Raw genomic sequence first — 53,039 nt, forward strand, 5'->3', positions numbered from 1 at the left:
GTGAGATTTATGTATCCGGGAAGTGTACAGGCCTTGAATGAGGAAAATTACAAAGCTGCAGTAGCCCGACAGGGTGCTGATGCTATTACTACCAAAGTGTGGTGGGATGTGAAGTAATTTGCTGTAATTTATGATGATCAAAACCCGCTGTTTGGGCACAACCGGACAGCGGTTTTCTTTAACCCCCAACAGAATTTAAAAATGAAAAAGCTCAGGTTCCTTTTCGTGGCAATGTTTGTGGTTTTTGCCCAAAATGCCTTTTCCCAAAACTCAGCCTACAAAACCGAAAATATCATCCTGATTACCTTTGACGGATTGAGATGGCAGGAACTTTTCAAAGGAGCAGATTCCCTGATGATCGATGATACTGGATTGATCGATACACCGGGTTCGCTCCTAGAGGATTTCTGGCATGAGGACCCAAGCGTTCGAAGGCAAATGCTTTTCCCGTTCTTTTGGGGTACGATAGCCAAGCAGGGCCAACTTTACGGCAACCGGGCCTATGGCAATCTGGTCAACAACAGCAACAACATGTGGTTTTCCTATCCCGGTTACAACGAAATCCTGAGCGGATTCGCTGATGACGAACGGATCAACAGCAACTCCAAAATCAATAATCCCAATGTGACCTTGCTGGAATACCTGAACCAAAAGCCTGAATTCAAAGGAAAGGTGATGGCTTTTGGCAGCTGGGATGTGTTTCCTTACATCGTCAATGAGGAGCGAAGCGGAATTCCTGTCAATGCTGGTTTTGACAAAGCGGAGGGCGATGACCTGACGGATGTGGAAAAGACAATCAACCGTCTTCAATCCGAAATCAGAGGTCCTTGGGGAGGGGTTCGATTGGATCCGTTCACGCAGCATTACACACTGGAAGCCATCAAAAAGCATAAGCCAAAAGTACTCTACATCGCTTATGGAGAGACAGACGACTGGGCTCATGGAGGCAAGTACGATCAGTACATTTGGTCGGCCAAGCAGACGGATGCTTTCATCCGGGAAATCTGGGAAACAGTCCAAGCCGATCCGCAGTACAAGGACAAAACAACCATGATCATTACCGTGGACCATGGTCGCGGTACCAGCAAAACCAGCTGGAAGAGTCATGGGACTTCAGTGCCGGAAGCAGATCAGATTTGGATGATGGCCATCGGGCCGGATACGCCTGCAAGCGGTGAGATGAAAACTCAGGGGCAGTGGCATTCCGCGATGGTAGCCCGTACCATTTTCCAATTGCTGGGTATGGAATATCCGGACTCCAAAGCGGCACCTGCTGTGAAGGAAATGATCAAATAGACTGATAGTACCTTCCTTATTTGAAAGAAAGAAAAGTGGTAAGTGATAAGGAATAAACATCTTCCCTATCACTTACCACTTTTCCATTTAGAGGATAATTGGAATCTCAATCCTCTTTCTCCTTTTTGCCCATCAGGAGAAAGTCATTGACCACGATCTCGGTGATGTACTTTTTCTCCCCGTTTTTGTCGGTGTAGGATCGGTTGGTGAGCTTGCCCTCAATTCCGATCTCGGAGCCTTTGTCGGTGTACTTGGACAGGACTTCCGCCTGCTTGCCCCAGATGACCAGGTTGTGCCAGGTGGTTTCGGTGATCTTTTCACCTTTTTGATTTTTGTAGGTCTCGTTGGTGGCGAGTGTGGCGTGTCCCACGGCTTTGCCGGACTCGAGGGTTTTGACTTCGATTTTGGCGCCGAGGCGGCCGATGAGTTGAACTTTGTTTCTTAGCGCATTCATGATGTTAAAAGTTTGATTGTGAAAGATTTGATTAATGTTTTCGCCAGAGGCTTGTTGATGAACCAAAGTTGGGAGGTGGGGCAAAAAGAAGTCGGTTGCTAAGCGCTTGTATTCGATTGTAGTCGTTTGCTGTCGGATAATCGGTGAAACCGAGCCGGAATGGGCTTTTTTATGCAAGAGGGAATTAGTAGGTTGGGGTGAAGTAATTAAAAAACACCAACATCTAGTTCACAAGGCCTTCCAAGTCAAGATTTCTGACAAAAGAGTTTCGCAAACACAGATGTTACCTGCAAGCGTAGAACGACACAACATCGAGACAATGACCAAGAACTTAATCATCGGAATAAATATTTTAGCACTAACAATAACAGCATTTTCAATGGGACTTTTTGACAAATTATTCGGCAAGACAAATCCTTCTCAACCGACATCAACTTCTCAACCCAAAGTTGGACATCAAGAAGAATGGGAGTTTTATTTCAGTAACGTAAACGACAAGTTAGGTTCTCTGTTTGTTGACCTTGGACTTCGAAAAGTTGCACCAATGACAGATAAGCCAAATGTTGTTTGGGTTTCTATTAAAATGAATAATCCAAGAGAAGACGGACTTTCATCTCAAGAAGAAAGCGGAACACTTGGCGACATTGAAGACGCTTTGGTAGACAAGATTACTTCTAAACACAACTCAATTTATGTAGGACGACTTACATCAGCCGGTGACAGAGATTTGTATTTTTATTTTGGCGACACTACACTTTACGACAAGACAATTTCAGAAGTTATGGTTGCTTATCCAAAATATCAATTTGACTTTGGCTCAAAGGAAGACAAAGAATGGGGTGGCTATTTTGACTTTTTATATCCACTACCGCAACAATTTCAGAGTATTCAAAACCGACGAGTAATTGAACAATTAGAAAAAGGCGGTGACAACCTGACAAAAGAAAGAGAAGTATTTCATTGGATTTACTTCAAATCGGAAAGCGACAGAGAAAATTTTTTAGAGAAAATTAAAAATGACAATTTCTCAATCGTAAGCAAAGACAGCGACAAATCTTGGGGAGAATTTGCTTACCGACTTCAAATAAAACGAATTGATAAGGTTGACCAAAACAGTGTTGACGAATACGTTATTTATTTATGGAAACTCGCTAATGATATTGGCGGTGATTATGACGGTTGGGAAACATCAATTGAAATGGACTAACTATGACGACAGACAGAACGCCAGCAGGTAACAGCACCTACCCAAAAGGCGGGGTTGCGTGTTTCAAAGACAGTTTAGTGGTTAATCAAACATTAGTTTTTCAAATCAAGTTTTGTGGTAAAAGTCCCGCCCTTCGGGTAGCTGCAAAACGTTACCAGCAATTTTAAAAATGAAAGCACTTCCTATTCCATCAGACTTTAGAAAGATTTACAAGCATTGGCAGACGCTACAGACAGTTGAGAATCAATATAGCTTGAAAGATTGGATAGGCTGTATAAGTAATTGCAATGTCCTTATTGAATCTATGGAAAATGATTTTTTTGGATATTATTATCGCGGACTTTGTAATATTAAACTTAGGTTTTTTGAGGAAGCATTATCCGACCTAGAAAAATCTAAAATTAACCTTATGAAAAATAAGTTTCCGAAACTTATGAAGGAATACAATCAAGATGTTGAGCTTCGAATTGCAAATTTATTTCGAAAAGAAAGGAAATATAATTTAGCATTGAAGCGAATAGATTTATTGTTAAAAGAATATCCTGATTATTTAAATGGATATAAAGAAAAAGCGGGCATCCAAACTGATATGGACAATTTACAATCAGCTCTTGACTCAGTAAACCAAGGACTTCTAAACTCCCCAAAAGACCAGGAACTTTTGAAATTTAGAAAAACATTGATTTATAGTTTGACAACCAAACAATAAACAAGAATATAATAAGCATGAAAAGATAAATACTTAAAATAAAAAAAGCTGGTAGCATCACCTAAGAGCAAGCGGGCGGGAAATGCCAAATTAAAAGTGATTACCTATAATAAACCTTGGTCGTGGCGGACAGGGGGTCGGGGTTTAAAGCCCGCCTGCTCTTAGCCTTGACCGTTACTTCTCAGATCAAAGCATAAACAACTGATTTTTTCAATTGATTGATTTTCAAAACCTCGAACTCGTAAAATATACCGATCGGCATCGGGCCCAGTTGCTCGACGTATGGGAGAAATCGGTTCTTGCTACACACGACTTTTTATCGCCGGAAGATTTTCAATCGATCAAAGCATTTGTCCAAACGATCGATTTCAATGCGTTGGATGTTTACTGCCTGTTACAAAGTGAGGAGGTAATAGGCTTTTTGGGGGTAGCTGAACACAAAGTGGAAATGCTTTTTCTTTCTCCGGATCATATCGGAAAAGGATTTGGAAGAAAAATGATGGACTTTGCCGTTAATGAGTTGAAGGCCGATCTAGTGGATGTAAATGAGCATAACTCTCAAGCGGTTGATTTTTACAAAAAATATGGGTTTGAGACCTATGAACGCACAGACCAAGACGATCAAGGGAAAGATTATCCCCTGCTAAGGATGAAACTTGCTAATAAATGAGGATCAATAGCCTCCTTGGCTAAAAAAAATAAGCCTGAACACCCTGCCGCCGTTTCCCGTATTTCACGGGAAAAGCCTTTTTTTGAATCAGTTTTTTAGCCTGACGAAGGAAAATTAACCTAAGCAATATTTTATCGGGAAGGCTTAAACCGAAGACCAAAACGCCATGACAGAACTCATCGATCTCAGTCAGGAGATCTACGCAGGAATGCCGGTTTACCACGGGCTGCCCGAAGTCCGAATCAGCACCCACGCTACCCACGAACAATGGGACAACATCCCCAATCCGGAAACCGAGACTCCAAGCGTTCTCAAACTGGAATTGGGCGAACATACGGGCACCCATGTCGATGCACTCAACCACATGGGAAGGCAGTTTGTCGGACAATCCATCGAAACCATGCCCCTTTCAATGTTTTATACCGAGGGGATTTGCCTGGACTTTTCGCACAAGGGTTTGCTGGAACTGATCGAACCAAATGAGCTGGACGAAGCCTGTCGAAAAGCGGACCTGGAGATCAGAAAAGGGGATACCGTGCTGCTTTGCACAGACCATTACCGGAAACACTTCGGAACGGATAATTGGATCCATGGTCCTGGGATTTCTGCTGCTGCAGCACGCTGGTTGGGTGAAAAGGGGATTTCCGCTTTTGGGGTGGAAACTCTTGCTCCAGGAGTCCCGAAAGTCTCGAACAAGGAAGTTCACCGGATATGCGGAGAACTGGGCTTTACCCATTATGAAAATATGGTCAATCTTCACCGCCTGATCGGTAGAGGTCGGTTTCGCTTTATTGCTTTTCCGCTTAAAATCCGGGGAGGAACTGGTTCTCCTGTCAGGGCAGTGGCAGTTTTTGAGTAATGGAAATTAATGGGGATTTCTCCTGAGAATCCTTCGGATTGGATTAAAGTAGTACAGCTGGTAGGTGAGGATAAATCCAGTGGGAAATAATGGACACCAATACGAGAAGCGACTTGACCTGCTTGTTATTTGAAAAGAAAAATATCAAAAATTGTACGATTCATTCTTTCTGAAAAAAAGAAGCAACAGCCCGAAACCAAGCTTTTTTAATTTTGTTGAACTTAGGAACTTGGGTTAGTTTATGAATAAAGGATAGAATGCTGGCAATCAGATTTTAGTTTAAATGGATTTCAACCTCGACTGGCTTCTTTCTACCGACTACGCGCAGCCCAAAAACTTTGTGGTGATCTTGACCATTCTATTGGCTGGGATTTTTTTGAGGTACCTTGCCCTGGCCTGGATTTACCATGAGTTGGTCTATAAAAAATTAGGAGAGGCAATGCCTTATCGAAGGCTGCATGAGCAGATTCGGCTGCCTCAGGTGAGAACGGAAATCTGGTATTCCTTCCTCGGGGCCATCATTTTTGCTTTTGCCGGAAGCTTGATTTTGATCTTTTGGCAAAGGGGTATTTCCCAACTTTATACCCAGCTCACTTGGTGGGATCTGTTGTGGATTCCAGCCAGTTATTTCCTGTCACTGTTTATCCATGAGACCTATTACTATTGGCTTCACCGCTGGATGCACCAGCCGAAGGTGATCCGGCATTTTCACCACATTCATCACAACAGTCTTTATACGAGTTCCTTCACCTCGTTTTCATTCCACCCGATTGAGGGGGGCCTTCAGGCGATCTTTTTGCCGGTGCTGATTTTGGTCCTTCCCATGCATTTTTTGGTGATGATTGCGTTGCTGATTACCATGTCGGTGACGGCGGTGATCAACCATGCCGGAGTGGAAGTTTATCCTAGCGATGCCTTGCGTTCGCCGTTTTTCCGCTGGATGGTGGGCGCCACCCATCATGACCAGCATCATCTGAAATACCGCTGCAATTATGGCCTCTATTTTACCTTTTGGGATGTGTGGATGAAAACCGAGGATGCCGGATTTGAGAAGCGATTTGAAGCGCATACGGTTTCTCAACCAAAAAAGGGTGAGTTGGCCTGAATCAACCTTCAGTTTTTTATCCGAGTTGGTTCGTTTCGCAATACATTGTCTTCCCCATTCAGGCTTTCCCGATTTTTTCGGAATCAGCTCCTCCTCGTTTGGACTGCCCAATAATTCCAAAAAGAAATTTAGCCAGGGCATAGGGGTACAAGGTCCTTGAGTTGTCCTGTTTAAAAAGAAACCAAAACCGTATCTTGCACCGAATGCATTTTTGATCTCCATGCAGGTTCCGGAAAACGAGGTTTTTTTAGAGATAAAATCAGGACAAGTCCCTGCCTTTGAGATGCTGTTCAAAACTTACTACCAGTCCTTGTGCCGCTATGCCACGACTTATCTGAAAGACCCGGATGAAGCAGAGGAGATCGTGCAGGCAGCTTTTATTGGGATTTGGGAGAAAAGAGCCAGCATCTCCATCGAGACTTCCATCAAATCCTACCTCTATCGGACCGTCAGGAATTCCTGCCTGAATGAGCTCAAACACGAGCAAGTCAAGCAAAAGTACTTGTCTTCGAAGCTTACGGAGGAGGAGAAAACTACCTTCCCTGCAGATCAGGAAGCCATTCACGTAGAACTGGAGGAAAAAATCCGTCAGGCAATCGGACGCTTACCGGAGCAATGCCGTCTGATTTTCACGATGAGCAGGTTTGAGGAATTGAAATATCAGGAAATCGCGGATCAGTTGAATCTCTCTGTCAAAACGGTCGAAAATCAAATGGGCAAAGCGCTGAAGCTCATGCGAATTCACCTGAAAGAGTATTTGCCCTTGATTGCAGTATTAATGAACCGACTATTGGAATTAGGATGATTCAGGACGAGGAATATCGGGAAGAGCTGATCATGAAGTTCATCGTCGGCGAAGCTACCGGGGAAGAAATCCGGGAGTTGAAGGAATGGTGTGCCCTTTCGCCTGAAAATCAGAAATACCTGGATGATGCCAAGCTGATTTTTGAAAAAGCTCAGCTGCCTGATGAAGCTGAATTTGATACAGACAAAGCCTGGAAAAAAGTAAAAGACCAAATCTCAGGAAATGACCAAAAGACTCGCTTTTTGATCCCTTTCTGGGGAATTGCCGCAGGCTTGATCCTGGTATTTGCCCTGTCATTCCTTTTCTATGAGAATTTTTTCAAGCCGGAGGAATTCCAGTTCGTGAGCGAAAACCAAGTAGTGACTCAAACACTGCCGGACCAAACCGAAATCTCCCTGAACCAGAATTCCCAAGTGGAAGTGGAATATAACGAGCGCAAAAAGACCGGGACGATTCTCCTTTCCGGGGAAGCGGTGGTGAGCATTCCTGAATCCAAAAAAGTTGACTGGATGGTTGAGACGGGCAATCTGCTCATTGAGGATATCGGGACTGTATTCCATGTCAAAGCGTATCCTGACAGTGAGATCGTGGAGGTCTCGGTGCAGGAGGGTATAGTCAGGTTTTACACTAAAGCCCAACCCGGAATCACGCTTCAGGCAGGAGAGAAAGGGACCTATCACAAAGGCAGAGATGAGTTTTTCAAGGAGGTGGCCGATCCCAATGTCACGGCTTTCAAGACACGCAACTTTTCCTTTTTCGAGGAAGAACTGCAGCAGGTAGTCGCAGACTTGGAAGCGGTTTATGGACAGGAAATAATCTTGGACGTGAATGTCTTGACCTGCAAACTGACGGTCACGTTTGAAAATGAGGACTTGGACACGATTCTGGGAGTAATTGCTGAAACGCTCTCACTTCAAATCAGTCAGGAAGGCGATAAAATCAGAATCAGTGGGGATGGGTGTTTTTGACATTTTTTGGTCAACAGACCACGGTCCACGGTCGACAGCGGGTTTAAAAAGACAATCAATCCAGTTGAATTTTCTGGCGCAATCCGGCAATTGCAAGGGCAGAAAGCTTGTGCTGTTTTTTTTGTTGATGGGGTTTATATCCACCTTTTCCTCAGTGGCACAGGAGATCCCGGTTTTGGAGAAGAAAATTACCCTTTCGGCACAAAACGAGCGGATTGATAGTTTCTTGAAGCGCCTCTCTCAGGAAGCTGGCTGCGTGTTTTCTTACAGTTCTTCTGTATTGGATGTGAGTAAAACCTTCTCGGGTAGATTTTCCAACCAACCGCTAAGAGAAGTCCTGGAAGTGATTTTTGAAGGAAAAGTCCAAATCAAGCAAAAGGGAGTGTATGTGATATTGACTCCCAAACCCGAAACAAAGGAAGTCGTCATCAGCGGGTATGTGGTGGATGAATCGGGTCAGGGAATCCGTGATGCGACGATTTACGATCCGATCACGCTTCAGTCCTCGACCACGGATGAGTATGGCTATTTCCAGTTTGAGGTGAAAAACCCCGCTTCAGAAAACTTTGAGCTGATCGTCAACAAGAAAGACTACTCGGACACCTTACTGCTGGAGGAGAAGTCTTCTTTTCAAAAGATCCTACTGAAAGCCGAGGAGGTCAAACTTGATGAAGTGGGAAAAAGTCTTGCCTCTTCGGCAAAGGAATTTTGGTCCTGGACCAAAAACTCAGTCGGATACCGAAACTCCGAAAACGTAAAGGATACCTTAAACCGGGATTTTCAGCTTTCCTTAATCCCCTTCGTCGGCACCAACCGAAAGATCTCCGGGAGTGTGATCAACGATTATTCGGTCAACATACTGGGAGGTTTTTCGGGAGGAACGACCAAGGCAGAACTGGGAGGTCTGTTTAACATCGACCGGGGAGATGTACAGTCCGTGCAAATCGCCGGCCTCTTCAATCAGGTTGGAGGGAAGGTCAGCGGTTTTCAGATGGCAGGTCTGGCCAATGCAACGCTGGATGCCGTGGATGCCGCTCAGATCGCTGGCTTGGTGAATTTTACTACCGGGGAAGTTAACGGAGTACAATTGGCAGGGGTGCTGAATATGACTACCTCCGGATTAAGCGGAACTCAGGTGGCAGGTGTCTCCAACGTTGCGCTGAAAGATGTCGAGGGCGCTCAGGTCAGCGCCATTCTAAATGTGGGAAGAAAGGTTAACGGTTCCCAAGTCGGCCTGTTCAACTATGCAGACAGCATCTCCGGTGCGCCGGTAGGCTTGATCAGCTTTGTTCGGAAGGGCTACAACAACATTGAAATTGGAACCAACGAGGTGATGCCGGTTACCTTGGCTCTCCGAACCGGTACCCGAAGTTTTTACAACATCCTGTTTGCCGGAATGCGACTCAACCCTTCAGATTCCACCACATGGTCATTTGGCTACGGGCTTGGAACTTCACCAAAACTGGGGAAGAAGACTTTTCTAAATCTGGAGCTGAGTTCGGAGCAGATGAACAAAGGCAATGTGGCAGCATTGAACCTGATTACCAAAGCCTATGTGGGTTTTGATTTCCAGTTGGCCAAAGGATTCGGACTTTATGCTGGCCCTACTGTTAACTATCGGGTTTATGACTCTGCCTATTCTGGTCACCCGGATTTATTTTCCCATGTGAGTCCCAAGATTCAATCTGAAAAGTTATATGCTACCAACGATATCGGAACCCAGCTTTGGTGGGGATTCCGGGCGGGTTTCCGGTTTTTTTAACGGTAATTGAAAATTGAAAAATAGAGGTCCGATAATCTGATTTTTCGAATCTCTTAAATCTTCATTACCCTGAATCAGAAAATAATCTGATTTTTTTTTAAAACACATAGGGGTAAGAAATCCCTCGCTTGTCCTAATCATGAAACTAAACCAAGGACATGCACACATTCAACAAAATTCTCATTGCCGTTGGTCTCTTTGCCACCCAATCCGTAGCCGCTGAAAATCTTAATTCCATGGCCCAAAATTCTCCTCAGGGAATTTCCGCCCCGGACAGTTTGGGAAATACAGATAAAACAGGACTCCGAATTTCCTTCAACGGAAGGGAATCGGTTTTAAAATTTGATCCTTTCGGAAAGGATTTGACCGACACCACTTCCATGGGCTTCCAGTTTTCCTTTGTTCCTTTTGTCGGGACTAACGGCACCTATTCCGGCACAGCGGTAAATGACTATTCGTTTAACCTGCTGGGAGGATATTCGGCAGGCACCAATCGTCTGGAACTAGCCGGCCTGTTCAATATCAACCGCGGTAATATGCTGGGAGTACAGCTGGCCGGATTGTTTAATCAAGTGGGAGGAAAAGTGGACGGTGTCCAACTGGCAGGCCTGTTCAATTCCAATTTGGACTCTGTCAAAGCGGTCCAACTTGCAGGCTTGATGAACTTCACCACCGGGCCGGTCGATGGAGTACAGATTGCCGGACTTACCAACTTTTCCCCCAAACCCGTGGAAGGGGTCCAAGTGGCGGGGATAATGAATTTTACCGCTTCAGAACTGGAGGGTACACAGGTTGCAGGCGTTCTGAATTTTGCAGCCAAAAATGTCAAAGGGTCACAAGTCGGCTTGTTGAATTTTGCCAATAAAGTGGACGGATTTCAGCTGGGATTGATCAATTATGCAGACAGCATGAGTGGAGTGCCGGTTGGCCTCATCAGCTGGGTCCGCACAGGCTACCAAGCAGTGGAAATCGGTGCCAATGAAATCCTTCCCCTGAATCTGGCTCTGCGGACGGGTAAGCGTGAGTTTTACACGATGCCATTTATCGGAATCCGGCCCGAAATCGATGATCAGCTTACCTGGTCTTTTGGCTACGGAGTCGGTACTTCGCCCAGATTGGGCAAGAAAACCTTTCTTAACATCGAGGTGAGTTCGGAGCAGTTGAGCAAAGGGGAGGTGGAAGCACTCAACCTGGTGAATCGATTTTATCTGGGTGGGGAATTTCAGATATCTCCGAAATTGGCGATTTATGGAGGACCCACGTTTAACTTCCGGGTTTATGACACCTCTTTCACCGATCACCCGGAGTTGTTTGCCTACTCCAGCCCCAAAGTCCACAATGAAAAGTATTATCCTGAAGATTTGGGAAGTCAGCTGTGGTGGGGATTTAAGGCTGGGTTCCGATTTTTTTAATCTGCTCTAAAAATTTCCAAAAAAACCAACATCCGCATAGGGGTCATGTGCCCCAGTATTGTCTTACCCATGAAAACTAAACCGATGAAAGATTGGCCTTTCCCAAGTTTGAAACTCAGACTTGGGGGCCATCTGCCTCAAAAAAACAAAACCATGAAAAAACTACTCGTAATTCTGTTCCTTTTCCAATTCATTAGCACTGCATATGCACAGCGTGCCGATTCATTCCGATTTCAAATGGACTTGGGTGCCGCAGCGCCCAAAGACGGAGGCATAGGCGCCTTGGTCAATCTCGAACCTCAAATTCTGGTTATGGATAATCTGGCTTTTGGATTAAGACTGGGAGCCACCGGAATGGCAAAAGACGTGGTCTACTATGAAATTCCGGATGATTACATCGGTGAACTGGCCGGAAATGCATCTGTCCTGGGTACAGCCAACTACTATTTCAACTATGGCAAGGGTAGGGTGGCTCCTTACATCGGGGCTGGATTTGGATACTATGCTTTGAGCAACATTGACATCGATGATACTGATATCGATGAAGACGAAATAGGAGACCTAAAGGCAAATTTTGCCTGGGCACCCATGGTTCGGGCAGGAGTTGAACTGGGGAAATTTCGAATCGGTGCCGAGTATAACTTTGTTCCCAGCAGCGATCTGCAAAGTGTAAACGGCGAAGTAGTCGGCAAAGCCATCAATGAATACTTTGGCTTCACGCTGGGTTATTTTGTCGGAGGAGGCAGGTGGGGCAGTCAACCAATGAAGCAGTAAGTAAAGCTTGAGGATAGAGAACTCCCCCTCATTCCTGACTGAAAATTTGAGGAGCTTTGCCCTAAATAGGGAATGGATTTAAAGAAGAAAAAATTGGAGTAAGAGACGTTTATAAAAAAATCAGCCAAAAAAAGTCAGTCAGTCTTCCAGAAGGGGCTGGCTTTTTTTATTTCATTTTTTTTGAGTAAATAAATTGATAATCAAGTAATAAGGAAATGGAAGGAGGGTGGATTAGACCTCCATTCGCTCAAGGACACCTCCAAACACCCCAACCGCTTGACCAGAAAACCCTTTTGGCTACACTTTACTAATGGTAATTTAGTTTGATAGTGCCCTTAAACGGGCTGATTAAAGAGTAAAGGGTTTGAATTAATTTAAAAACTAAGAAATGAAGATTACCAAACTGTTTAAGGAGTTTTTTGAAAGTGAGAAGTCCGGTGGACTAACCTTAATGGGCTGCACAGTGGTTTCTTTGATTTTTGCAAATTCAGCTTTTGGAGATGAGTACCATCATTTTTTCCAGCTTCAGTTTGCGGATCACAGCATTGAGCATTGGATCAACGACGGGTTGATGACCATTTTCTTTTTGCTGATCGGCTTGGAGTTGGAACGGGAAATATACCAGGGAGAACTTTCGAATATCAAGGATGCGCTTTTGCCGATCTTTGCTGCCATCGGTGGCATGCTGGTACCGGCCTCTATTTTTATGTTTTTAAATTATGGTACTCCTACCCAATCGGGATTTGGAATTCCCATGGCCACGGATATCGCATTTGCCTTGGGGATTTTGTCCCTTTTGGGAAACAGAGTCCCGACTTCCTTAAAGATCTTTTTGACTGCGTTGGCGGTAATAGACGATTTGGGAGCCATCATTATCATTGCAATTTTCTATACCAAGACCCTGTTTTGGTCCAACCTGTTCATTGCAATGGGAATATTTGCTTTCCTTCTTGTCCTCAACCGATTGAAGGTTCGAAATCTGATTCCTTACCTGATTGGAGGCGTGGCGATGTGGTATTTCATGCTAAATTCCGGAGTGCATGCCACTATCACAGGGGTCTTGTTGGCCTTTGCAATTCCTTTTGGAAACGGGGATGAAAAATCCACCTCCTACATTTTGCAGCATTTCCTTCACAAACCTGTTGCGTTTCTGATTTTACCGATTTTTGCATTGGCCAATACGGCCATCATGTTCAGCGGGGAACTGGGTCAACTACTGACCGAAAATTATAGCCTTGGAATCGTGCTGGGATTGGTGGTAGGTAAGCCGGTGGGCATTTTTCTGATCACCTTCCTGGCAGTTACCATAGGCCTCTGCAAGCTTCCCGATGATCTCAACTGGAAATCAATTGCCGGTGTGGGACTTCTAGGAGGGATTGGGTTTACCATGTCCATTTTCATTACCCTGCTGGCTTTTGAAGACAGTCAAATCATCAACAATGCGAAGTTGATCATCTTGTTTTCTTCCCTGTTGGCGGGTGTTTTTGGTTTCTTAGCCCTAAAATCCACCTTGAATCGGGAAGTGTTGGAAGAAAGTTGATGACGGGAATTCAATGAAAATCAATGGGTGGCAGAGGCAATTTTAGGAATTAGGGAAGAGGGATATTTTAGTATTCCCCTAATTTTGGTTGCTCTCTCCCTTTTTTAGAAAGCTGAATCGAGTTGTAAATCCAAGGGTAAAAAAGAAATTCTGTTGGTTGGAAGGGTTTAAATGCTTGCCTATTGCCGCATCCACGATGAAGCGGTTTTTGAAAGAATACATTCCGCCAAAATCAACGATGGGATTTAAAAAGGATTGTTCACTGGTGAAATTGAAGAGCTCAGTATAAACAGTCAGTTGCCTGGAGAGGTTGAAATTGGAGGTTACCGATAGGATATAACTTGGCTTTTCAAACTCATTCCATTGCATACCGAAATTATACCCGAGGACGACCAGGTCCGAGAGGGTATTTTGAAAGGCTACCCTAAACATGGTGAGCGTCTTGTTGATTTTATATTCCTGCCCTCCGAGATTTTTGACCTGGGCTCTGCCGATCAATGCAATTTCCGGACGTATTCCTTTTTCTTTGACGAAATTGGCCTTGAATCCTAAGGCAACCGGGGCTACCCCATATTTTCCCTGGATATTAATGACATCGATTATGGATTGGAGTTCCAGGTTTTTGGTGATGCCATATTTCAATAAGGTAGTGGGGATAATGTAGTTGTAAGTTTGATCGCGGTTTTTTCCAACAAAAAAACCCGTTTCGATTTGTAAAGTCTTTTTGTCCACCACAAAAACCCCTTCTGTTTGGTCTGGACGGTCTGTCTGAATCAATTCCTGAGAAAACAATTTTTCAGAAAAGAGGATCAAAAGGGTCAATAAGAACGCCTTTTTGATTATTGGATATGTTCCACTTTTGAAAAACCAAGAAAGAATCCTGAAGGAATGCGTTGTCACTGGTTTGATGGGGAAGTTGAGTGAGGACTTTTGGACCGGGTTGAATTGATGAGTATATCTTCCATCGATATGCCCCCAGCATGAAGCTTTTAAAGTGAGAATCTGGGACAAGGTTTAGTTCCAAAATGGAAAAGCAAAAGAGGCTAGTAATCCACCTCTTTTGCATAATCCACTTTTTGCTGTACCTGAATTTGGCTCTGTTGCCTTTCCAGGTTTTTTCTACTTCTCTACCATTCCAATTTGATACAGCCCGAGGTGTGTATCTGGAGCTGATTTCTGCTTAAGTAAGAAAACATGCAATGTTCCTGCTGTTGAAAGGAATCACATGAAGAACTCTGGCCTATGCACATTTGGATATGGTGCTTCAGGTTTTGGATGTCAGAAGGTACATCCAATGGAAAATCCCAGATACCTGTTTTTTCCTGAATACCCATTGGGGTTGTTTGCTGAAGAATACACTTCAGCAGTGCCAAACGACCCAATCAACTGAACTTGAAAATATCCAGCTGAAGTGTCGATTTCAGGTCCAATGGATATAAAAATCGGCATATCTGATTGATTGAATGAACTGGTCACATCTTTAACAATATGAAAACCGTCCTCTACACTTAAGTAGACATCATTGGCCTCAAACATATAAAGTGGCGAAACACCCACTGATGCCATCATCCAGGTGGAGCCACCTGCAATGGGTTTGGGTGTCTTCAGAATCAAACCGATAGGGAATTCCACACTGTTCATCCGGATCCTATTTCGATAGGTATTTATGGAGGGAGCTACAAAACCGGTGTCCGGTAATGTCAACCCATATCCTCTTTGTTGGTATCCGACACCTGCGGTAAATCCAAGGAAATCCAAAGGATAGTATTCTGCTTTCACATTTCCTCCCAAAGAAGGCTTGGTGAATGTATCAGGGGTAGTACCCTTTACATCCGACCAAACGTTAAGGAAGGTAAAGCCCCATCTGAATTTATCTTCTTTGGGTGCAGACTTTTCAATGGTTTGATTTTGGCCATAAGCCAGGTTAACCCCAAACAAAAAGGCTATAACGATGAGTATTTTTTTCATGAGAGTTTCATTAATGAGTTGATCTTCCTTTAGCGGCCTTCTTTTCGGATTTTCTCACGAAAATCAAATAGATCACCGGCAAAATCAGAAGAGTAAGAACAGTTGCTGTAACCAAACCACCGATCACGACCACTGCGAGTGGACGCTGGGTTTCCGAACCAATACCGGAGGACAAAGCTGCTGGAAGCAGACCTAAGCCTGCCATCAGCGCAGTCATTACTACAGGTCTGACTCGGGTCATCGCTCCCTCTATCACGGCTTCGTAGATAGGCATTCCCATTTCCGAATTTTTATTGAAGACAGACACCAGAATGACCCCATTTTGAATACAAACTCCAAAGAGGGCAATGAATCCTACCCCGGCAGAAATACTGAAGTTTATATTGGTAAGGTACAGGGCCAAAATGCCTCCAATCAATGCAAAAGGCACATTCAGCAGTACAATACTGGCATCCTTCGTCGAACCAAACATGATGTACAAAAGGATGAAGATCAGGAATACGGAAACCGGTACGACGTAGGACAAGGTCTTGGTAGCTCTTACCTGGTTTTCAAATTCCCCGTTCCAGCTCAGTGAGTAACCCTTTTCTTCAGGAATGGCTGCGGCTACTTTTTCCTGAGCCTCTGCGATGGTACTTCCCAAATCCCGCTCTCTGACAGAAAACTTGACAGGGACAAATCGCTGATTGTTTTCTCTATAAACGAATGCTGTACCGGTGACCAGTTTGATATCCGCTATTTCTTTCAAAGGAATTTTCACTCCACTTGCACTTGGTACCAGCAGTTTTCCGACATCATCCGGACTGTTACGATATTCCTGCGAATACCTGACTCTGATGTCGAATTTTCGTTCTCCTTCATAGAACGTGGAGGCAGCTTTACCGCCGATGGCCATTTCAATGATGTCTTGAGCCTCCCTCATGTTCACCCCATATCGGGACATTTTGGCGTGATCCAAGTTGATACTCAGTTCAGGCTGACCAAGGCTTTTGAATACACCAAGATCCCTTACCCCTTCAATCTTACTCATGATGGCCTTGATGCTGTCAGCCTTGGCTTCGATTTTGGTGAAATCATCACCAAATACCTTGATCGCCATTTCCCCCTTCACCCCTGATACTGCTTCCTGCACGTTGTCGGAGATAGGTTGGGAAAAGCCGAAAACCACTCCAGGGAAGGCGTTTTCAAGTTCGCCTTGCATATTGGTAATCAGCTCTTCTTTGGTCAGCCCGCTTTCCCATTCATCTTTAGGATACAGGTCCACAAAGAGTTCCAGATTGAAGAATCCCGTAGGGTCTGTTCCGTCGTTTGGTCGGCCATTCTGGGAGATGACTCCCCGTACTTCAGGATACTTCCTTACGATCTGTCTCATTTTTTCCGACTGCAGGTTTGCATTGGTAAAGGAGATACTTTGAGGCATGGAGGCTCTCACGTAGATGGACCCTTCGTTGAGTTGAGGCAAGAATTCAGTTCCCAGGTTGGTTCCAATGATCAAGCTTCCGAGAAGCATTCCCCCCGAAATAAGGAGTGCTGTTTTCTTCTTTCTCAAGCACCACTCCAAGCCGGGTTTATAGATTCGCTCAAGGAACTTAACCAGTGGATTTTCTTTTTCCCGGACGTTTTTGTTCAGGAGGAGATGTCCCAAAACAGGCACTAGGGTCAGGGTAAATATCAGGGCACCAAGCAAGGCAAATCCAATGGTGTAGGCAAGAGGGGAAAACATCTTGCCTTCAACCTTTTGAAAGGCGAAAATGGGGAGCAATGCCGTGATGATGATGAGTTTGGAGAAGAAAATCGGCTTACCCATTTCAACGGATATCTTCTTGATCATACTCATTTTGGAAATCACATTGAAACGGTTGACTCCTAGTTTACTCTGTTGGTGGGCGAGATATACAAACATTCCCTCAACCATGACCACTGAGCCGTCTACAATAATTCCAAAATCAATGGCTCCGATTGAGAGCAAGTTGGCCGACATTCCCCTGAGCTTCAGGCAGACAAAGGCAAACAAAAGGGCTAAAGGAATGATGATAGAGACGATTAGCGTTGTGCGCCAATCTGCCAAAAACACCAACAGAATAAAGGTGACCAACAATACCCCTACGATGAGGTTTTCCATTACCGTATGAGTCGTGAGATTGACCAGAGTGGTACGGTCATAGAATGGGTCAATCTTGACTCCCTCCGGTAAGACGCGCTCATTAAGCTCGGTGATTTTTTCGTTGAGCAGTTTGAGTACTTCACTTGGGTTTTCTCCCCTTCGGAGGAGAACAATACCTTCCACCACATCCGGCTGGTCATCCCGCCCTACTTTTCCGAGTCTAGGCTTCGAAGATTCCTTGACTTCCGCGACGTTTGAAATTAGGATAGGCGTTCCTTCAACAGATTTGATTGGGATTTGCTTGATGGCCTCAATGTTTTTGACCAAACCAATACCACGAACAATAAAGGATTGGGGAGCGATTTCCAATACATCTGCTCCGACGTTTGAGTTGTTTTCCCGAAGCGCTTTAAATACATCATCGGTCGCCAGATTGTACTGATTCAGTTCCAGAGGATTGATGATGACTTCGTAGATTTTCACCTCCCCACCGAAGCTGATAACGTCAGCCACACCGGGGACTGCTTTGAGGCGCTTGTCGATAACCCAGTCCTGAACTTCCTTGAGTTCTCTTACGGTTTTATTTTCACCTTTGAGGGTATAGCGATAAATCTCCCCTGTAGGTCCTGAAGGAGGCTGAATTTCGGCCTCGGCATTTTCGGGCAAATCAATATTCTGAAGTTGATTACCCACCAGCTGTCTTGCCGTAAAATAATCCACGTCATCCTCGAAAATCATGGTTACTACTGACAAACCATAGACCGAGATGGATCTCAAACTGGTCTTATTAGGCACCACATTCATCTCTATTTCCACAGGAATAGTGATGAATTTTTCCACTTCCTCCGCACTTCTACCCGGCCATTGGGTAATCACAACCACTCGGGTATTGATCACATCGGGAAAAGCCTCGATAGGAGTGTTAGCAAAACTGAAATATCCCCATGCCACCAAAATTGCAGTGGCTGCGAACACCGTTAGTTTGTTCTTTAAGCAAAAGGATATTAATCCACTTAATAACTTGTTCATTTTTATTTCGCGTTATTAAATGCAGTCATCAGGAAAAGAGAATAATCTCGGGCAATGATGTCTCCGGCCTTTACCCCATCAAGGATTTGAGTGTGATCGCCGACAGTTTTACCCACTTTTACTTCCACTTTGGTAAATTCATTTTTACCAAGTTGTTTCATGACAAAAGTTTTATTGCTCTCAGTAATGACGGATGCGGTGGGAAGCGCTAACACCCGACTTCCAATAGAAGAAACCATAGTGACAGAGGCAAACATTTCAGGTTTCAACAGTGCATCGGTATTGTCCACTTCTGTTCTGACCTTTATAATTCTGGAATCACGATCAAGGATGGTGTTTATTTTAGATACAGTTCCTTTATAAACTTTTTCAGGATAAGCGAGTGCTGTGACTTCCATAGTATCTCCAACATGCACTTTAGAAAGATCACTTTCATAGATATTGGCCCATACCCAAATAGTCTTTAGGTCGGAAATTGTAAAGATCGAAGCGTTGTTATCCGTTCTGATTTGCTGACCTTCATTGACATTTCGCTCCACAATGAAGCCGCTCTTAGGGGCATACAATTCAAAAACTGCATCAGGATTATTAGATGCACCATACAGTTCCAACTTCTTTTCTTTTTCACGGAATTCCGCCAGTGCATTATTATATTGATTCTCTGCTTCTGTATAATCTTTGGTGGAGGCAATGTTTGATTTAAAGAGCTCTTTTGTTCTCTCAAATCCTTTTTCGGCTACTTCCAAATTAAACTTGGCGATTGAATACTCCTTTTGGAACGCAATTACATCTGTACTTAGGATGGTAGCTAGCCGTTGACCACTTTTTACATAATCTCCTAAAGAGACGTATACTTTTTCTACACTACCACTTACTATTGGGAAGATTCTAACTACGTTGTCTTCGTCAAAACTGATTTCACCAACAGTATTAAATTTGCTGAAATCATTTATACTGTCTGCGCGTACGGTAGTGACATTTTTTAGGGCTTCATCACTTACTTGTACACTGGATTTTGCAGTACTTGCTACTTCCTCCACTTTAGCTTCTTCTTTAGAACAGCTGACTATAAGTGATGTTAGCAATAGTATGAACGGGAATTTATAAGATTTCATTTTTAAGTTAGTTGTAAAGTTGATAACCAGTAGTGAACTCTATGTCAATGACTCTTTGCAAAATCTCAGACTGCAGCCCTAGATATTCTGACATTGTATTGATATAAGTTCTTTGCATATCGAGATACTGAAGTATACTGATGTTTTTGTTATTGTAATTTTGAAGAGCACTGTTGTTGAGTTCCTCCAGTTCCTTCAAGAATTCCAAATTGTAATTATCCAGGGCTCTTCTAGAATGAAAGTATTTATTCACTGAGGAAAATATTTCATTTTGAAGGGACACCAAAGCTTGTTCTGCTTCAGTTTTTACTCTGTTGACATTAGCCTCTGATGAAGCAATGTTTCCTTGGTTTCTATTGAAAATCGGAACGTCCATTTCGAATACCAATCCTGAGTAAGGTCTGACATAGTTACTTCCTTTGTCATGGGGCTGATAGCCCAACATCAAATCAGGAATTGACTTGGATTTTTGGAGTTTAAGATTCATTTCCTGATAGGAAATTTCCTTAAGTCGGGCTAGATAATCAGGTCTGTTTTCTTCTGCAAAACTTATCAGGTCCCCGAAATTTAATTGGCTGGCTTCAGGCAGTGGGACAATTGTTTCTTTGGTTTTGATGTAAACTTCAGGCCTTAAATTCAATAAGGTTCGAATTTCAGACATCTCTTTTTCTGTCTCATTTTGATTCGATACAATTGAATTCTGAAGAGTCAGCAACTCCGACTTAAGTCTGATCAGCTCACTCCCGGGAATTGCTCCAACCTTATACTGAATCTCATAGGCATCGATGAGCGTTTTGAATTGGGTGAAAACGATATTGTAGAGTTCGTTTCTTTTCTGAAGCATCATCAATTGATGAAATTTCAATCCCAATTCAAAAACCAAACTTCTTTTGGTATTTTCATAAAGAAGCTGATTTTGTTCAACACCGATTTTTGCAAGTTTTACTCCTCTGGTATGTTTTCCTGAGATAGAAAACATAATATCCAATTGAATCAATCGCTGATTTCTCTGATTAAAATACTCATTTCGCTCAGCGCTGTACAGGTCTTGATTCCAGTTGAAATGTGGGTTGTTCCATGCTTTTGCCTGAAGCAATTCACCTTCGGATGCTTCTACTTGATAGTGTGAACTAAGTAGAGGAAGACTTTGGTCTAATAGTATTCCTACCGCTTCCGTGTAGGTCAATTCCAGGACTTTGTTATCTTGATTTAAATCTTGAGACAATAGCTTTCCCGGAATGGCAATGCATAACAATGCCAGTAAATATTTATACATAATTACAAGGATATTTAATTAAGAATAAGGAATCGTCAGACCTGTTAAATAGGTCTGAAAATCAAAAAGAAGGAAAATGCGGTCCTTTAAATCCTTAAAACTCTTATAAAAATGTGTAACTCCGGAGAAGTGGAAATCCAGGAGGAAGAAGGTGATATGTACTTAGAAAAATCTCCTGTAATGAATAGAAGGGAGTGTCGAATGAACAGTAAAAATGATCCAGCTTCATTTAGCTTAAAACCCCAATTGACACAAATCGAAGTAGATGATTCTCTACCTCCAAGATGCATTTCATGATCGGCAGGGGAAAGTTCAACTTTTGAACTAAAATGCTTGGTAGTTTCCTTTCCGGCTAAAGGTGCCTGAGTCACTTTACCGGCTGATAAAGTGATGAGAAGCAACAAGAATAAAACGTTGAGCTTATTCATTTGGCTTGGAAAAGCTCGCAAAGCTAGTTGGAAGCAGTTTTATTGCAAAGGATATGATTATTTTTTTTTATTGAATCTAAATACAGCATTGGCCTTTTTCCGTAATCCAAATTGCCGTCAGGTTAGCCTGCCTGGTTTTTGACCTTCCTGTGTCGGCAGATGGACTTTTTGAGGCATCATTCGGAAGGTTTGATTTCTGGTGTTCCTAGGAAAGTTTTAGATTTCCTCCAGGGTAAACGAAACATGCCGGAATTTCTGTTTAAGTCCGGCATTCTTATTTTGGCGAGTTGTTTTTTCACTTAAGGTAGTTTGAATCCCTGTCTTACCAGGAGCTTCCAATCCCCCTTTTCCTTGGTCCAGATCATCAGAAGTCCGATGTCCAGTTTGTTGATCTGGCCCGTAACCCCAGCGATTTCTGCGTTGACATGATGCCGGACTATGGCCAGTTCTTTGCCGTGAAAAGTAATCGTCTGATCGCTGATGTCCCATTTTTGGTAATCGGTTTTCTTTGCTGCAAATACAGCCAGGAATTGCTCCTGATTTTCGATTACCCCACTCGAATGTCCATAGCTCAGGTCAGACGAGGTCAGGTCTTTCAGTGCAGCATCATCCTCAGCAAGCATGGCTGTTTTAAGGGCTTGGATCGCAGCTTCGACTTCCTTGTCAGCCTGTGCAAAAGTGAAAAACGGAAAAAGGAAAAGGACAATAAATAGGGATTTTCTCATGGTTTTCGGGTTTGATTTTTTATGAAAATAAGGAAAAATCAATCTGAAAACGGTAAAAAAAATTCCCTTACTCGTAAATTCCGAACTTCTATCTTCCTCGCCAATGAAACCTTTTTCAACTCAGATTCAATCCCTAAATCCCCAAACGGACCACGAACGGATCTCTTTTCTCTTGAGTTGTCATGTGTTTCCCTGGGACTTGGAGCGCTCGCTGGAGTTTGCCCTGTTTCGGACTTTTGCGGTTCCTTCCATTTCGGGGCTTCTGGCAGAGACGGGCGAATTTGTCCAAAGACCTCGCAAACGCTACGATGACACCGAACTGATTCTGTTCGAAATTCTTGAGCACGGTATGAACAGCCTGAGGGGAAAGCGGGCTATCCGGCGAATGAACAGCATGCATGGCCGGTTTGAAATTTCCAATGAGGACTTTTTGTATGTGCTTTCCACCTTCATTTTTGAGCCGATCCGCTGGATCGAATGCTACGCCTACCGTCCGATGAATGAAGTGGAGAAACAGGGGATTTTCAGGAATTACCTCGAACTCGGAAGGCGGATGAATCTCAAAAATGTGCCTCAGACGCTGGAGGATTTTGAGCGGTACAATCGGGAATATGAAGCTAGACATTTCCAATATGCGCCAAGCAACAGCCTGATTGCTGGAAAAACCATCGACTTGCTTCTTGGTTTTTATTTGCCCAAATGGCTTTATCCGCTGGGACGTCCCTTTGTTTTTGCCCTGCTCGATGAGCCTCTTAGGGAAGCGCTCGGGATTCGAAAAGTCTCCGGTTTGAGGAAGTGGCTGGTCAAAAAGGGACTAAGGATTCATGCTTTTTTTCATCGGCTGTCGAGCGAACCCCATGAGCCTGTTTTGGGAACAAGAAGAAAGCGACCAACTTATCCGGAGGGGTATCAGATTGAAGAATTGGGAACATTCCCAGCCAGGAATGCCCCCGAGTGAGCGTTAGATTGTTTCTTTAGAAAATTGCGGACTCCGGGCACCCCCCAGACTGATTGCTTATTTCCCGATGACTTTGATCAAGGTTCCTTTTTCCACCTGTTCGGTCAGGAGCATTCCGTTCAGGAGCGCCAGTTCAGCAAATCGCTCTTTTGGCATTTTGAAGTTTTGCAAAGCGGCCTGCAGCGTCATGCGGTTGGGTACTGTTTTGATCCGAATCACATCAGGAGTCCGGTTGAGTTTATCCGCTTCTTTTAGTTCTCTGAAATTGCGGATGGTACTCAGGAAGGTGGGTTGAAAGCCCTGGAATTTTGAAAGTTCTGTCACACCCATGAGGTTGTAGGTGTTTCCCTGAAACTGGATCAAAGAAAACAGCACCCGAATGGTACCCTTTTCCTGAATTTGATCTGCAATCACCATCAGGGAATTCAGGCCATTGATATTTTCGGATTTGGATTCGACCTGCTTGAGGCTGTATTGCTCCAAAATCATGTTCGCAGATTCCTCAAGTGTACTTCCGGGCGCCATGGAAAGCATCAACAGCGCATCTCCTGAGGATGGTGCCATTTGAACCTGTTGAGGCGTGTTTTGGAGGCTCCAACCTTGAGGAACTGGAAAGGCAATCTTCAGCACCGGGTGGTAAAAATTCTGATTTTCCACAAAACCCTGCTTTGGATCTTCCCCCACAATCAACCCGTCAATTCGTTTTAGATAACTGTCTCTGCTAACTTTTGGATCAGTGAGGGCCAATTTCTTTTTCCACTCCTCCGCCAATTTTGCCACAGTGACTGTCCGTTCTTCCGGAGAAGGGTGGGTGGAAAGAAATTCAGGTATTTTTTCTCCCTCAGCAGCTTCATCCTGTCGCTCGAGTGTTTGGAAAAAAACAGCCATTTCAGCAGCATCGTACCCAATTCGGGAAGAATATTCCACACCCAGTTCATCGGCTTGGCGCTCGGCATCCCTTCCAAAACTCAACAAGGCCAGCTGCATTCCTTGGGAGAGTGGATCTACAAAATCGGTCAGTTCAGGCACCAAAATAATTCCTGCGATCAATCCCAGCTGTCCCAGCATGGAGTTTCGTTGCTGAATCACTGCGTGCCGGGCGGTGATGTGTCCGAGTTCATGGCCCAAAACCCCTGCAAATTCTGCCTCATTGTTGAAATGAGCCATAATCCCTCTGGTAAAATACACATAGCCGGGCGTGGCAAATGCGTTTATGACAGGCGAGTCAACGATTTTGAATTCATAGGGAAGTTTTGGACGATGAGATACAACCGCGATTTCTTCTCCCTTGGCTGTGATAAATTGCTGGAGCTTTTCGTCTTCATACAAACCAAAAAACGCGATTATTTCAGGATCTGCTTGCGTTCCCGTAGCGAGTTCCTGGGCTTCAGACATCATTACCACCTGCTTTTTACCGGTTACCGGATTGACCGCGCAGGCTGAGGTGAGGAGAAACAGAGCGGCGAAGCAAAGCTGAATAAAATGACTGGAAGGTTTCATACTTGAGGGATTTGGATGAATGTTAAAATCAGTTTCCTGGTAATCCTACTCAAAAAGGCAGCCAGTGAGTCATTGGCTGTTCCTTATCAATTTAACCTCAATTTGTCTTTGTTCTCCTCTAACTCGGTTTCAGCTTTTCTTTTTTCCGGTGAAAGTGCCTGAAGCCATCTCTGCCAGCTTCACTTTTCCCTGCATTTCCGTGGAGGAAGCTGTGCCGTCGTAGGTGATCAGATTTCCCTGAATCGAAAACTCCAGGTGAATAGTGCTTCCTTTAATTGTTCCCGTGACTGGAGAATCCCCAAGTTGGCCGGTATAGGTTCCGGTGATTTTTTCCCCCTCTTGTTTCAGGACAAAAGTGGGGGTGCCAGATCCCATGTCTGTCTCCACGGACATGTTCCAGGTGCCGCTGACATTGACCGATTGTTGAGCTTGGGCTTCAGGGAAGAAAATAAAAGCAATGAATAAGAGTGGTAAGAGGAGTTTCATGATTTTTTGGGATTTTGAACGATCAGGTAGGAAGTTAGGAAATTTTCCCGAAGGGTCCTTCCAAGGTTTTTTCACTTTTTTGTCAGTGAGGGGCTTTTTAGGCCAGAACGATGTCTTCCATAAAGTGCGAGGAATTTAACTTGCCAACATCAGGATGCCTTTCGCCACTTCCCTGATTGGAGGTCTCCCAACTACTGATTTTCTAAATGACTTTTTTTTACCAAATTAAGGAAATCGAATGCCCTCCTAAGGGAGCTAAACCCAGACTAACCTATGACCTCCTCCCAGATTGAATCCTATCACCGAGATGGATTCGTGATTCTACCCCAGCTTTTCTCCAAAGCCGAGATTGACTTGCTATACCGGGTCGCAACTGATGATACCGTGACCGGAAATTCCTTTGACCTCAATGACCAGGATGGGAAAAAAACCAAACTCACGCTTTGGTTCACGGCCGGAGATGACTCGTTTGGACTGATGTCCCGAAGCAGACGATTGGTGGCCTCAGTTCAGGCCCTGTTGGGGCCGGGGGAAGTTTGCCATTTCCACTCCAAGATCATGCAAAAACAACCTAAATTGGGTGGTGCTTGGGAGTGGCACCAGGACTATGGCTATTGGTACAAAAACGGGTTTCTTTTTCCCGAAGCGATGATTTCGGTGATGCTTGCCCTGACTGATGCCAACAAGGAAAATGGATGCCTTCAGGTGCTGAAGGGCACACACAAAATGCAGCGCTTTGAGCACAGTTTTGTTGGGGAGCAGCAGGGTGCGGATTTGGATTTTGTCCACGAGGCCGAGAAGATTTCCGAACTCGTCTATTGCGAATTGAAAGCCGGGGATGTGCTCTTTTTTCATCCCAATATTCTCCATCGATCCGAGGCCAACCTTTCGGAAAGGCCGCGCTGGTCAGTTATTTCGGCTTATAATCTTTCTTACAATAAGCCCTTTCGGGAAAAACACACCTCCTGCATCACTCCGGTGCAGGTTGTTTCGGATGACGCCTTGCTGGCCAGTGGTCTGAAGAAAGTATCCGGGGCTGATTTTTTGGTCAAAGAAGCAGAAATCACCCTTAACGTAAAGTAGGCCATGTTGAAACTATGTATCCTCGGAGGAGGATTTATCGGGCGGTTTTATGCCGAATCTCTGATCGGAAGAAGGGGAAAAGACGTGGTTCAGGTTGTCTATGCCCGAAGGGAGGAAACTGCAAAGCGCTTTGCCGAGGATTATGCAGTACCTCACTTTACTACGGATATGGAGGAAGCCATCGGGCATCCGGAGACCGACTTGGTCATTATAGCTTTACCCAATTATCTGCACGAGGAAGCGGTCATGCGTTGCGTGGCTCATAAAAAAGGCGTGCTCTGTACCAAGCCTCTGGGCCGAACCGCCGAGGAGGCCCTTCGAATGACTCAAGCCTGTGAAGATTCGGGGATTTTTGCAGGGTATCTGGAGGATCTGTGTTACACGCCCAAGTTTTTGAAAGCAGTCAAAAGCGTGGAATCCGGGGCCATTGGACGAGTCCTTTGGGCCAAATCCAGGGAGACTCATCCCGGACCTCATTCGGATTGGTTTTGGGATCTGGAAAAAGCCGGAGGAGGGGCCATTCTGGATTTGGGTTGCCATTGCGTGGAGATTTCAAGGAATTTTATTGGCAAAGAGGTCTTGCCCGTGGAGGTGATGTGTTGGGCAGACACCCAGGTGAAGCCCATCGAAGCAGAAGATCATGCCATTGGTTTGGTCAAGTATGAAAACGGAGCCATCGGTCAATTTGAAGTTTCCTGGACTTTCCGGGGTGGAATGGACTTGCGGGATGAAGTGATGGGTACTGAAGGCACGGTATGGATCAATTCGTTTTTGCGGACTGGATTCGAAATGTTTTCCAGCGGACAGGGAGCGGACTATGTGGCCGAAAAGGCCGAGACCTCCTCAGGTTGGTTGTTTCCGGTTGGAGATGAAGCCCACGAACTTGGTTATCCGACCATGTTTGTGGACATGTTTGAGGCGTATGAAAAAGGAACTCAACCCAGAGAGACGTTTTACGACGGATATGTGGTCAATGCCATTTTGGATGCAGCCTACAAATCAGCCAAAACCAAACTTTGGGAACCTGTTCAACTTCCGGTTTGGAGGGGAAAAAGGGGACTGACCAAGCCTTCGGTCTATACCGAATTTGATGCTGACCACTGGCTGATCAAGAAAGAAATCCTGCCCAATGGAGATCATAAAACCATCCTCAAGCACAAAACCACTGGAGAAGTCAGTACCCGGTAATCAGAGGAGCGGATACCTAATCCGGAAAAGCGATTTTACAAATACGAAGGACGAAATACGAAATACGAGGCCTCTGGCATCAGTCATCCGTCACTTGTGCTGAGCCTGCCGAAGCATCCAACATCCCGCTCACATACTCCCAAACTTCCAAACCCCTTAACTTCCCACCACCGCTTCCGCTTCCATTTCCACCAGATATTCATCTCCGATCAGATCGGCACGCACCATCGTATTGGCTGGCTGAATTCCTGCAAATCGCTGTCCATGGGCACGGGAGATTGGTTCCCATTGGTCGGCATTTCGGATGAAAATTCGTGTGCGAACCACATCTTCCAGTTTTCCCCCAAGTGACTGGATGGCGCCTTCGAGTTTGTCCAGAATGAAATGAGCCTGTGCGCCTGGATCAGTTCCTCCCATGGCTTTCGAACCATGTGTGGCGGTGGTGCCGGAGACCAGGATTCGGTTTCCTTTTCTCACCGCGCGGCTGAATCCTGCAATGTCTTCCCAGATCGTTCCGCTTAGGGCTTTAGTTCGGCCATCGGAGCCTTCCTTGGTCGGGTAGGGAGCAGGGAAGCTTTCCACATGATGACTCAAATCCCCAGAAGCCGTGAGGAAAGGTGGCTTGCGGTATTCGTCCCCGCAGTCACCCGGAATCGGTGTGAGTTCGCGCTGGATTTTTCGGATGGCTTCCCGATCCGATTCATCCAGTTCGAAGGAGAAAAGTTTCTGATTGTCTGCAATGTGGGCACTTTGCCCCAAGCGGGCTCCAATGATCACTCCACCCACGGCAGGCTGGTCCATGATCCATTTGCTGGCGACGTTGGAGATGCTGACCTGGTGCTTTTTGGCGAGGGTCTCCAAGGTCCGGAGGAGGGCCTGAAACTTTTCCCAGCCACCGGCCGCATCGATGAATCGCTTGTATTTCATCTGGGACCATGTCAGGGATTCATCCAGGACGGGTTCGGCTTTGCCCAACCATTTTTCGGATAGAAATCCTCCGGCCACCGTTCCGAATGCCAGGAGTTTTACTCCGTGCTTGAGGCAGAAATCCGACATTGTACCGCCTGCCCGCTGATCCAACAGGGAAAAACAAACCTGATTACTCACCACTTTGATCCCCGAATTGACCACGATGCTCAGGTGAGCGGTATCAAAATTGGTAAGGCCAAGATGCTTGATCAGGCCTTCTTCCTGGAGTTCCTGTAGCCAAAACATACTGTCCACCCAACTCGGATGGGAATATTGCCAGGCGTGAAACTGCATCAGGTCGATTGCCTCCGACTGCATACGCGTCAGGGCCAATTCCACAGCTTCCCGCACCTGAGATTTGGTGATCCGATTGGGAGAGGGCACCCATTTGGTGAACAGTTGGGAGGCGTCTTTTCCGTATTCTTTCCGGAATACGCCTGCAATTTCTTCCGAAGAACCGTAATGGTCCGCCATGTCAAAAGTGGTAAATCCGGCATCCACGTAAGCTTTCATGGATTTTGCGCCTTGGAAAGGATCAACTTTTTGGCCGTCCCGCTCCATATCAGCAATCTGCCAAAGTCCGGTCAGGGCGCGGCAAATGGTCAATCCGGGTGCGAGTTCGGTGTATTTTGAATGGTTCATAAGTGAGCTTATTCTGATGGAAGGGTAGAAAATCGGGTTTTGAGGTCCACGCCGGAGGACTGCATTTTTTTCCAATGGAAAAGAAAAAGCACCGTCGCCAAACTCATCACGATCAACCAAACAGGTGTGGAGTGAAAATACCAGGCGGAGACGCTGGCATTGAGGTCTTTCATGGTGTGGATGATCAGGAAAGCAGTCAGCAGAAACGTGCCACCGATACCGATCAAGAGCTGAATCAGTCTGGATTGGAAAATGCTGATTTGGGAAGCCAAACCCGGATTACGGATAGGGAAAAGAATCACGGAAATGCACATCAGTAAAAAATTGACCAACATGGAAGTGACCATGATGTCGATGCCCAGAAAGATGTCTCCGGCAAAGTGACTGCCCAAAATCCCGATCGTGGAGACCGCCCCACTCAGGATGATGGCCCGATGGGGAGTCTGATGCTTAGGATGGATTTTTGACAGTCCTCTAGGGAAAACACCGTCTTCCGCCCAGGAAAAAACCAGTCGCGAAACGGAGAGAATCATCGCAGGAAGGTCATTGACCAAGGCAACTGCCGCACCGAGCAGGATCAAAACCCCCAACTCGGAGGGTAGCAAATAGCTCAGCACGCCGGCTGCGGTGATGTCTTTTTCCAAGGCTTCCTGCGCCACAAACTGCCAAGGAACCGCATGATATACTGCGTAGGTAAATGCGATGTAAAACAAACCCACGCTCAGAATGGCCAATCCAATGGCGCGGGGAAGGTTTTTTGTTGGGTTTTTGGCTTCCCCACCTGCCTGTGCGATCGAGTCAAAACCGATAAAACTGGAGAAAAGCAACGCTGCAGCGGAAAGAAAAGTGGGCCAGTGAAAACTCGTTTCGTTGAGTTCCAGACTACGGCCTTCTTTTGCGGACAAGGCCGAAAGAAAGTCCGAATGGTCAAAACTCAATCCCGAAATGATTACTATCCCACCCAACACAAACATCAGAATCATCAGCGGAATCAGGGTCCGCTCGTAGAATTTTGCCCCGAGAATATTCACGTAAACAAAGACCCAAAGCAGCGCCAAAGCCAGACTCAGTCGAATCCAGGGTGTTTCCAACAGGGAAGCAATCCCAGTCCAGTCCAGCGCTACCGCCACATCCCGAAAGAATGGAACAACCACATAGGAAATCACTCCGATCACGATCGAGAGGCCAAACCACTGGGAAAAACTGGCAACAAATCCCAGATACGGATGAATAGCCCGGCTGGCATAGAGGTAAGAACCTCCGGCTCGGGGCATGGCAGAAGCCAAAATGATATAAGCCAAAGCAGCGAAAATCGCCGGTACTGCCGCGAACAGAAAAGCCGGAAGGACATAGGGACCGATTCCCGGCACATTCCGCTGAATCATAAACGGCACGATGTAAATCGATGCTCCGATCATGGAGCAAATCCCGGTGGCAGTTAATCCAAGAAGACCAAGTTGGCGGGTGAGGTGGGTGTTTGAAGCGCTCATTCGAATCGAAAGGAGGAAGATATAAAAAATGAGTTTGTGGTGATCAGTCTTCTGGTCAAAAGGGAAAAAATGTCCACAGTCGATGGTCGACAGCTTCAAAATTATCTTCTGTTAAATACAGATTTTATTTCAAAGTGGATTTCCCGAGCAACCTCTGATTCGTCTACGAACAAAAAGTCAGAAGACGCTGATAAATTGAAATTTCAGACCCAGCAATTTCAAATTTTGGTAGAATCTACAATTGGAAAGGTGAGGTGGGATGATTTGGCGGCGAGGGTGCGGTTGCAAAGTGCGGTAGGAGCTTAGCCAAATCTTGTCCCGAAAGCTTTCGGGATGGTCCTTTTGGATCAAGCCAAAAGGACAAAGAAATAATTCAAATACTGATGTCAACCTGAGTTTTATCAGTCTTTTTACCGTGAGAAAATGCCTATTTTGATCCGTCAAACCTCAATTTTGAAGCTTTTGAAGCCAACTTATGACCAACGCCATTTACCTCACCACCACAGAACCCTTTTCCGGAAAATCCATTTTTGCCCTTGGTCTGGTCAATCTGCTGGCCTCCAAAACGGATAAAATTGGCTATTTCAAACCCATCATCACGGTAAAGAAAAAGCAAAGAGACCGCCGCCTCGAGTTGATCAAGCAGCATTTCAAACTGGCTTTACCTTATGAGGATATGTATGCTTTTACCATCGAAAAGGCTTTTAAGGAGATCAACCGGAACAACGAAGCTGTCCTGATCGATACCATCATTGACAAGTTTCAGCGGATTCAGGAGAGTTCTGACTTTGTCGTCGTCGAGGGAACAGACTTCGCCGGAATAAGCAGAAATGTTGAGTACAACGGGAATGTTTCCATCGCAAAAAATCTAGGAATCCCGGCAGCAATCATTCTCAACTGTGCCCACAAGTCGGTTGCGGAAATAGTCGAACAGGCCATTTCCACGACCAATTCCTTTACTTCCAATGGAGTTCAGGTGTTGACTCTTGTGGCCAACAAAGCGGAGGTGGGCCATGAAAAAGAGATCTCCCAAAAATTAAAAGAAGCCTTATCCGAGGATATCCTGATCAGCACCATTCCGGTTCATCTGGAACTCAGCAACCCGACCATGGAGGAAATCCGGGATGCCATGGGCGCTACGGTCATGTTTGGGGAAAACCTGCTGACCAACCGGGTGGATCATGTCATTGTCGGAGCCATGCAGTTGAGAAATTTCCTCCAGCGCCTGAAAAACAATACCCTTGTCATCACCCCCGGCGATCGGGGAGACATAATCATAGGAGCCTTGCAGGCAAATATTTCCAAGAATTTTGGAAAAATTTCAGGCTTGATTCTTTCCGGTGGAATGCTGCCGGAGGATTCCATCGTCCAGTTGGTGGAGGGTTTGGAGACGGTCGTTCCCATCCTGCAGGTAGAGGAGGCGACCTTTGAGGTGGTGACCCAAGTGAGCAATATCAAGGCGAGGATTTCTGCGGATGATAAGGAGAAAATCGCCATTGCGATCCGGCTGTTTGAGCAGGGAGTGGATGAAAAAGCGCTGACCGATAAACTGGTCGCCTTCCACTCGGAAGTCCTCACTCCAAGAATGTTCCAATACCAATTGGTCAAGCGAGCCAAGTCCGCCAAAAAGCACATTGTCCTGCCAGAGGGTGAGGATGAGCGGATTCTGATGGCTGCCGATCAATTGGTCAAACAGGATGTGGTGGATTTGACCCTTTTGGGAAACCGTGAGTCCATTGGATTGATCGTGAAACGGCTCAATCTAAGCCTGGATTTAAATGCAGTGCACATCGACAGTCCGCTCAGTTCGGAACGGTACGACGAGTATGTGCAGACCTTGTACGAATTGCGAAAAGCAAAGGGAGTGACGCTCGAAATGGCTCGTGACCTCATGCAGGACGTATCCTATTTTGGAACCATGATGGTCTTCAAAGGCCACGCCGACGGGATGGTCAGCGGAGCCATTCACACTACCCAGCACACCATCCGTCCGGCGCTTCAGTTTGTCAAGACCAGACCGGGAGTTTCTACGGTTTCTTCGGTATTCTTTATGTGCCTGCCAAATAGGGTTTCGGTTTTTGGGGATTGTGCGGTAGTGCCCAATCCGACCTCCGAGCAGTTGGCCGATATCGCGATTTCTTCTGCCGAGTCGGCGAAAATGCTGGGTATCGAACCCAAAATCGCTATGCTTTCCTATTCTTCCGGAAGTTCGGGAGAGGGGGAAGATGTGGAAAAAGTCCGCAAAGCCACCGAACTCGTACGCGAGCGAAGACCTGACCTCAAAGTGGAGGGGCCAATCCAATATGATGCAGCTGTCGATCCCGAAGTGGGCAAAAAGAAAATGCCCAATTCCGAAGTGGCTGGCCAAGCCAGTGTCTTGATTTTCCCGGATCTGAATACCGGAAACAACACCTATAAGGCTGTGCAAAGGGAAACCGGAGCCTTGGCTATTGGACCAATGCTACAGGGATTGAACAAGCCGGTGAATGATCTGAGTCGAGGTTGCACCGTGGCGGATGTGTTCAATACGGTGGTGATCACGGCTATTCAGGCGCAGGAATCTTAAATCCCCCCGGCCCCCTTGTTAAGGGGGAGTCGCACTTAGCGGACCTCAATCATTTATTCAAAAATTTAAACCTTTTAGAATGGTCAATCTTAGCATTTCGCTTTGAAGTTCATAATTAGCCAATTCCCCCTTCTTAAGGGGGCTAGGAGTCTATCCCGACGAATGACGGGAGGATTTTGAAACCGACCAAACTCCATAATCTGAACCCATGAACATTTTTGTCATCAATTCCGGCTCCAGCTCGATCAAGTACCAACTCATTTCCATGCCAGAGGCCATAGTGATTTGCTCCGGAATGGTGGACCGGATTGGTCTGGAGGGAGCTAAGGTGGATTACAAGGCCTTTTTGGAATCGGGAGAGGAGCGAAGAACATTGGAAATTCCCGTTCCCGACCACGCTGCGGGACTGAAGGCCGTGGCCGATCTTCTGACCGATGCGGAAGTTGGGGTGATTTCCGACCCCGATCAGGTACATGTGGTTGGTCATCGGGTGGTCCATGGGGGAGAGGAGTTTTCCCAAACCCAGCTCATCACCGAGGAAGCCAAAATCAAGATCCGAGAGCTATTTCCACTGGCTCCGCTGCACAATCCCGCCAATTACCTGGGGATCGAAGTGGCGGAAACCATCTTTGTCAAGGCAAAGCAGGTAGCCGTATTTGACACGGCTTTTCACCAGACCATGCCTCCAGTTGCGTTTCGAATGGCTATTCCTAATGAGTTTTATGAAAAGCACGGCATTCGCGCTTATGGATTTCATGGCACGAGTCACAAATACGTTTCCGAAAAAGCTATCGAATTCCTAGGTAAAGCGGAAACCAAAATCATCACCATCCACTTGGGCAACGGTTGCAGTATGGCCGCAGTTAAAGACGGCAAGTGCATCGATACCAGCATGGGTTTGGGGCCAATGAACGGACTCATCATGGGTACCCGTGCGGGGGACTTGGACCAGTCCGTGATTTTTCACCTGGTCAACCAACTCGGCTATACGCTCGATAAGGTCAATGGAATTCTCAACAAGAAAAGTGGAATGCTGGGTCTGACCGGTTTCAGCGACATGCGGGATATCCGTAAGCTTTACGAGGAAGGGGAAAAAGCGGCGGTTCTGGCCTATGACATGTATGCCTACCACATCCGGAAGTTCATCGGGTCCTTCGCTGCGGTGCTGAATGGACTCGATGCGATTGTCTTCACCGCAGGAGTGGGGGAGAACGATGTCCTAACCCGCAAGCTGGTTTGTCAGGACATGGACTTCCTGGGTATCCGACTGGATCAGGGAAAAAACGAAGCCGGGGGAAAAGGAATCCGGGAAATCAACGCCTCCGATTCCCCTGTCAAAATCCTTGTGATCCCAACCAACGAGGAGCTGGAAATTGCACGGCAGTGTTTTGGGTTGTTGAATGATTGAACGAAGTTTGGGTAAACTCCCCCTTTTTAAGGGGGTGGGGGGATTTTTACATCAATCGTTAGTTCGTTTTCTACCCAATCTGCCCCATGATAATCGCTTATGGTTTGGAGGATGGGGTTAGATCTTGGGCATTATATTTTGAAAGCAGACAAAATCACTTCAAAGCATCCCATTCTTCTCGGGTCGCCTTGGATTTTTGATACTCCATCAAGCATACCCACTTGTCACCCTTTTTTACCAGCAAAGCTTCCAAATGCGTGTAACTCTCTGCAATTAGTTTGCCCTCGCTATCATGGGAAGTGAAATAGAAAATCCCTGTTTCGTGTGCCGTCGTTTCGTCGCCTATTCGTTGTGAAAAACGAAACGAGACGTTATCCATCTGCTTTCCTTGTTGGGTATCGAGAAATCCCTGTTTCCAACGTGCCAGGGCAGTGGACATAGGGTAGGAAAGTTTTTTCTCCCCAGTGGTAGTGACCAGAATGGCATTTTCGTGACAAGTAGCTGAGTAACCCTCAAAATCACCCTGTTTTACCGTTCTGGAAATCTCGCTCCAATAGGTTTTATCTATTTCCCTTTTCCGCAGGTCATCCGTATTAGACTGGCTTATCGCTTTTGTAGTTACAAAAAGAGCAAGGAGGATGAATGCGAAGAAATGGAGGGTTTTTATCATTTTAAAATGAGTTTATGGTTTAAAAATGGAGAAAATCCTGAGGGTATAAACTTCCAGATCCCCCAATAACGGGGTGGTGGATGGGTATTGGATTTATCCGGTGTTGAGGGATATTCCCGGCTTAACGATACCCATTTGCAGCACGAGTAAGGAGGAATTACCAACTGCCTTTTACTGGTTTTCGACCCCGGGTTTTATCCTGAATTTCCGGATTTTAATTCCATGGATGTCTCCCACGTAAATGTTTCCGGATCGGTCCACGGAAATATCGTGGTACCAGGATGGCGTTCGCGCATTGGTCCCGATCCCGCCAAATTTAAAAGCCACCTGATCATCGGCGCCGTATTGAAAGACCGTGGAGCCTTTGATCACCGTATCGGCAAAATCATAGTCAATGGCATACAGGTTTTGTTTCTCATCGATCGTTACCGAGGGTATTTGTGCCACATCCTCATTGTTCCTGATTTCATTCAGAAAAACTCCCGTGCTGTCAAACTTCTGGATTCGATTATTCTGCCGATCTGCCACATAGACATTCCCTTTATCGTCAAGCGTGATCCCATGCGGAATATCAAATTGTCCTTCCTGGTCCCCAAAGGTGCCCCATTCAAACAGGTAGTCTCCGGAAGGTGAAAATTTCACCACCCGACTGTTTCCATATCCATCACTCACGTAGAAAGAGCCATCCTTGGCAATGGCCACATCTGTGGGAAGATTGAAATGCAGGGAATCATTTCCCGGGGTTTTTGCCACCCCCAGTTTCATCAGGAGTTGACCATCCTGACTGAACTTAAAAACCTGATGTAGGCCTACATCCGTCAACCAGATGTTGTTTTCCCGATCCACAGTCAATCCATGGGGCATGATAAAAGAGTTTGCTCCCCAACTGTTTACCAGTTTACCTGTTTCGCTTTCAAGTTCCAGGATGGTGTTTTCCGAAATGAGTGAATCCGGAAAGGGTTCTGTCCATCGTCTGCTGGCCCGGTGAAAAACGAAAATATGCCCTTCCGAATCAATGCCGATACCTGTGGGTTGGCCTAACTGATATCCCGGTGGCAATTGAGGCCAATCCTCCACCAATTCATACTCGATTTTTCCGAGGTTATCCTCCGCAGTTTCATTCTTGGTTTGACAGCCATTTAGTACAGCAGCGATCATCGCCAGGGAAATTCCAAGCGATTTGATGTTCAATCTCTTCATGGAGTTAAAGCTTGATTTTTTAGGATATCCCAGATGTCTCACAGGATCGATCGTGGATTATAAAACCGGGCAGCCTTTCAGTAGAAAAGCTCAACATAGGTTCGGGCAAAGTTTTGCCATAAATCGCTGTAGCTGATCTGCCAAAGTACCTTACCTACCAGCAACACTGAGAACACTACAAGATAAGGTTTGAAGTCGTTTTTCTTCACCAGGTCATAACCCAGCAAAACCCCGACAATGACCAGATCAATCACATCGGTGGCGGTTAATGCTGCATAGAGTGAGAAATCAAAGCTGGCCATCAGGCCACGTCCTACACCCGGGCCAATGGCCAAAATGCCCGTAGCGATCATGTAGCGCATGTGGGCGGATGGTGTTTTGCGGTAGGCCATGGCCAATGCCCAAAAGATGGCGAAATTGACCAACCCACGGATATCCAAGACCATGGTTGCCAATAAATCTTTTTCAGGAGCTAATTCTACGAATCGATGGTAGGAACCTCTTCCAACCAGGAACATCGAAATGATAATCATAGGGCCTAGGACATAGGATACTTTGCCGATGCTTCGGTGAAGTTTTGCCTTTTTAAAATTGATCAGCATCGGTTGCACTACCAAGAGCGTCAACCAGATCATCAAGAGGGCACCGTGGATATGGATCACGGTGGTAGCGTTGGGGAAAGTGGGAAACTGGCTGGTATAAGACGTGTAAAATCCCCATTGGATACCAATTAAAATCAGGATAATGAACAATGCCGTCAGGCGATACGAGTTTCTTGCTGGGATACTAATCATGGCTGGTGGTGTTTGGGTGGTATATCCAATCTATTGATTTTCTTTGAGTTGATAAAAGATTGAGGAGTTTATTTACCGCATGGTTTCAAAAGCTCGATTCGGATCATTCAGGGCAGGTTTCCCTGGAAAGGGGAAAGAATAGTATTACAGATTCCACCCTGAACCCTGGGATTTTGCATGGCACCAAACCGGCTTTTCCATTCGGCTGGGGTAGCTGGAAATATATCCGTAGCTTTGCAGCTTCTAACAGACAAGCAATGAAGCGGATTAACGAGTTCAAGAAACTTTTTAACGTGGAGGGTCCCATTGACCTGAAGCAACTGAAAACGACCTACCGAACCCTGGTCAAGGAATGGCACCCGGACAAATTCCCAGCAGGAGACGAAAAAGCCCTGGAAGCTGAAGAGAAAAGCACCAAAATCATCGAAGGCTATCATTTCCTGGTGAGCATCGCCCCGGAGACCCATGCCGCCAATCTGGAGGAATACACCCAAACCATCACCCAAACGGGAATCGCCGACTTCCACTACAAAAACCAGGTGCTGGAAATCAGCTTCCTCGACGGGAATACCTACGAGTACTTTGGTGTGTCCAAAAACACTTACACCAAGTTCCTCAATGCCGACAATGCTTACCGCTTTGCCAGAAGGAATATCCTAAGCGATCACCTCTACCGGAAGTCCAAGAAGACCCTGGAGACGGTGTAATCATCCAACTGAACTGCAATAAAAAAGAGCTGAAGGGATAATCTTCAGCTCTTTTGTTTTTTGGTAGATGGTGATTCGACTCAGAATTGGTTACAAACTTCACTTAGTCAAGTGGCTATCTGGTAATCAGTTGAATAATCAGGAGTCTAAGCCTAGTGGGGGGAACTACCACCGACTAAAGTGCGGGATTACGCCTTGGCAAGGATTTGTGCTTCACTCAGTGGGGAACAGCAGATCAACTTTATACCAGCAGTTATAAAAAGCTTAATCAGGGTCAAGTACATCTATTACAGTAGGCGATGATACAATTGCCACTAGCTGATTGACGGTTTTCTCAGGATACTTTTGTAGCAATTGATTGACCTGTTGTGGAAAATTACTCAGCAAAAAAATCGCATCATATAGTTGGTTGTGGGTTATCTTAGGCTGTTTGGCTTTAAAGAATCGGAGTAAAGACCCCTCCTCATTTTTCTGTTGCAAATCAAACAACATGATTGCCTCCTGATACATAGAAGCTATTCCCTGCCAGTATTCGATTTGTCTTTCAGGATCATAATCACATAGAAAGCCATCTATCCAGTATTTTACAGAATGGGGATAACCTTCATAAATTACTGAGCGAATCAGTCGAACTCGCTGAACAAGCTCTTGTGGTAATCTTTCGTAATTCGGTTGGATATTCCCATCTATATCCCCGATATAGCTCTCCGTCATTTCCACATTGCCTTCCTTCACTTCATCATATTGGTTTTGATAGTTCAACTTTTTTTGAACAAATCGGGCGAGGTCAGGTCGGATAATCTCAAGTACCTGCATGGTTAAAGCAGGTATAGGCTGACCAGTATAATGGAGTCTTGAAGTAAAATCAAAATTATTCATCCATTCAGGTCTTTCTTCTGCAGCCAGTTTGTACCACAGCGTTATCAATCGGTCACCTTGCGTAGATTGGATCTTTCGCAAAAGTTCATATTCTTTCAGTGGCCATTCTTTTTTGATGAAGTGGGGGGATAGCACAACAATTCCAAATTCTGCCGATTCAATCCCTGTGAATATCGAATCGCCAAGGTTTTTACCAGGATTCAGCGTAAAGCTGTCGTACCAAACCTTTACTCCGTAATCCTTCAATGCCTCCGCAAGTGGACGCACGAATTCCGCCTTGTCTTCTGAAGCATGACTAATGAAAATGTCCCATTCCTTTGCCCATGGTCGTTCCTCATCTGTATGTAGAATTCCTTCTTGCAAATTTTCCTTTCCAACTATTTTGGAACCATCCCAAGTTTTAATCTTAGGAGTTAAATGTTTATCAATGTCTTTTCTGGAATTCAAGGCAGACATTTCTTTTAGGTAGTCATCATCGGGTTCAAAAAGTGGTGTCTGGGTATTGAAAAATAAAAATTCCGTAAAGTCAAGTATCCATCGCTCAAAACCTATGTTCATCTCTCTCAAGTCAGGCTGAGAAGTAATCCAAACTAATACAAAAGTGCGATCGGAAGAATATCCCGCCAGCTCCAAAAAATAGTTTACAACAAAATTGAAAAAATCTTCCTGACTATAGTTTGCAGGCATTGAATCCGCAAATAACTGGAAATTCTTACTCACTAAATCTAAAATCCAATTGTTCTCTTTTTCGTAAAGTGAACCCTGAACTTTTAAAAGGTTGGTATAGCGTTGCGCGATTTTGATTTCCTGAAACACGCAAGCCAGCTTCTCCCACTCCCCAACAGCAGTATACGGGTCGAGTTCACAGCTAAAACCATGTATCCAGGATTTCATCATTTGGCGATTGCCATCCAAAAAAGCAGCCCTGATTAGTCGGATTCGCTCTACCAGATTTTTGTCCAGCTCCTTATGCCTAACCGTTAGTGCAAAATCAGTGAATGCCGCTGCAAGGATTTTATTTTGAAGCAGCGAAGCCCATATTTTCTTGTGTAAAACACCTGAAGCAAGATCGGGTCTTATGATATCTGCAATTCCCTGCGCGATTGCTGAAATGTCCTTTGTAGCAGTATCAAATGCGAGTATCTTTTCGAGAAATTCGCTCGATGCCAACACTTCTGGTCTTGATATCGAATACCAAACTGGAATGACTTGAATTGAATCAGAACCGGCTTTGTTTAACATTTCTTCCAGTTCTTCTTTTGGCCAATTGGATGCAAAGAAACCGGGAGAAATTATCACGATGATCGCATTACTCCTGTCAGAGATGTCTTTGAAGGCAAAGTCAGATCGGTTGATTGGAATAGTATAGGGATCCGGATGAGTGCTTACACCAAGTTTATGGAGGGCTGCAAGAAGAGGGCGCTGCACATTTTCTATACTATCATCTGCGCAACAAATTATAGCATCATTGATTTTTGCTGATTTTCTGGAAAAAAGGGAATTGCGGAGACATTCATTTTGAAGATTTTTCAGCCAATCAATAACCGTTTTGTCTTTGCTATTTTCAACTCTTGTCAATAAAGCACAGACAAGTTCATATGCCTGGAGATAATAGCCGCAATCGGCAAGAATATTTGCATAATTGCCTGTTTTATAAATCAACTCCAGGTAAGGGCCTGAAAAAAAAACTAACCTTTCTTCTGCGCTTTTCCCTGACATCACCTGCATCAGCTCTTCGTAATAGGTAAGTGCCTGGAGATAATTACCCACTTCAATTGAAGATGATGCTTTCGCAAATAGTTCATGTTCCAAATAGTCAGAATGAATTTGCATAGCTGTGCTTTAGTTAACTTTTTACAATACTCCTATAGGGGACAAAGTATCAAAACAAAAATCAGGATTCTAATAATTTTAAAGTTGCCGTATTGGCAATGTGAGATCTAATTCATTTATAAAATTAATTTTCCAACATTTTGTAGTCACCTGTAAAAAACGCCCAATGCTTTCCGCTTCAACAAATTGACGATTTCGGAAACGAGGAAAGAATAGGTGGGTGGTATTTCGTCCGTTAATTGTGGAGGGATCCCATTCAGCAGGATGCTTACTTTTCACTCAGTCATGGGTCCTAGCCAACCGGAAATTGGAATGGGTAGTAAAGAATAGTTACCTATGCCCGGGCCTTTAATAGACTACACCCGGAAGGAGGCTGAAAAGTAAAGATTTTGGGAGCGATTTGGAAAAATCAGCGTGGTGCTTTAGTGGCGGCTTGGTGTCGGGAGCGAATTACACCCCGACAGCTGTATGGGATTGTTTTGATAGGAAGTCGTAGTTTCCAACCGAGACTTGGTTGAAGTCAAACTATCCTTTTTATTCTTATCCTTTCACTGAAAAATTTCAATACCCAATACAAGTCCAAAACCAATTTTGATTTTGAACTTTAAATTGCTTTGGGCTACTTAGGGAAAACCTTTTGGAATGAATAATTCGATCCCCATTCGCACCCGTCATTTGTTTCAGGAATTGGATGACCTGTTGATCCAAAAACTAAAAACCATACAAACTGATCAATGGGATGCTCCTACACTTGCCGGGAAATGGACGGTAAAGCATCTCGCAGCGCATCTCTTGGATGGAAATTTGAGAGCCTTATCGATGATTCGGGACGGATATTTTGGTGAAAATCCCGGACCGATTTCCTCCTATCAGGATCTTGTTACTTTTCTCAACCAACTCAATGCCGATTGGGTGACAGCCACCAATCGGCTCAGTCCCAAGGTCCTGATTTCGCTGCTGGAGTCTTCAGGTAAAGAATACAGAAATCTAATCAAATCTCTAAAACCTTTTGAAATAGCAGTTTTTAGCGTGGCTTGGGCTGGAGAGGAGGAATCGTTGAATTGGTTTCATGTCGCCCGGGAATACACTGAAAAGTGGCATCATATCCAACAGATTTTTACAGCGCTTGATCCCTCAGACCAAACCTTACTTTGTAAAAGGCTTTATCAGCCTTACCTGGAAACTTCCATGAGGGCTCTTCCTCATCACTACCGTGAAGTCAAAGCACCCAAGGGTACTTTGGTCAAGATCACGATTGAAGGGCAGTTTATCCAAACCTGGTGGCTCAAAAGGGAAGAAAAAGTTTGGCAGCTTCTGCCTTTTTCAAAGGTGGCCCCCAAGGTTCAACTCCATATTCCCGATAATCTGGCCTGGAGAATTTTTACAAAAGGAGTCAGTTATGAAAATGCCCTGAATTCAGTTCAGGTGATTGGGGAAGAGGATTTAGCGAAACCAGTACTTAAAATGTTGGCCGTGATGGCCTGATTGGTTTCCAAACTCCACCTAGTTAAGCGTCTAGTTAGAGGGGAGGAGTTTTTCACTCAAAGGCGCGAATGGCGCAAAGGATAAGGATTCTTAGCGGTTTGGCGTCTTTGCGAGAAATGATTTTCTGGCTAAACTTTATCACTCAGGAGATAAAGGGAACCTGATTTAAGACTTGACATAAGCCGGAGACGAACCTCTCCGGCTTTTTTGTGAAGTGCAGGACCAAAGGTGTAGGGTGGGTTAGGAGAAAGGGCCAGTAGATCATAAAATGAATGACTTCATTTGCCTGAAAATGCAAGTCCTTCGCCTCGGAAACCAACTTCATCGACGAAGGGCCGAAATTTTTTCCTGATTCGGGAAACCACTTCGCGGATTTGCCGAACTTTTTCACGGATTCGACGAAAGGGGCGAGCAAAACGGCAATCCTTTTTCCCGGATTCGCGAACCTGTTTCCGAAACCGATAAACTTTTTCACCAATCTGTCAAACCGGTTTGATTCCGAGGCGAAAAGGTTTGGAAAAAAGGTGAATTGAGGTACTTGGGAAGTGGGTAGGGGGACTAGGGCAGGGAATTGAATTACAAATTCAAAAAATAAAAAAGGTGTAGATACAATCCACACCTAGTCGGGGTTCTTACTTTTTTTAATTTCCAAACCAACGCGCTTTACGACTGCTCCCGAAATGCACTTTGTCAATGACCAGTTCTGGAGAAGCCTCATGATGAATGCCAAATGGCTTAGGGCCGGAGAAGAAATCAACATCAACCCGCGCTACTTGACCTTTTCCAAACTCAATGTAACAAGAGCCTGCACCGGTATAAGGGGTGTTATTTTCTTTTCCATGAAATTCCGCAATAATAGAAGCAGCAGCGATTTTGGCTGCTCCTTCAGCAAACACACCAGCCTTTGGTGTACCCACACTGGTGACATCACCGATTGCGTACACATTTGGGAATTTTGTGCGGAGGTTAGCTTTGTCTACCGGTATCCAGCCATTTTCTGCCAAGCCACTTTGCAATACCACATCAGGAGCAACATGCTTAGGTACTCCTAAAAGCAAATCACAGGGGAGCTCCGTTCCGTCATCCAGTATGACGCTTTTGTTTTCACCTACACTGCTCACTTTTCTCTCAGGGATGAAACGGATATTTCGTTCTTCAAATGCTTTTAACAAGGCTTTGGAGGAATCCGGTGATGGAGGGATAGGTAAACCGAAAGGTATAACCAAACTTATGCTACACGAATCGCGAACCCCGCGACTGGTTAGGTAATCGTGCAACATCAAAGCCGCTTCACTTGGGGCTGGAGGACACTTAAAGGGCGCACTGCATACCCCAACCACGGCATTACCTTTTGTAAACTGGGGTAATACATCACGCAATTTTTCAGCTCCCGAAAAACTATAGTACTCATTGCCCCAGGTTGTAAGGCCGGGTGTGGCCGCAAAGTCGTAATTGGCGCCTAGTGCCACCACTAATACATCTGCCTCGTATTTTCCAGTAGTGGTGGTAACCGTTTTTGTGACCGGGTCAATGTCAATAATTGTTTCCTTACGAAAGTTGACACCGTTTTTTATAACACTGCTATAAGGAATTTTTACGGCATTGGATGGTTTGTGTCCAAACATCACATCCAGCTTTGAAAAACCAAAAAAGAAAGAATCGTTCTGATCTATTAACGTAAGATCGAGCTGATCGCCAATGGCTTCTGAAAGTATGGTGCTCAATTCCAGACCACCAAACCCAGCACCTAAAACAGTTACCCGTAATTTCATAGTAATTCTTTAGCTGATTTCAATTTTACTTATTCCCTAAGAGTTTTAGTAAAGCAATCTGGCTTGGGCAATACCCAACAAGGGCCGCAGCGGTAAATCCAACAGTCGGTAAATAGATCAGCCAGTTTACCTGGCCGAAGCCGGTAAGATAAATACCTATCCAAAGTAGGACCGCCATAATGGCAAACCACAGACGCATTGTTCCAGTAGATTTCATGAGTAGCTTATTTGGAAGGTTGAGAAACAAGGCGCAGATAAGGCTTAACAGTTTTCCAGCCTTGAGGATATTTTTCTTGTGCTTCTTCATTTGAAACAGCCGGCACAATGATTACATCTTCTCCGTTTTTCCAGTTTGCTGGCGTGGCAACTTTATGTGCTGCTGTTAATTGCATAGAATCAAGTACACGCAGGATTTCATGGAAGTTTCGGCCGGTAGTCATGGGATACGTAAGCTGCAGTTTTATTTTTTTGTCGGGGCCGATCACAAAAACGGAACGCACGGTTTGATTCGTGGCTGCAGTTCTTCCTTCTGAAGTGTTCGGTTCTTCCTCAGGCAGCATGTCATACAATTTGGCAATGGCCAACGTAGGGTCACCAATCATTGGATAGTTTACGCTGACACCTTGTATTTCTTCAATGTCCTTTTCCCATTTCAGATGACTTTCTACCGGATCTACGCTTAAGCCAATAATCTTACAATTACGCTTTGCGAATTCATTTTCAATGGAAGCCATGTAACCGAGTTCGGTGGTGCAAACAGGGGTAAAGTCTTTTGGATGTGAGAAAAGCATTGCCCATCCTTCCCCGATCCAATCGTGAAAATGGATGGTTCCCTGGGTGGTTTCTGCAGTGAAATCCGGTGCGGTGCTGTTTAATCTTAAGCTCATGGTGTTTGTTGTTTTAGGTGTGTGAAATAATTAACAAGACAAATTTGCACCATCAAAAAAGGTAATGCGGTAACCCCTGTTACAACTGCATGTAACAGATGTTACAAACCTAAAAGTCTTTGAGCAGTTTGATCTGCTTGTTGTAGATCAGCAGTTTCTTGTCGTTTTCCAGTTTTTTCAATAACCTCGAAATCACCACCCGGTTGGTTCCAAGGTCGTCTCCAATTTGCTGATGGGTAAGATTGAGCACGGTAGAACCTGTAATCTTCGATTTCTCTTTCAGGTAGCTTACCAACCTTTGGTCCATGTTTTTAAATGCTACCTCGTCGATACATTTTATAATTTCTGTAAATCGGTTTAGGATAGTTGCCATCACATACCTTTTCCAAGAGGGATATTTCACCATCCATTCATCCATGACCTTCACCGGAAGACAAAGAAGGATGCTGTCCTCTTCTGCGGTTCCTTTGATTACACTGGACTGTGAAAGCATACTACAGTTAAAAGTCATCGCACAGCTCTCGCCTTCTTTGACGTAGTACAACAATAATTCCTGCCCTTCCTCATTCATGCGGCTGACTTTAATAGCACCGCTTACCAGTAGCGGAAGTGCCTTGATGGATTGACCCACGTTGAGCATGGTGGTGCCACTTTTTATTTCCATGAGCATCGCGCTTGCTTCAAGATCAGCAAGCAAGGCCGGCTCAAAAAATTCCGAAAACTTGTTCGTGTAATTTGACGGTTGACTTAGCATAGCTGTAAAATAAAAATTTTGTGAGCGATTTGGAAAAATCAGCGTGGTGTTTTAGTGTCGGTTTGGTGTCCGGAGCAAAGTGCATCCCGAAAGCTATACGGGATCGATTGGATAGGAAGGTGGTTTGCAAACTCCATCTAGTTAAACGTCTATTTGGTAACCAGTTGAAAAACAAATAATCTACGCTCAGTTGTGAGGAAGATCTCAAATTGTATTCTCTAATTTCCTGAAAAAATCTATCTTAGTTCAGACTCATTTTTCAACTCTAACCTTTTCAACCATGTACCGGCCAATCTATACCTTTCAGGAGGTCATTCAAATTAATGACCACGACTGGGAAAAAGCCCATTTCATGATTCAATTTTTCCAAGAGAAAGGTCTACTCCGCAAGGAGATCCGCGGACCAGAGGACATCATCTACCACTCCAGCCCCAAGCTGCACGACTATGACCTGATCTATGATCGGAGGTTCAAAGTCCCGGATCTTGAAGCTGAGCCGATGAGGGTGAAGAGGAACAGGATCTGAATCATGGGAAATCCTTGGATCATTTTACCAATTCTCATTGCGACCTAGATCATTGCAATCCTTGTTATGAGCCGATTTGGTAGGTATAGAAACCGCCGGATGGGTGACGGTAGAGGAAAATTTAGAAAGTGGTGGTAGGTTGAATGTTCATTGAATGAGACCACTAGCTAGATTGTCAATCATACACAAATTTATCAATATGATGGAACTAAAAGATTTTATCAAGGAAACCCTCACTCAGAGCGCCTTAGGTGTAAGTGAGGCTCAGGAATCACTTCAAGATTCAGGGGCAATCATCGCTCCACAACTTACAGTAAAAAATGAATCCTCCTATTCAGTTCGAAATGATGGTTTTGGAAAGCAGGCGGTTAATGAAATCAAGTTTAATGTCGGGGTAAGTATTCAACAAAAGGAAGGCAACAAAACATTCATTGGAGTAGTAACTGGGTTTTTGAGTGCCGGTGGTCAAACTCAATCTGAAAAGGGAAAGGAAAGCATTTCTAAAATTGAATTTTCTATACCTGTGGTATATCCACCAGGTGATGTAAGTGAAATGCCTAAACCAAAAAAGTTTGGAATTATCAGAAAGTAAAAAAGCGGCACTGAGCCGCTTTTTCTACACCGCGTAGTTCCTGCCTGTCCGAATGCCGATCTCCACTTTTTGGATTAAGTTTTCTTTGAATCTTTGTGACTTTAATTGAGTATTCCGCTTATTCTGTATAGATCACCGAAAAAGTCATGATCTGTAATCCGTTTTCATAGGTGGAGGAATCAAGCAAGTCTAAGCGGTACTTGGAAGTTGAATTTCCAAAAAGTTTAACTCCTTCCCCAAGGATCAAAGGATTCAGTTTTAGTTTCAGAAGATCTATTTTCTGATGATCCAAAAGCCAACCTGCAAACTGTCCTCCACCACAGAGGTAGATGTCCGTTCCTTCATCCATTTGCAGTTTGGTAATTTCGTTTAGGTCGAGCTTCTTTACCTGTACCCGTGGATCGGGATTTTCAAGTGTTAGGCTGTTTGAAAAAATGTAATGCTTCATATGAGGGTAAGCGGGTTTTCCCGGTTGGAGGCCGTACTTATAGCCAAATTCATAGGTGCTTCTCCCCATTATCACCGTGTCGAAATGGGCCAGGTCTGCTAAATATTTGTCGACACCATTTCCACCTGATACAAATCCACTGATGTCCTCATTCAATCCCGAAATGAATCCGTCAATGGAACTCGCGACGTAGTAAACTATTTTTCTCATCTCTTTTTATGGTTTGTTGCCGGACCTTATCCTGTTGATTTCCATTCGCCCCGGTTTGTGCCTGCCTGTACGAAGACAGGTTTCCACTAACCGGAACCATTTTTTGAATCTTTCAAGCAAGTGAAGACACTTACTTAGGCCGTTGGAAAGTCAGGGATGCTGAAATTCTTTTGATTTGTTTTTGAATTTGTACTGCCAAAATATCATCAAAGGGGTGTAAAGGATGTAAGCCACTCCACCTGCTACTGAGGCCCATAGAAAGGAAAATTCATTGATTACAACCGTCAGTACTATGGAAAGCAAGGGTACAGCAAACATGATCAGCAATCGATTTTTCTGTGATTTTGTATAGAATTCTTCGTAAGCATTGAGGTTGAATTCTTCTTTCAGTCTTAAGGCCCTATGGTAGAATAAGTACAGGATAAAATAGAGTGCAAAAGCAACGAAACCGTAATACATCATGAGGTAGGGAACCTGCTCGCCTTGAATATTCACCGCTATTTCAGTATTGAAAAAGAAGTTGGTGAGGAACAAAGTCAGAAACCGCAGCGGATACACGTAAAAAATAACCAAGGCGATAAAGACTGTATTTAATACTGTGAGTCCTGTGTTGTTGAGGGTATAGATTTCCGAAAACTCCAAATGCTCAATCCAAATGAAAATGATGAAGGAAATGCTGATGAGGAAGGCCGGTAGCGTTTTGGTAAAGGTCAGTAAGTCTTCGAATGAATTTGGATTGGTCAGGTTAAAAATGAGTAAGGTAATCGCAATCCCAAAGACGGCGTCAGTCAGGTTGTCAAGCCTTGACGCATTTTCTCCGCGATAGGTTATCCTTGGGTCATGCTGCCTGTTTTTTAATACCTCGTTTCTCATGGTTGATTGTTTCTTTATCACTCTCGCCAACTCTACATAGGCAACTCTTTCGCAAGGAATGCTTCATTGGAACCATTCCACAATAGGTGCGGGAAATTCTGACTTAGCTTCCTCTGGGTTGATTTTTAAGCCTCGGTACTTTCTGCAAAAAATGCCTGTCGGTTGGCCTATCCCTAAAAATCTGTTTTAATATAACCGCAGGAGTCCATTCATTCAAAACAGATTCCCAAAAAGTTTTCCGGAAAAGGGTGAGTTAAGAGGATAGAAAGACGGTTGACAAACTCCACCGAGTCAAGCTTGCGGTGGTTAACCAGGATGATTATCAGTCATCCCCTAGTGAGGGAACTGAACTTACACTCTGGACAAAAATGTCTATGAAGCTTGGAAATTCAGCTATCGCAAATACTTGTGCGCGGTTCTCTTTGAGTCGATTGGTTTATTATTTTTTTCTGGACTTTGCGAGTAGTCTTAATATCTCGACATACAACCAAATGATTGTAACCATAAGTCCAAATGCGCCATACCACTCCATGTATTTAGGTGCTCTACCTTCTACACCTTGCTCTATAAAGTCAAAATCAACAACTAAATTCATGGAAGCAAGAACAACTGCGAACAAACTGAAAATTATCCCGCCTGTGTTGTTCTCATGAATAAAAGGCAATTCTACACCTGCGAATGAAAGTCCGATGTTTACAAGGTAATACATTGCTAAACCACCAGTCGCAGAGGCAACTATAAGTTTAAAGTTCTCCGTAGGCTTAATTATTTTCAGCTTGTAAATGATAAGCAACACCATGCAAATACCGAATGTTAGCAAGAGGGCTTGCATGACTATACCGGGAAAATTATGATTGATAGCTGCAGAAAATCCACCAAGACAAAGTCCTTGAAGAATTGCATATACAGGAGCTAAAAATGGAGACCAGTCCATATTGAAAACGATTATGAAAGCAAGAATTAAGCCTCCTATAGTTCCTGTCCAGAGGTAAGGAGTAATGGTTGCAAAGTCCAAGGTCGTGGTAAATAGGTTCCATGTATAAAGAGCTGGAACAATAACGGCTAGTAAAAGTAATCCTGTCTTATTAACCGTGCCTTGCAAAGTCATTATGTTTTCGTCTCCTTGAACAACTTTCTCAAGGTCATTAAAAGTGTCTTTGGTAAGGGCAGGATTTCCAGATTTAAATAGTGCCATATTTATTTTGTATTTGTTTGTCCTAATTGATTTTCAGCAGTCAGTTTTAATTTACCACTGCTATCCTAGCATGACTGCTAAAGGTCCGTAGCTAAGAAACTTGGGGCATGTCGGAGTGATTACTTATCCACCTTTGATAAAGTTAGCTCAGGATCAACCTTTCCGTTACTGCTAACTGTCCCATGTTTTCCTAGGGTTTGTTTCCAGTCGGTTTTATTTTATTTCTACCCTTTGACTTGTTTTTGTTACCAATTCATTTGTGATAATTAGATCCTCTACTCCGACTGATATTTTCATTTTTAGATCAGTTCCGTAATCTTTTAAAAAATTGTATTTGGTATCGTAAATGGCTTTACCTATTCCTTTTCCTTCAGCTTTAATTGCAGCTGTTTCTTGATCCATATTTAATTCAATCTTTTGATTTAAATTAAAATAAGCAATAGTATCTTTAACTTCATCTAATGTATAAGTGGTGGAAATTATTATATTGACGCTAGCTAAATCTGCAACAGGAATTGTCATAGGTATAACTTGATTAAACGAATCGCCAATTTTCATTGGGTCTTCTGGAAATGGGATATTTTGTGTGACTGTTTCCAGAGATGATTTAATTATATTTTTTGTAGCATCATTTACTTTATCACTGATTATATTCAGAACTTCAACTTGACCATCACGATTATATTTTCCTTCCACAATCAAACCTGTCATTGGATTTTCTCTTTCTTCTTTGTTTCCATTTTGTATAGTTGTGGTATTTATGGACTTATAAAGTATTGTATATAAAAAGCTTTCATCTTCTTGTTTCTCCCCGTTTTTCATTTCGGTTTGAATTTGAGTTTGGGTAATACTTTCAATAGGAAATTCAAATCCATTTTCTTTAATCTTCAATATTCTTTCTTCTGGTCCTGATATGTTCATAATGTTTTTTGAATCAGTGGAGCTTGTCGTAAGATACTCTTTTTCAGGTAAAAATCTTGACCTAAAACTGACTTCTTGGCCTTTAGTGCCTGATGTAATTGCCACCAATAGCAAAAGAGAAAAAAATTTCTTCATATGTTGTTTTTTAACTTGCACATAACGTTTTGCGGCTTGGCGTAGTGGCGGATTTTTAGCACAAAAGTTCAATCGAAGAACTGCACTTGAACCTACCACAAAACTGTCATACGAAGCACTGTACCCGCCATTATACCAAACCGCTGTTAGCTGCTGGGCTTCTGTCGTATATTTTGTTGATGATATAGTCTTCATAAAACAATGTTTTCTCAATGTCGTCTTCTGTAAAATTTAGTCCGCTAATTTTTGTTTCAAGAAATCTGAGCATCTTAATTCCACGTTCTGCAATTTTGTCTTTTGCCCAAGTATCGTGTGAACTTATATCTATTTCGTTATATGAGCCTGTTCTAAAACGTTCTTTTTTGTCTTTCCAGCTTTTATTACCCAATGAAGAATTTTTTCCATTTTTAAGAATTGTCAAGTTGCCAAGCGTATTTATGAGAACTTTTCTCGCTTGCTCAATGTCGTCCGCTGCTAAACCATCTGTGAAGCTGTTCACTGTGTCTTGCCAATTGTCCCAAAATTGTTGAGGAATAATGTGCTCAATTGTTGTTTCATAAAAGTCGTCTATCGTTACTTTGTCGTTGGTTTCTTTTGCTTTTTGTTTTAGATACTCTTCATATTCAAATAAGAAGTATTTCAAGGCTCCCCAACGATGAAATCCTTTTGCACCTCTTTCATAAGTGAATAAAGATTTGAATGATTTTATAATATTTGGAATAGCAACAACTGTGTTTAAGAGGTCTTCTTGCTTTTTGTTTATCCCTTCAATTGTGTCTTCTTCATTGTAAATATCTCTTGCCCAAGATGCAGTAGTCCTTTCGTCCATAATCCAAATTCCAGGAACTCGATTCCTAAATAGAATCTTTTCTAAATTCTCAAATGTTTTCGTTTGAGTTAAGATGTCATTTGATTTTAGGAGAATTAGAGCAAGAAAAATTTTGATGTCTTTACGGCTGTCAAGAGTTAAAATTCGCTTTATCAATTTAGAATTTGAATTGTGAACTTGATACCAAATTGGTGCTAACTCTGAAAGTTTTAAGATGTAATCATCTATTTTATTGTATGTAATAGGTTCTTCTTTTTTACCACTTTCATCTAAATCATATTTTTCTGGCTTGTTACAGAACATTTGAAAAACCTTTTCTTCTGCAACTTTCTCTGAGAATGTAGATTCTACTGGTTTTCTGTACAAAGATAAATGTGCTGATAAAAACATATCTTCATCAAGAATTTGTTCGGGATTTTGTGCTAAACAAGTATAGATTTTTCCCCAAGCATCATTTATTTTTTTTCGTAAAACCTTTTTGTCTTCGTCAGGATTTGTAAGTTTTTCCGTTAGATAAATAAGTCTGTTTTTTAGTTTTTCGAGAGTTGAAAGCGGTTTGCCTCTGTTGTTCATAGTTTCAAACACTGCTTGAACGTCTAAATCTTTTTCTATGGTTCTAATGTCAAATTGAAGTGCAGTCGTGATTTTTTTGAACAATAAGTTTTTTTGTTCGTCATCAAGTTTGGAAATTTTCTCTCTAAAGAAACTTTTAGCATTTGCTAAATTCTTGGTGTAGTGATTTAGGTGTCCTTGATTAAGGACTACCTTATTGTCTTCAAAAATAGAATGATGTAAAAAATTGTAGTTTTTGTCTGTAAAAGCATAGCTGAATTTGTATACTTTGCTTTCACCTGACATATTTGGTTCGTAGATGAATGTTTCAATTAGTTTGTCCTTTTTCTTCTCGGCATAACCGATTTCAGTAGCTTTTAAAAGCTCGTATAGCAAAATGCTGATTGTTGTCAATCTTTGCTGTCCGTCAACAACATTGAAAAATTTCACATTTGATAACCAACTATCAGTTTCCGCTGGTTTTGTTTCTTCAAGAAAAATTGTCCCTGTGTAGTGTTTTTTTAGTTCGCCATTTACGGCTGGGATTTCATCTAGGTCGTCCCAAAGTTCGCCAAGTTGCTTGTCTTCCCAAGCGTAACCTCTTTGGTAGTCTGGAATTCTAAAAATTTTTGTATTAAATAATTCAGTTAAGTTTATTGCTGACATATTTTATTTGTTGTTGTCTTAATAGCCTTGCAGCTAACTTGTTTATTTATAGATCTTTTGTTCACCTATTTTCCTGATTTGGCTGCATTGGTGCACCTTTTCGTGTGATTTTCTTTCTCAAGAACGTTCTAAATCCTTCTTTCCACAATACCCAATACAGGGTATTTTTCGATGATTTCTGTTAATATAAGAGCCGAAGGATTTATCCCTCGGCTCTTTTGCCCCGGTTTGCGCCTGCCTGTCCGAAGGTAGTTCTCCACGTACCGGAACCGTTTATTTTCATTATTCAAAAATCCCCCTTGCCCCTCCCGATAACTTTCGGGAAAAAAGGTGGAGCTACCCAAAGCTAACCGGCATCCCTCAAATTTGATTGGAGCGCTCAGGGTTTCCCTGCCAAATAATTGGGTAAATCAGCTTTAAACCAAAAGTGCCTAAGGATTTCTCCCTCCGCTCATTTTTTCTATTTGTTCTCCAAACTCTTGTGCAGAGCTTGGCGATTGAGCTTGGTTAGGGAGCTTATCGAAATATGTCGAAGCATCCGAATTCCCTTAAACACAACAATCACACCTTCCCCAAATACACCGAATCCGAAAGCAGGGATTTACCGGTTTTGAT

The 53,039-nt window shown here is 44.0% G+C and carries 46 protein-coding genes (1 of these 46 cut by a window edge); 22 read left to right on the forward strand and 24 right to left on the reverse strand.

Going from position 1 to position 53,039, the window contains the following annotated elements; all coding sequences use genetic code 11:
* Together D0X99_RS06910 and D0X99_RS06915 are read left to right on the forward strand one after the other, a co-directional pair.
* On the forward strand, positions 1-117 hold the 3' end of the coding sequence (locus D0X99_RS06910; RefSeq protein WP_119476887.1) for a SusD/RagB family nutrient-binding outer membrane lipoprotein. It extends 1,434 nt beyond the left edge of the window; 117 of the gene's 1,551 nt are visible here — the last part of the coding sequence; its start codon lies beyond the left edge, outside the window; its stop codon occupies positions 115-117.
* An 84-nt stretch (positions 118-201) separates the two neighbouring features.
* Complete coding sequence (locus D0X99_RS06915) at positions 202-1,296, forward strand: alkaline phosphatase family protein (protein WP_119476888.1); 1,095 nt, start codon at positions 202-204, stop codon at positions 1,294-1,296.
* Between the two features lie 106 nt (positions 1,297-1,402).
* Here the strand turns inward: D0X99_RS06915 and D0X99_RS06920 are convergent, their stop codons facing one another.
* On the reverse strand, positions 1,403-1,750 hold the full coding sequence (locus D0X99_RS06920) for a single-stranded DNA-binding protein (protein ID WP_119476995.1): 348 nt from the start codon (positions 1,748-1,750) through the stop codon (positions 1,403-1,405).
* A gap of 319 nt (positions 1,751-2,069) precedes the next feature.
* On the opposite strand from D0X99_RS06920, the gene D0X99_RS06925 reads away from it, so the two are divergent.
* The 11 genes from D0X99_RS06925 to nhaA all read left to right on the forward strand — a co-directional run bounded on the left by D0X99_RS06925 (position 2,070) and on the right by nhaA (position 13,561).
* A complete protein-coding gene (locus D0X99_RS06925) occupies positions 2,070-2,957 on the forward strand; it encodes a DUF695 domain-containing protein (RefSeq protein WP_158587683.1) in 888 nt (295 codons plus the stop codon).
* A 169-nt stretch (positions 2,958-3,126) separates the two neighbouring features.
* Positions 3,127-3,666, forward strand: coding sequence for a tetratricopeptide repeat protein (locus tag D0X99_RS06930; RefSeq protein ID WP_119476890.1), 540 nt, complete (start codon positions 3,127-3,129; stop codon positions 3,664-3,666).
* A gap of 214 nt (positions 3,667-3,880) precedes the next feature.
* Positions 3,881-4,336 carry a GNAT family N-acetyltransferase gene (locus tag D0X99_RS06935; RefSeq protein WP_233553671.1) on the forward strand — a complete coding sequence of 152 codons (456 nt, stop codon included), beginning with the start codon at positions 3,881-3,883 and terminating at the stop codon, positions 4,334-4,336.
* A 166-nt stretch (positions 4,337-4,502) separates the two neighbouring features.
* Complete coding sequence (locus tag D0X99_RS06940) at positions 4,503-5,195, forward strand: cyclase family protein (RefSeq protein WP_119476891.1); 693 nt, start codon at positions 4,503-4,505, stop codon at positions 5,193-5,195.
* Positions 5,196-5,478: 283 nt separating this feature from the next.
* Positions 5,479-6,300: a sterol desaturase family protein gene (locus D0X99_RS06945; RefSeq protein WP_119476892.1), complete on the forward strand. Its 822-nt coding sequence runs from the start codon at positions 5,479-5,481 to the stop codon at positions 6,298-6,300.
* A 220-nt stretch (positions 6,301-6,520) separates the two neighbouring features.
* A complete protein-coding gene (locus tag D0X99_RS06950; RefSeq protein WP_119476893.1) occupies positions 6,521-7,105 on the forward strand; it encodes an RNA polymerase sigma-70 factor in 585 nt (194 codons plus the stop codon).
* Entirely contained in the window at positions 7,102-8,073 is a 972-nt protein-coding gene (locus D0X99_RS06955; RefSeq protein ID WP_119476894.1) for a FecR family protein, read from the forward strand. Before D0X99_RS06950 ends, D0X99_RS06955 begins: the two co-directional genes overlap by 4 nt.
* A 64-nt stretch (positions 8,074-8,137) precedes the next feature.
* A complete protein-coding gene (locus D0X99_RS06960) occupies positions 8,138-9,835 on the forward strand; it encodes a carboxypeptidase-like regulatory domain-containing protein (protein ID WP_233553673.1) in 1,698 nt (565 codons plus the stop codon).
* 158 nt (positions 9,836-9,993) lie between these two features.
* On the forward strand, positions 9,994-11,247 hold the full coding sequence (locus D0X99_RS06965; RefSeq protein WP_119476895.1) for a hypothetical protein: 1,254 nt from the start codon (positions 9,994-9,996) through the stop codon (positions 11,245-11,247).
* 153 nt (positions 11,248-11,400) lie between these two features.
* Positions 11,401-12,021 (forward strand): hypothetical protein, encoded by a 621-nt coding sequence (locus D0X99_RS06970; RefSeq protein ID WP_119476998.1) that lies wholly within the window; start codon positions 11,401-11,403, stop codon positions 12,019-12,021.
* A gap of 388 nt (positions 12,022-12,409) precedes the next feature.
* Complete coding sequence (gene nhaA / locus D0X99_RS06975) at positions 12,410-13,561, forward strand: Na+/H+ antiporter NhaA (RefSeq protein ID WP_119476896.1); 1,152 nt, start codon at positions 12,410-12,412, stop codon at positions 13,559-13,561.
* A 78-nt stretch (positions 13,562-13,639) separates the two neighbouring features.
* Here the strand turns inward: nhaA and D0X99_RS06980 are convergent, their stop codons facing one another.
* The 6 genes from D0X99_RS06980 to D0X99_RS07010 form a co-directional block, all read right to left on the reverse strand.
* Positions 13,640-14,572, reverse strand: coding sequence for a transporter (locus D0X99_RS06980; RefSeq protein ID WP_119476897.1), 933 nt, complete (start codon positions 14,570-14,572; stop codon positions 13,640-13,642).
* Between the two features lie 267 nt (positions 14,573-14,839).
* Positions 14,840-15,529: an outer membrane beta-barrel protein gene (locus D0X99_RS06985; protein WP_119476898.1), complete on the reverse strand. Its 690-nt coding sequence runs from the start codon at positions 15,527-15,529 to the stop codon at positions 14,840-14,842.
* A 10-nt stretch (positions 15,530-15,539) separates the two neighbouring features.
* Positions 15,540-18,662 (reverse strand): efflux RND transporter permease subunit, encoded by a 3,123-nt coding sequence (locus D0X99_RS06990; protein ID WP_119476899.1) that lies wholly within the window; start codon positions 18,660-18,662, stop codon positions 15,540-15,542.
* 2 nt (positions 18,663-18,664) lie between these two features.
* On the reverse strand, positions 18,665-19,777 hold the full coding sequence (locus D0X99_RS06995; RefSeq protein ID WP_119476900.1) for an efflux RND transporter periplasmic adaptor subunit: 1,113 nt from the start codon (positions 19,775-19,777) through the stop codon (positions 18,665-18,667).
* 7 nt (positions 19,778-19,784) lie between these two features.
* On the reverse strand, positions 19,785-21,053 hold the full coding sequence (locus D0X99_RS07000) for a TolC family protein (protein WP_119476901.1): 1,269 nt from the start codon (positions 21,051-21,053) through the stop codon (positions 19,785-19,787).
* 727 nt (positions 21,054-21,780) lie between these two features.
* Positions 21,781-22,206: a nuclear transport factor 2 family protein gene (locus tag D0X99_RS07010; RefSeq protein ID WP_147392199.1), complete on the reverse strand. Its 426-nt coding sequence runs from the start codon at positions 22,204-22,206 to the stop codon at positions 21,781-21,783.
* A 103-nt stretch (positions 22,207-22,309) separates the two neighbouring features.
* Between D0X99_RS07010 and D0X99_RS07015 the strand changes: the two genes are divergently transcribed.
* Entirely contained in the window at positions 22,310-23,164 is an 855-nt protein-coding gene (locus D0X99_RS07015; protein WP_119476904.1) for an oxygenase MpaB family protein, read from the forward strand.
* A gap of 57 nt (positions 23,165-23,221) precedes the next feature.
* Here D0X99_RS07015 and D0X99_RS07020 read toward each other — a convergent pair whose 3' ends face one another.
* The gene (locus D0X99_RS07020) at positions 23,222-24,664 is read right to left on the reverse strand and encodes a M48 family metalloprotease (RefSeq protein ID WP_119476905.1); all 1,443 of its coding nucleotides are present in this window, start codon (positions 24,662-24,664) and stop codon (positions 23,222-23,224) included.
* A gap of 129 nt (positions 24,665-24,793) precedes the next feature.
* Positions 24,794-25,150 carry a hypothetical protein gene (locus tag D0X99_RS07025; protein WP_147392200.1) on the reverse strand — a complete coding sequence of 119 codons (357 nt, stop codon included), beginning with the start codon at positions 25,148-25,150 and terminating at the stop codon, positions 24,794-24,796.
* 273 nt (positions 25,151-25,423) lie between these two features.
* Here D0X99_RS07025 and D0X99_RS07030 point away from each other — a divergent pair, with 273 nt between their 5' ends.
* Positions 25,424-26,233 carry a phytanoyl-CoA dioxygenase family protein gene (locus D0X99_RS07030; RefSeq protein ID WP_119476907.1) on the forward strand — a complete coding sequence of 270 codons (810 nt, stop codon included), beginning with the start codon at positions 25,424-25,426 and terminating at the stop codon, positions 26,231-26,233.
* Between the two features lie 3 nt (positions 26,234-26,236).
* Positions 26,237-27,421: a Gfo/Idh/MocA family protein gene (locus tag D0X99_RS07035; protein WP_119476908.1), complete on the forward strand. Its 1,185-nt coding sequence runs from the start codon at positions 26,237-26,239 to the stop codon at positions 27,419-27,421.
* Positions 27,422-27,577: 156 nt separating this feature from the next.
* Here D0X99_RS07035 and D0X99_RS07040 read toward each other — a convergent pair whose 3' ends face one another.
* Positions 27,578-29,032, reverse strand: coding sequence for an aldo/keto reductase (locus D0X99_RS07040; protein ID WP_119476909.1), 1,455 nt, complete (start codon positions 29,030-29,032; stop codon positions 27,578-27,580).
* A gap of 8 nt (positions 29,033-29,040) precedes the next feature.
* Entirely contained in the window at positions 29,041-30,522 is a 1,482-nt protein-coding gene (locus D0X99_RS07045) for an APC family permease (RefSeq protein WP_119476910.1), read from the reverse strand.
* A gap of 475 nt (positions 30,523-30,997) precedes the next feature.
* Here D0X99_RS07045 and pta point away from each other — a divergent pair, with 475 nt between their 5' ends.
* Together pta and D0X99_RS07060 are read left to right on the forward strand one after the other, a co-directional pair.
* Complete coding sequence (gene pta, locus D0X99_RS07055; protein ID WP_119476912.1) at positions 30,998-33,088, forward strand: phosphate acetyltransferase; 2,091 nt, start codon at positions 30,998-31,000, stop codon at positions 33,086-33,088.
* Positions 33,089-33,296: 208 nt separating this feature from the next.
* Entirely contained in the window at positions 33,297-34,496 is a 1,200-nt protein-coding gene (locus D0X99_RS07060) for an acetate/propionate family kinase (protein ID WP_119476913.1), read from the forward strand.
* 154 nt (positions 34,497-34,650) lie between these two features.
* On the opposite strand, the gene D0X99_RS07065 is transcribed toward D0X99_RS07060, so the two are convergent.
* From D0X99_RS07065 to D0X99_RS07075, 3 genes are all read right to left on the reverse strand, one after another.
* Positions 34,651-35,166: a nuclear transport factor 2 family protein gene (locus D0X99_RS07065; protein ID WP_119476914.1), complete on the reverse strand. Its 516-nt coding sequence runs from the start codon at positions 35,164-35,166 to the stop codon at positions 34,651-34,653.
* A gap of 171 nt (positions 35,167-35,337) precedes the next feature.
* Positions 35,338-36,366 carry a peptidyl-alpha-hydroxyglycine alpha-amidating lyase family protein gene (locus D0X99_RS07070; RefSeq protein ID WP_119476915.1) on the reverse strand — a complete coding sequence of 343 codons (1,029 nt, stop codon included), beginning with the start codon at positions 36,364-36,366 and terminating at the stop codon, positions 35,338-35,340.
* A gap of 77 nt (positions 36,367-36,443) precedes the next feature.
* Positions 36,444-37,160, reverse strand: coding sequence for a hypothetical protein (locus D0X99_RS07075; protein ID WP_119476916.1), 717 nt, complete (start codon positions 37,158-37,160; stop codon positions 36,444-36,446).
* Positions 37,161-37,219: 59 nt separating this feature from the next.
* Between D0X99_RS07075 and D0X99_RS07080 the strand changes: the two genes are divergently transcribed.
* A complete protein-coding gene (locus D0X99_RS07080; RefSeq protein WP_233553674.1) occupies positions 37,220-37,867 on the forward strand; it encodes a KTSC domain-containing protein in 648 nt (215 codons plus the stop codon).
* Positions 37,868-38,131: 264 nt separating this feature from the next.
* Here the strand turns inward: D0X99_RS07080 and D0X99_RS20515 are convergent, their stop codons facing one another.
* Positions 38,132-40,579 carry a toll/interleukin-1 receptor domain-containing protein gene (locus D0X99_RS20515; RefSeq protein ID WP_119476917.1) on the reverse strand — a complete coding sequence of 816 codons (2,448 nt, stop codon included), beginning with the start codon at positions 40,577-40,579 and terminating at the stop codon, positions 38,132-38,134.
* A 642-nt stretch (positions 40,580-41,221) separates the two neighbouring features.
* On the opposite strand from D0X99_RS20515, the gene D0X99_RS07090 reads away from it, so the two are divergent.
* On the forward strand, positions 41,222-42,064 hold the full coding sequence (locus D0X99_RS07090) for a maleylpyruvate isomerase N-terminal domain-containing protein (RefSeq protein WP_119476918.1): 843 nt from the start codon (positions 41,222-41,224) through the stop codon (positions 42,062-42,064).
* Between the two features lie 641 nt (positions 42,065-42,705).
* Here D0X99_RS07090 and D0X99_RS07100 read toward each other — a convergent pair.
* The 4 genes from D0X99_RS07100 to D0X99_RS07115 all read right to left on the reverse strand — a co-directional run bounded on the left by D0X99_RS07100 (position 42,706) and on the right by D0X99_RS07115 (position 45,477).
* Positions 42,706-43,836: an NAD(P)/FAD-dependent oxidoreductase gene (locus D0X99_RS07100; protein ID WP_119476920.1), complete on the reverse strand. Its 1,131-nt coding sequence runs from the start codon at positions 43,834-43,836 to the stop codon at positions 42,706-42,708.
* 25 nt (positions 43,837-43,861) lie between these two features.
* The gene (locus tag D0X99_RS07105) at positions 43,862-44,053 is read right to left on the reverse strand and encodes a hypothetical protein (RefSeq protein WP_119476921.1); all 192 of its coding nucleotides are present in this window, start codon (positions 44,051-44,053) and stop codon (positions 43,862-43,864) included.
* A gap of 7 nt (positions 44,054-44,060) precedes the next feature.
* Entirely contained in the window at positions 44,061-44,723 is a 663-nt protein-coding gene (locus tag D0X99_RS07110; RefSeq protein WP_119476922.1) for a peroxiredoxin, read from the reverse strand.
* A 109-nt stretch (positions 44,724-44,832) separates the two neighbouring features.
* Complete coding sequence (locus tag D0X99_RS07115) at positions 44,833-45,477, reverse strand: Crp/Fnr family transcriptional regulator (protein ID WP_119476923.1); 645 nt, start codon at positions 45,475-45,477, stop codon at positions 44,833-44,835.
* Positions 45,478-45,757: 280 nt separating this feature from the next.
* Here D0X99_RS07115 and D0X99_RS07120 point away from each other — a divergent pair, with 280 nt between their 5' ends.
* Positions 45,758-46,003, forward strand: coding sequence for a hypothetical protein (locus tag D0X99_RS07120; RefSeq protein WP_119476924.1), 246 nt, complete (start codon positions 45,758-45,760; stop codon positions 46,001-46,003).
* Between the two features lie 199 nt (positions 46,004-46,202).
* Complete coding sequence (locus D0X99_RS07125) at positions 46,203-46,595, forward strand: hypothetical protein (protein ID WP_119476925.1); 393 nt, start codon at positions 46,203-46,205, stop codon at positions 46,593-46,595.
* 118 nt (positions 46,596-46,713) lie between these two features.
* On the opposite strand, the gene D0X99_RS07130 is transcribed toward D0X99_RS07125, so the two are convergent.
* The 5 genes from D0X99_RS07130 to D0X99_RS07150 form a co-directional block, all read right to left on the reverse strand.
* Complete coding sequence (locus D0X99_RS07130; protein ID WP_119476926.1) at positions 46,714-47,253, reverse strand: dihydrofolate reductase family protein; 540 nt, start codon at positions 47,251-47,253, stop codon at positions 46,714-46,716.
* Positions 47,254-47,403: 150 nt separating this feature from the next.
* Entirely contained in the window at positions 47,404-48,126 is a 723-nt protein-coding gene (locus tag D0X99_RS07135) for a TMEM175 family protein (protein WP_119476927.1), read from the reverse strand.
* 439 nt (positions 48,127-48,565) lie between these two features.
* Positions 48,566-49,321 carry a Bax inhibitor-1/YccA family protein gene (locus D0X99_RS07140; protein ID WP_119476928.1) on the reverse strand — a complete coding sequence of 252 codons (756 nt, stop codon included), beginning with the start codon at positions 49,319-49,321 and terminating at the stop codon, positions 48,566-48,568.
* Positions 49,322-49,534: 213 nt separating this feature from the next.
* Positions 49,535-50,572, reverse strand: a complete 1,038-nt coding sequence (locus D0X99_RS07145; protein WP_119476929.1) for a hypothetical protein — start codon at positions 50,570-50,572, stop codon at positions 49,535-49,537.
* A complete protein-coding gene (locus tag D0X99_RS07150; RefSeq protein WP_119476930.1) occupies positions 50,508-52,424 on the reverse strand; it encodes a DUF262 domain-containing protein in 1,917 nt (638 codons plus the stop codon). Before D0X99_RS07150 ends, D0X99_RS07145 begins: the two co-directional genes overlap by 65 nt.
* Positions 52,425-53,039: the final 615 nt, after the last annotated feature.

Source organism: Algoriphagus lacus (assembly GCF_003583985.1).
GTDB lineage: Bacteria > Bacteroidota > Bacteroidia > Cytophagales > Cyclobacteriaceae > Algoriphagus > Algoriphagus lacus.

What these genes read in the sequence shown, in the direction of transcription:
- D0X99_RS07125 (WP_119476925.1), top strand. Translation starts at nt 46,203, where the DNA reads ATGATGGAACTAAAAGATTTTATCAAGGAAACCCTCACTCAGAGCGCC.
- D0X99_RS07025 (WP_147392200.1), bottom strand. Translation starts at nt 25,150, where the DNA reads ATGAAACTCCTCTTACCACTCTTATTCATTGCTTTTATTTTCTTCCCT.
- pta (WP_119476912.1), top strand. Translation starts at nt 30,998, where the DNA reads ATGACCAACGCCATTTACCTCACCACCACAGAACCCTTTTCCGGAAAA.
- D0X99_RS06985 (WP_119476898.1), bottom strand. Translation starts at nt 15,529, where the DNA reads ATGAAAAAAATACTCATCGTTATAGCCTTTTTGTTTGGGGTTAACCTG.
- D0X99_RS07060 (WP_119476913.1), top strand. Translation starts at nt 33,297, where the DNA reads ATGAACATTTTTGTCATCAATTCCGGCTCCAGCTCGATCAAGTACCAA.
- D0X99_RS07135 (WP_119476927.1), bottom strand. Translation starts at nt 48,126, where the DNA reads ATGAGAAACGAGGTATTAAAAAACAGGCAGCATGACCCAAGGATAACC.
- D0X99_RS07045 (WP_119476910.1), bottom strand. Translation starts at nt 30,522, where the DNA reads ATGAGCGCTTCAAACACCCACCTCACCCGCCAACTTGGTCTTCTTGGA.
- D0X99_RS07110 (WP_119476922.1), bottom strand. Translation starts at nt 44,723, where the DNA reads ATGAGCTTAAGATTAAACAGCACCGCACCGGATTTCACTGCAGAAACC.
- D0X99_RS07120 (WP_119476924.1), top strand. Translation starts at nt 45,758, where the DNA reads ATGTACCGGCCAATCTATACCTTTCAGGAGGTCATTCAAATTAATGAC.
- D0X99_RS07035 (WP_119476908.1), top strand. Translation starts at nt 26,237, where the DNA reads ATGTTGAAACTATGTATCCTCGGAGGAGGATTTATCGGGCGGTTTTAT.
- nhaA (WP_119476896.1), top strand. Translation starts at nt 12,410, where the DNA reads ATGAAGATTACCAAACTGTTTAAGGAGTTTTTTGAAAGTGAGAAGTCC.
- D0X99_RS06955 (WP_119476894.1), top strand. Translation starts at nt 7,102, where the DNA reads ATGATTCAGGACGAGGAATATCGGGAAGAGCTGATCATGAAGTTCATC.
- D0X99_RS07075 (WP_119476916.1), bottom strand. Translation starts at nt 37,160, where the DNA reads ATGATTAGTATCCCAGCAAGAAACTCGTATCGCCTGACGGCATTGTTC.
- D0X99_RS06920 (WP_119476995.1), bottom strand. Translation starts at nt 1,750, where the DNA reads ATGAATGCGCTAAGAAACAAAGTTCAACTCATCGGCCGCCTCGGCGCC.
- D0X99_RS07140 (WP_119476928.1), bottom strand. Translation starts at nt 49,321, where the DNA reads ATGGCACTATTTAAATCTGGAAATCCTGCCCTTACCAAAGACACTTTT.
- D0X99_RS06950 (WP_119476893.1), top strand. Translation starts at nt 6,521, where the DNA reads ATGCAGGTTCCGGAAAACGAGGTTTTTTTAGAGATAAAATCAGGACAA.
- D0X99_RS07145 (WP_119476929.1), bottom strand. Translation starts at nt 50,572, where the DNA reads ATGAAGACTATATCATCAACAAAATATACGACAGAAGCCCAGCAGCTA.
- D0X99_RS06915 (WP_119476888.1), top strand. Translation starts at nt 202, where the DNA reads ATGAAAAAGCTCAGGTTCCTTTTCGTGGCAATGTTTGTGGTTTTTGCC.
- D0X99_RS07015 (WP_119476904.1), top strand. Translation starts at nt 22,310, where the DNA reads ATGAAACCTTTTTCAACTCAGATTCAATCCCTAAATCCCCAAACGGAC.
- D0X99_RS07070 (WP_119476915.1), bottom strand. Translation starts at nt 36,366, where the DNA reads ATGAAGAGATTGAACATCAAATCGCTTGGAATTTCCCTGGCGATGATC.
- D0X99_RS07150 (WP_119476930.1), bottom strand. Translation starts at nt 52,424, where the DNA reads ATGTCAGCAATAAACTTAACTGAATTATTTAATACAAAAATTTTTAGA.
- D0X99_RS06970 (WP_119476998.1), top strand. Translation starts at nt 11,401, where the DNA reads ATGAAAAAACTACTCGTAATTCTGTTCCTTTTCCAATTCATTAGCACT.
- D0X99_RS07020 (WP_119476905.1), bottom strand. Translation starts at nt 24,664, where the DNA reads ATGAAACCTTCCAGTCATTTTATTCAGCTTTGCTTCGCCGCTCTGTTT.
- D0X99_RS06945 (WP_119476892.1), top strand. Translation starts at nt 5,479, where the DNA reads ATGGATTTCAACCTCGACTGGCTTCTTTCTACCGACTACGCGCAGCCC.
- D0X99_RS06925 (WP_158587683.1), top strand. Translation starts at nt 2,070, where the DNA reads ATGACCAAGAACTTAATCATCGGAATAAATATTTTAGCACTAACAATA.
- D0X99_RS07030 (WP_119476907.1), top strand. Translation starts at nt 25,424, where the DNA reads ATGACCTCCTCCCAGATTGAATCCTATCACCGAGATGGATTCGTGATT.
- D0X99_RS07130 (WP_119476926.1), bottom strand. Translation starts at nt 47,253, where the DNA reads ATGAGAAAAATAGTTTACTACGTCGCGAGTTCCATTGACGGATTCATT.
- D0X99_RS06940 (WP_119476891.1), top strand. Translation starts at nt 4,503, where the DNA reads ATGACAGAACTCATCGATCTCAGTCAGGAGATCTACGCAGGAATGCCG.
- D0X99_RS06930 (WP_119476890.1), top strand. Translation starts at nt 3,127, where the DNA reads ATGAAAGCACTTCCTATTCCATCAGACTTTAGAAAGATTTACAAGCAT.
- D0X99_RS07040 (WP_119476909.1), bottom strand. Translation starts at nt 29,032, where the DNA reads ATGAACCATTCAAAATACACCGAACTCGCACCCGGATTGACCATTTGC.
- D0X99_RS07010 (WP_147392199.1), bottom strand. Translation starts at nt 22,206, where the DNA reads ATGAGAAAATCCCTATTTATTGTCCTTTTCCTTTTTCCGTTTTTCACT.
- D0X99_RS07100 (WP_119476920.1), bottom strand. Translation starts at nt 43,836, where the DNA reads ATGAAATTACGGGTAACTGTTTTAGGTGCTGGGTTTGGTGGTCTGGAA.
- D0X99_RS06990 (WP_119476899.1), bottom strand. Translation starts at nt 18,662, where the DNA reads ATGAACAAGTTATTAAGTGGATTAATATCCTTTTGCTTAAAGAACAAA.
- D0X99_RS07090 (WP_119476918.1), top strand. Translation starts at nt 41,222, where the DNA reads ATGAATAATTCGATCCCCATTCGCACCCGTCATTTGTTTCAGGAATTG.
- D0X99_RS07105 (WP_119476921.1), bottom strand. Translation starts at nt 44,053, where the DNA reads ATGAAATCTACTGGAACAATGCGTCTGTGGTTTGCCATTATGGCGGTC.
- D0X99_RS07065 (WP_119476914.1), bottom strand. Translation starts at nt 35,166, where the DNA reads ATGATAAAAACCCTCCATTTCTTCGCATTCATCCTCCTTGCTCTTTTT.
- D0X99_RS06965 (WP_119476895.1), top strand. Translation starts at nt 9,994, where the DNA reads ATGCACACATTCAACAAAATTCTCATTGCCGTTGGTCTCTTTGCCACC.
- D0X99_RS06995 (WP_119476900.1), bottom strand. Translation starts at nt 19,777, where the DNA reads ATGAAATCTTATAAATTCCCGTTCATACTATTGCTAACATCACTTATA.
- D0X99_RS20515 (WP_119476917.1), bottom strand. Translation starts at nt 40,579, where the DNA reads ATGCAAATTCATTCTGACTATTTGGAACATGAACTATTTGCGAAAGCA.
- D0X99_RS07115 (WP_119476923.1), bottom strand. Translation starts at nt 45,477, where the DNA reads ATGCTAAGTCAACCGTCAAATTACACGAACAAGTTTTCGGAATTTTTT.
- D0X99_RS07000 (WP_119476901.1), bottom strand. Translation starts at nt 21,053, where the DNA reads ATGTATAAATATTTACTGGCATTGTTATGCATTGCCATTCCGGGAAAG.